56 protein-coding genes and 1 tRNA gene (2 of these 57 only partly in view) are annotated in these 54,488 nt (G+C 67.0%); 19 read left to right on the plus strand and 38 right to left on the minus strand.

The window, feature by feature from the left end; all coding sequences use genetic code 11:
- Window positions 1-736, plus strand: partial view of an alpha/beta fold hydrolase gene (locus tag AC1D2L_RS09545; RefSeq protein ID WP_476845623.1) — the 3' portion only. It extends 155 nt beyond the left edge of the window; the window shows 736 of its 891 coding nt (coding positions 156-891); the start codon falls outside the window, past its left edge; its stop codon occupies window positions 734-736.
- Here AC1D2L_RS09545 and AC1D2L_RS09550 read toward each other — a convergent pair.
- Entirely contained in the window at window positions 733-1,221 is a 489-nt protein-coding gene (locus AC1D2L_RS09550; protein ID WP_476845624.1) for a DUF2244 domain-containing protein, read from the minus strand. The genes AC1D2L_RS09545 and AC1D2L_RS09550 overlap by 4 nt on opposite strands.
- A 68-nt stretch (window positions 1,222-1,289) precedes the next feature.
- Here AC1D2L_RS09550 and nth point away from each other — a divergent pair, with 68 nt between their 5' ends.
- Window positions 1,290-1,991 carry an endonuclease III gene (gene nth, locus AC1D2L_RS09555; RefSeq protein WP_476845625.1) on the plus strand — a complete coding sequence of 234 codons (702 nt, stop codon included), beginning with the start codon at window positions 1,290-1,292 and terminating at the stop codon, window positions 1,989-1,991.
- Window positions 1,992-2,236: 245 nt separating this feature from the next.
- On the opposite strand, the gene AC1D2L_RS09560 is transcribed toward nth, so the two are convergent.
- From AC1D2L_RS09560 to AC1D2L_RS09610, 11 genes are all read right to left on the minus strand, one after another.
- On the minus strand, window positions 2,237-3,601 hold the full coding sequence (locus AC1D2L_RS09560; protein WP_476845626.1) for an esterase-like activity of phytase family protein: 1,365 nt from the start codon (window positions 3,599-3,601) through the stop codon (window positions 2,237-2,239).
- 101 nt (window positions 3,602-3,702) lie between these two features.
- On the minus strand, window positions 3,703-4,647 hold the full coding sequence (locus AC1D2L_RS09565) for a 2-hydroxyacid dehydrogenase (RefSeq protein ID WP_476845627.1): 945 nt from the start codon (window positions 4,645-4,647) through the stop codon (window positions 3,703-3,705).
- Window positions 4,644-5,972 carry a thymidine phosphorylase gene (gene deoA, locus AC1D2L_RS09570; protein WP_476845628.1) on the minus strand — a complete coding sequence of 443 codons (1,329 nt, stop codon included), beginning with the start codon at window positions 5,970-5,972 and terminating at the stop codon, window positions 4,644-4,646. Before deoA ends, AC1D2L_RS09565 begins: the two co-directional genes overlap by 4 nt.
- A gap of 1 nt (window position 5,973) precedes the next feature.
- Window positions 5,974-6,735, minus strand: a complete 762-nt coding sequence (gene deoC / locus AC1D2L_RS09575; protein WP_476845629.1) for a deoxyribose-phosphate aldolase — start codon at window positions 6,733-6,735, stop codon at window positions 5,974-5,976.
- Window positions 6,732-7,547: a purine-nucleoside phosphorylase gene (locus tag AC1D2L_RS09580; RefSeq protein WP_476845630.1), complete on the minus strand. Its 816-nt coding sequence runs from the start codon at window positions 7,545-7,547 to the stop codon at window positions 6,732-6,734. The genes deoC and AC1D2L_RS09580 overlap by 4 nt, the downstream gene beginning before the upstream one ends.
- Before the next feature lie 69 nt (window positions 7,548-7,616).
- The gene (locus AC1D2L_RS09585; RefSeq protein ID WP_476845631.1) at window positions 7,617-8,024 is read right to left on the minus strand and encodes a cytidine deaminase; all 408 of its coding nucleotides are present in this window, start codon (window positions 8,022-8,024) and stop codon (window positions 7,617-7,619) included.
- Between the two features lie 2 nt (window positions 8,025-8,026).
- Window positions 8,027-9,001, minus strand: coding sequence for an ABC transporter permease (locus AC1D2L_RS09590; protein ID WP_476845632.1), 975 nt, complete (start codon window positions 8,999-9,001; stop codon window positions 8,027-8,029).
- Entirely contained in the window at window positions 9,001-10,113 is a 1,113-nt protein-coding gene (locus AC1D2L_RS09595) for an ABC transporter permease (protein WP_476845633.1), read from the minus strand. The genes AC1D2L_RS09590 and AC1D2L_RS09595 overlap by 1 nt, the downstream gene beginning before the upstream one ends.
- Entirely contained in the window at window positions 10,110-11,645 is a 1,536-nt protein-coding gene (locus AC1D2L_RS09600; protein ID WP_476845634.1) for an ABC transporter ATP-binding protein, read from the minus strand. The genes AC1D2L_RS09595 and AC1D2L_RS09600 overlap by 4 nt, the downstream gene beginning before the upstream one ends.
- Window positions 11,642-12,379: an MBL fold metallo-hydrolase gene (locus tag AC1D2L_RS09605; protein ID WP_476845635.1), complete on the minus strand. Its 738-nt coding sequence runs from the start codon at window positions 12,377-12,379 to the stop codon at window positions 11,642-11,644. Before AC1D2L_RS09605 ends, AC1D2L_RS09600 begins: the two co-directional genes overlap by 4 nt.
- Window positions 12,380-12,404: 25 nt before the next feature.
- Window positions 12,405-13,406 carry a BMP family lipoprotein gene (locus tag AC1D2L_RS09610; protein WP_476845636.1) on the minus strand — a complete coding sequence of 334 codons (1,002 nt, stop codon included), beginning with the start codon at window positions 13,404-13,406 and terminating at the stop codon, window positions 12,405-12,407.
- A gap of 150 nt (window positions 13,407-13,556) precedes the next feature.
- Between AC1D2L_RS09610 and AC1D2L_RS09615 the strand changes: the two genes are divergently transcribed.
- Both AC1D2L_RS09615 and AC1D2L_RS09620 read left to right on the plus strand, forming a co-directional pair.
- On the plus strand, window positions 13,557-14,336 hold the full coding sequence (locus AC1D2L_RS09615) for a HesA/MoeB/ThiF family protein (protein ID WP_476845637.1): 780 nt from the start codon (window positions 13,557-13,559) through the stop codon (window positions 14,334-14,336).
- Window positions 14,337-14,512: 176 nt separating this feature from the next.
- Entirely contained in the window at window positions 14,513-15,004 is a 492-nt protein-coding gene (locus tag AC1D2L_RS09620) for a hypothetical protein (protein WP_476845638.1), read from the plus strand.
- 159 nt (window positions 15,005-15,163) lie between these two features.
- On the opposite strand, the gene gshB is transcribed toward AC1D2L_RS09620, so the two are convergent.
- From gshB to rsmI, 3 genes are all read right to left on the minus strand, one after another.
- The gene (gene gshB, locus AC1D2L_RS09625) at window positions 15,164-16,102 is read right to left on the minus strand and encodes a glutathione synthase (RefSeq protein WP_476845639.1); all 939 of its coding nucleotides are present in this window, start codon (window positions 16,100-16,102) and stop codon (window positions 15,164-15,166) included.
- Window positions 16,103-16,197: 95 nt separating this feature from the next.
- Window positions 16,198-16,578 carry a YraN family protein gene (locus AC1D2L_RS09630; RefSeq protein ID WP_476845640.1) on the minus strand — a complete coding sequence of 127 codons (381 nt, stop codon included), beginning with the start codon at window positions 16,576-16,578 and terminating at the stop codon, window positions 16,198-16,200.
- Window positions 16,575-17,483, minus strand: coding sequence for a 16S rRNA (cytidine(1402)-2'-O)-methyltransferase (rsmI, locus tag AC1D2L_RS09635; protein ID WP_476845641.1), 909 nt, complete (start codon window positions 17,481-17,483; stop codon window positions 16,575-16,577). The genes AC1D2L_RS09630 and rsmI overlap by 4 nt, the downstream gene beginning before the upstream one ends.
- Before the next feature lie 272 nt (window positions 17,484-17,755).
- On the opposite strand from rsmI, the gene AC1D2L_RS09640 reads away from it, so the two are divergent.
- Window positions 17,756-18,931, plus strand: coding sequence for a penicillin-binding protein activator (locus tag AC1D2L_RS09640; RefSeq protein WP_476845642.1), 1,176 nt, complete (start codon window positions 17,756-17,758; stop codon window positions 18,929-18,931).
- 94 nt (window positions 18,932-19,025) lie between these two features.
- Here the strand turns inward: AC1D2L_RS09640 and hemW are convergent, their stop codons facing one another.
- From hemW to rph, 3 genes are all read right to left on the minus strand, one after another.
- Window positions 19,026-20,228 carry a radical SAM family heme chaperone HemW gene (gene hemW, locus AC1D2L_RS09645; protein WP_476845643.1) on the minus strand — a complete coding sequence of 401 codons (1,203 nt, stop codon included), beginning with the start codon at window positions 20,226-20,228 and terminating at the stop codon, window positions 19,026-19,028.
- Window positions 20,225-20,875, minus strand: a complete 651-nt coding sequence (rdgB, locus tag AC1D2L_RS09650) for an RdgB/HAM1 family non-canonical purine NTP pyrophosphatase (protein WP_476845644.1) — start codon at window positions 20,873-20,875, stop codon at window positions 20,225-20,227. Before rdgB ends, hemW begins: the two co-directional genes overlap by 4 nt.
- Window positions 20,876-20,988: 113 nt before the next feature.
- Complete coding sequence (rph, locus tag AC1D2L_RS09655; RefSeq protein WP_476845645.1) at window positions 20,989-21,705, minus strand: ribonuclease PH; 717 nt, start codon at window positions 21,703-21,705, stop codon at window positions 20,989-20,991.
- 240 nt (window positions 21,706-21,945) lie between these two features.
- On the opposite strand from rph, the gene hrcA reads away from it, so the two are divergent.
- From hrcA to AC1D2L_RS09670, 3 genes are all read left to right on the plus strand, one after another.
- Window positions 21,946-23,028 carry a heat-inducible transcriptional repressor HrcA gene (hrcA, locus tag AC1D2L_RS09660; protein WP_476845646.1) on the plus strand — a complete coding sequence of 361 codons (1,083 nt, stop codon included), beginning with the start codon at window positions 21,946-21,948 and terminating at the stop codon, window positions 23,026-23,028.
- Entirely contained in the window at window positions 23,028-23,687 is a 660-nt protein-coding gene (locus tag AC1D2L_RS09665) for an ankyrin repeat domain-containing protein (RefSeq protein ID WP_476845647.1), read from the plus strand. The genes hrcA and AC1D2L_RS09665 overlap by 1 nt, the downstream gene beginning before the upstream one ends.
- 97 nt (window positions 23,688-23,784) lie before the next feature.
- Window positions 23,785-24,042: a DUF3297 family protein gene (locus AC1D2L_RS09670; protein WP_476845648.1), complete on the plus strand. Its 258-nt coding sequence runs from the start codon at window positions 23,785-23,787 to the stop codon at window positions 24,040-24,042.
- A gap of 159 nt (window positions 24,043-24,201) precedes the next feature.
- Here the strand turns inward: AC1D2L_RS09670 and AC1D2L_RS09675 are convergent, their stop codons facing one another.
- Together AC1D2L_RS09675 and AC1D2L_RS09680 are read right to left on the minus strand one after the other, a co-directional pair.
- A complete protein-coding gene (locus AC1D2L_RS09675) occupies window positions 24,202-24,753 on the minus strand; it encodes a GNAT family N-acetyltransferase (protein ID WP_476845649.1) in 552 nt (183 codons plus the stop codon).
- Window positions 24,750-25,349, minus strand: a complete 600-nt coding sequence (locus AC1D2L_RS09680; RefSeq protein ID WP_476845650.1) for a helix-turn-helix domain-containing protein — start codon at window positions 25,347-25,349, stop codon at window positions 24,750-24,752. The genes AC1D2L_RS09675 and AC1D2L_RS09680 overlap by 4 nt, the downstream gene beginning before the upstream one ends.
- Window positions 25,350-25,486: 137 nt before the next feature.
- Here AC1D2L_RS09680 and lepA point away from each other — a divergent pair, with 137 nt between their 5' ends.
- Window positions 25,487-27,292 carry a translation elongation factor 4 gene (gene lepA / locus AC1D2L_RS09685; RefSeq protein WP_476845651.1) on the plus strand — a complete coding sequence of 602 codons (1,806 nt, stop codon included), beginning with the start codon at window positions 25,487-25,489 and terminating at the stop codon, window positions 27,290-27,292.
- Window positions 27,293-27,408: 116 nt separating this feature from the next.
- On the opposite strand, the gene AC1D2L_RS09690 is transcribed toward lepA, so the two are convergent.
- A complete protein-coding gene (locus tag AC1D2L_RS09690) occupies window positions 27,409-28,023 on the minus strand; it encodes an HAD family hydrolase (protein ID WP_476845652.1) in 615 nt (204 codons plus the stop codon).
- A gap of 127 nt (window positions 28,024-28,150) precedes the next feature.
- Between AC1D2L_RS09690 and AC1D2L_RS09695 the strand changes: the two genes are divergently transcribed.
- Window positions 28,151-29,053, plus strand: coding sequence for a protein-methionine-sulfoxide reductase heme-binding subunit MsrQ (locus tag AC1D2L_RS09695; protein WP_476845653.1), 903 nt, complete (start codon window positions 28,151-28,153; stop codon window positions 29,051-29,053).
- Window positions 29,054-29,109: 56 nt separating this feature from the next.
- Window positions 29,110-30,837: an MFS transporter gene (locus tag AC1D2L_RS09700; protein ID WP_476845654.1), complete on the plus strand. Its 1,728-nt coding sequence runs from the start codon at window positions 29,110-29,112 to the stop codon at window positions 30,835-30,837.
- A 46-nt stretch (window positions 30,838-30,883) separates the two neighbouring features.
- On the opposite strand, the gene AC1D2L_RS09705 is transcribed toward AC1D2L_RS09700, so the two are convergent.
- A complete protein-coding gene (locus tag AC1D2L_RS09705; RefSeq protein ID WP_476845655.1) occupies window positions 30,884-31,681 on the minus strand; it encodes an undecaprenyl-diphosphate phosphatase in 798 nt (265 codons plus the stop codon).
- A 248-nt stretch (window positions 31,682-31,929) separates the two neighbouring features.
- Between AC1D2L_RS09705 and AC1D2L_RS09710 the strand changes: the two genes are divergently transcribed.
- From AC1D2L_RS09710 to AC1D2L_RS09720, 3 genes are all read left to right on the plus strand, one after another.
- Window positions 31,930-32,622 (plus strand): glutathione S-transferase family protein, encoded by a 693-nt coding sequence (locus tag AC1D2L_RS09710; RefSeq protein ID WP_476845656.1) that lies wholly within the window; start codon window positions 31,930-31,932, stop codon window positions 32,620-32,622.
- A 71-nt stretch (window positions 32,623-32,693) separates the two neighbouring features.
- Entirely contained in the window at window positions 32,694-33,806 is a 1,113-nt protein-coding gene (queG, locus tag AC1D2L_RS09715; protein ID WP_476845657.1) for a tRNA epoxyqueuosine(34) reductase QueG, read from the plus strand.
- Window positions 33,803-34,669 carry an SDR family oxidoreductase gene (locus tag AC1D2L_RS09720; RefSeq protein WP_476845658.1) on the plus strand — a complete coding sequence of 289 codons (867 nt, stop codon included), beginning with the start codon at window positions 33,803-33,805 and terminating at the stop codon, window positions 34,667-34,669. The genes queG and AC1D2L_RS09720 overlap by 4 nt, the downstream gene beginning before the upstream one ends.
- Before the next feature lie 18 nt (window positions 34,670-34,687).
- Here the strand turns inward: AC1D2L_RS09720 and olsB are convergent, their stop codons facing one another.
- The 5 genes from olsB to AC1D2L_RS09745 form a co-directional block, all read right to left on the minus strand.
- Complete coding sequence (gene olsB / locus AC1D2L_RS09725; RefSeq protein ID WP_476845659.1) at window positions 34,688-35,614, minus strand: l-ornithine N(alpha)-acyltransferase; 927 nt, start codon at window positions 35,612-35,614, stop codon at window positions 34,688-34,690.
- Window positions 35,615-35,716: 102 nt separating this feature from the next.
- The gene (locus tag AC1D2L_RS09730) at window positions 35,717-37,813 is read right to left on the minus strand and encodes an ATP-binding protein (protein WP_476845660.1); all 2,097 of its coding nucleotides are present in this window, start codon (window positions 37,811-37,813) and stop codon (window positions 35,717-35,719) included.
- Between the two features lie 145 nt (window positions 37,814-37,958).
- Window positions 37,959-39,497, minus strand: a complete 1,539-nt coding sequence (locus AC1D2L_RS09735; protein ID WP_476845661.1) for a YifB family Mg chelatase-like AAA ATPase — start codon at window positions 39,495-39,497, stop codon at window positions 37,959-37,961.
- 121 nt (window positions 39,498-39,618) lie between these two features.
- Entirely contained in the window at window positions 39,619-40,596 is a 978-nt protein-coding gene (locus tag AC1D2L_RS09740) for a TAXI family TRAP transporter solute-binding subunit (RefSeq protein ID WP_476845662.1), read from the minus strand.
- Between the two features lie 165 nt (window positions 40,597-40,761).
- Window positions 40,762-41,082 (minus strand): hypothetical protein, encoded by a 321-nt coding sequence (locus AC1D2L_RS09745; RefSeq protein WP_476845663.1) that lies wholly within the window; start codon window positions 41,080-41,082, stop codon window positions 40,762-40,764.
- 209 nt (window positions 41,083-41,291) lie between these two features.
- Here AC1D2L_RS09745 and AC1D2L_RS09750 point away from each other — a divergent pair.
- Window positions 41,292-41,381, plus strand: a tRNA-Ser gene (locus tag AC1D2L_RS09750).
- 308 nt (window positions 41,382-41,689) lie between these two features.
- Complete coding sequence (locus AC1D2L_RS09755) at window positions 41,690-41,917, plus strand: helix-turn-helix domain-containing protein (protein ID WP_476845664.1); 228 nt, start codon at window positions 41,690-41,692, stop codon at window positions 41,915-41,917.
- A 74-nt stretch (window positions 41,918-41,991) separates the two neighbouring features.
- Here AC1D2L_RS09755 and AC1D2L_RS09760 read toward each other — a convergent pair whose 3' ends face one another.
- Window positions 41,992-43,254, minus strand: coding sequence for an NAD(P)/FAD-dependent oxidoreductase (locus AC1D2L_RS09760; protein ID WP_476845665.1), 1,263 nt, complete (start codon window positions 43,252-43,254; stop codon window positions 41,992-41,994).
- 109 nt (window positions 43,255-43,363) lie between these two features.
- Window positions 43,364-43,564: a hypothetical protein gene (locus AC1D2L_RS09765; protein WP_476845666.1), complete on the minus strand. Its 201-nt coding sequence runs from the start codon at window positions 43,562-43,564 to the stop codon at window positions 43,364-43,366.
- A gap of 225 nt (window positions 43,565-43,789) precedes the next feature.
- On the opposite strand from AC1D2L_RS09765, the gene AC1D2L_RS09770 reads away from it, so the two are divergent.
- On the plus strand, window positions 43,790-44,527 hold the full coding sequence (locus tag AC1D2L_RS09770; RefSeq protein ID WP_476845667.1) for a Crp/Fnr family transcriptional regulator: 738 nt from the start codon (window positions 43,790-43,792) through the stop codon (window positions 44,525-44,527).
- Between the two features lie 26 nt (window positions 44,528-44,553).
- Here the strand turns inward: AC1D2L_RS09770 and AC1D2L_RS09775 are convergent, their stop codons facing one another.
- Window positions 44,554-44,811, minus strand: a complete 258-nt coding sequence (locus AC1D2L_RS09775) for a DUF6894 family protein (RefSeq protein ID WP_476845668.1) — start codon at window positions 44,809-44,811, stop codon at window positions 44,554-44,556.
- Between the two features lie 164 nt (window positions 44,812-44,975).
- Here AC1D2L_RS09775 and AC1D2L_RS09780 point away from each other — a divergent pair, with 164 nt between their 5' ends.
- Both AC1D2L_RS09780 and AC1D2L_RS09785 read left to right on the plus strand, forming a co-directional pair.
- A complete protein-coding gene (locus AC1D2L_RS09780) occupies window positions 44,976-45,314 on the plus strand; it encodes a hypothetical protein (protein WP_476845669.1) in 339 nt (112 codons plus the stop codon).
- A 32-nt stretch (window positions 45,315-45,346) separates the two neighbouring features.
- On the plus strand, window positions 45,347-45,568 hold the full coding sequence (locus AC1D2L_RS09785; RefSeq protein WP_476845670.1) for a hypothetical protein: 222 nt from the start codon (window positions 45,347-45,349) through the stop codon (window positions 45,566-45,568).
- A 26-nt stretch (window positions 45,569-45,594) separates the two neighbouring features.
- Here the strand turns inward: AC1D2L_RS09785 and AC1D2L_RS09790 are convergent, their stop codons facing one another.
- The 8 genes from AC1D2L_RS09790 to AC1D2L_RS09825 form a co-directional block, all read right to left on the minus strand.
- On the minus strand, window positions 45,595-47,448 hold the full coding sequence (locus AC1D2L_RS09790; RefSeq protein WP_476845671.1) for an FUSC family protein: 1,854 nt from the start codon (window positions 47,446-47,448) through the stop codon (window positions 45,595-45,597).
- Window positions 47,445-47,909, minus strand: coding sequence for a MarR family winged helix-turn-helix transcriptional regulator (locus AC1D2L_RS09795; protein ID WP_476845672.1), 465 nt, complete (start codon window positions 47,907-47,909; stop codon window positions 47,445-47,447). Before AC1D2L_RS09795 ends, AC1D2L_RS09790 begins: the two co-directional genes overlap by 4 nt.
- A gap of 51 nt (window positions 47,910-47,960) precedes the next feature.
- Window positions 47,961-49,217 (minus strand): flavin monoamine oxidase family protein, encoded by a 1,257-nt coding sequence (locus AC1D2L_RS09800; RefSeq protein WP_476845673.1) that lies wholly within the window; start codon window positions 49,215-49,217, stop codon window positions 47,961-47,963.
- Window positions 49,214-50,758 (minus strand): cation:proton antiporter, encoded by a 1,545-nt coding sequence (locus AC1D2L_RS09805; protein ID WP_476845674.1) that lies wholly within the window; start codon window positions 50,756-50,758, stop codon window positions 49,214-49,216. The genes AC1D2L_RS09800 and AC1D2L_RS09805 overlap by 4 nt, the downstream gene beginning before the upstream one ends.
- A 75-nt stretch (window positions 50,759-50,833) precedes the next feature.
- The gene (locus AC1D2L_RS09810; protein WP_476845675.1) at window positions 50,834-51,739 is read right to left on the minus strand and encodes a S1C family serine protease; all 906 of its coding nucleotides are present in this window, start codon (window positions 51,737-51,739) and stop codon (window positions 50,834-50,836) included.
- A 132-nt stretch (window positions 51,740-51,871) separates the two neighbouring features.
- Window positions 51,872-52,621 (minus strand): SDR family NAD(P)-dependent oxidoreductase, encoded by a 750-nt coding sequence (locus tag AC1D2L_RS09815; RefSeq protein ID WP_476845676.1) that lies wholly within the window; start codon window positions 52,619-52,621, stop codon window positions 51,872-51,874.
- Window positions 52,621-53,910: an ABC transporter substrate-binding protein gene (locus AC1D2L_RS09820; protein ID WP_476845677.1), complete on the minus strand. Its 1,290-nt coding sequence runs from the start codon at window positions 53,908-53,910 to the stop codon at window positions 52,621-52,623. Before AC1D2L_RS09820 ends, AC1D2L_RS09815 begins: the two co-directional genes overlap by 1 nt.
- Before the next feature lie 60 nt (window positions 53,911-53,970).
- On the minus strand, window positions 53,971-54,488 hold the 3' portion of the coding sequence (locus AC1D2L_RS09825) for an ABC transporter substrate-binding protein (protein ID WP_476845678.1). It continues 796 nt past the right edge of the window; the window shows 518 of its 1,314 coding nt (coding positions 797-1,314); its start codon lies beyond the right edge, outside the window — the gene reads right to left on this strand; the stop codon is at window positions 53,971-53,973.

A 54,488-nucleotide genomic window follows, 5' to 3' on the forward strand; every position in this document is an offset into this window, starting at 1 on the left:
CATGTGGGGAGCATTGGCGACCGATCTGGCGCTCGACCACACCGTCATCGTGCCCGACCTGCGCGGCATGGGGCTGTCCGCAAAGCCCGCGGGCGGCTTCGACAAGAAGACGCAAGGCCAGGACGTTGCAGGGGTGCTCGATGCGTTGGGCATCGGCAAGGTCGCGCTCGTCGCCCACGATATCGGCAACATGGTCGGCTATGCCTTCGCCGCGCAGTACCGCGACCGTGTCACCGCATTCGCCCTGATCGATGCGCCTCTGCCCGGTGTCGGCCCCTGGGATGAGATCCTCAAGAACCCGCTGCTCTGGCATTTCCGCTTTGGCGGGCCCGATATGGAGCGCCTCGTCGAAGGCCGCGAACGGATCTATCTCGACCGCTTCTGGAACGAGTTTTCGGCCACGCCAAGCCGCTTCAGCGAAGCTTCGCGCACCCATTATGCGGCGCTCTATGCGCGGCCCGGCGCGATGCATGCGGGCTTCGCACAATTTGCCGCCTTCGATCAGGACGCCATCGACAACCGCGCCTTCCTTGCCGACGGCAAGCTCGCCATGCCGGTGCTGGCGCTGGGCGGCGAAAAATCCTTCGGGCTGACGATGGCGGAGGTGATGAAATACGCCGCCAGCGACGTGCGCGGCGACGTGGTGCCCGATTCCGGCCACTGGATCATGGAGGAGAACCCGGAAGCGACAGTCCGCCTCGTCAGGTCATTCCTCGACGCGACGGCCCGGGCCTAGGCCGGGCCGAAATCGGTGCCGCGCCGCGCACTGGCCAACGCAGAGCCCAGCGCATCGGCGAATCCTTCGCGTTCATGGGGGGAGAGTGCGGAGGCGACTGCGACGCTCTGGCCCCGCGAAACCAGATTGAGCTGTAGCAGCCCGTAATCCTCGTCGTCCCGGCGTTCGAGCCTGGTCCAGGCCGGGTTGGAACGCCAGATCGCCTCTTGGCCTCGGTGCGATACCTTTCGCAGAAGCACCTCGATCGGCGTCACTACGATGCGCTCAAAGGCACGCGCATCCCTGAAGTTGACGTGGAAGGCGATAAAGATCGCCACCAGGTCGAGGCCGAAGAAGCCGGCCACCGGCCAGGCGCCAAGAATGACGAAGGGCAGCGACGACACCACGCTGGCAAGGCAGACCAGCGTCATCACGATACGAAAGCCGTTTTGATCCAGCGAGCGATGCGGCGTGATCGTGGCGTCGAAAACCGGGCGCTCGGCCATGCCGGCGCAGGTGGCGTCACGCTCGGAATCGGACTTGCCGGCGGTCATGGCCTCATTATAACGCCCCGATGACCCCAGAGAACAGGCCCAAACGCCGCGTCCCGTCCGCAGCCGGGATCACGAAGCCGCGCGCCCGCAGCGCCGCCGGCGTCCGCGAAATCTTCGAGCGTTTTCGCGTCGCCAACCCCGAGCCCAAGGGCGAGCTGGACTACATCAACGCCTTCACGCTGCTCGTGGCTGTGCTGCTTTCTGCGCAGGCGACCGATGTCGGCGTCAACAAGGCGACCAAACGCCTGTTCGAACTCGCCGATACGCCGGAAAAGATGCTGGCGCTGGGCGAGGATGCGGTGCGCGAGCACGTCAAGACGATCGGCCTGTTTCGCACCAAGGCGAAGAACGTCATCGCGATGTGCGAGAAGCTGATCGCCGAGTTCGGGAGCGAAGTCCCACAGGATCGCGCGGCGCTGGAGAGCCTGCCGGGCGTCGGCCGCAAGACGGCCAATGTCGTGCTCAACATCGCCTTCGGCGAGATCACCCACGCGGTCGACACGCATGTCTTCCGCGTCTCCAATCGCCTGCGCATCGCGCCCGGGCGCAACGTACTTCAGGTCGAACTCGGGCTGGAAAAGGCAGTGCCGGCCGAATATGGCCGGCACGCGCATCACTGGCTGATCCTGCATGGCCGTTACACCTGCAAGGCGCTGCGGCCCGAATGCGGCCGATGCCTGCAGAACGACCTCTGCGATTCCCCAGACAAGCGGGTGGTCTAGGGGGCGGCGGACGGTTCGGACCGTCATTGCGAGCGTCAGCGAAGCAATCCAGGGACGGCAGAGCGCGGTGGGCCTGGATTGCTTCGTCGCCATGCTCCTCGCAATGACGTTTTGATTTCGCCGTTTGGTCCCACCGTCATGGTCGGGCCTGTCCCGACCATCCACGTCTTGTCTTTGCCAGTGGGGTAAGCCGCGCAAGACGTGGATGCTCGCCGCAAGGGCGAACATCGCGGCAGGGCACGGACTCACTTGGCGTCGAGCAGATCCTTGACCGAGAGCAGGATCAGTTCGTTGTCGTCGGCCTTTCTAGGGTCGCGCGACGAGGAGAACGGCAGGTTGTTGTCGTTGCCCACCACGATCACGCCATTGGCGCGGTCGACGACATCGACGTTCTCGATGGTGAAGAAGGGGAAGGGCAGCACGCCGTCTATGGCGCCCTGCTTCGCCTTCTTGTCGGGGTCGGCGATCTTCAGGAGGTCGATGAAGCCGATCTTGCGAACGGGCTTGCCGACATTGGCGTCCGTCATCTCGATCTTCACGACGCGCTTGAACTTGGCGAGGTCGTGGAAGCAATCGGGGGCTTTCTGGCCGGTGGCGCAGGCCTTGTCGGCGGTGCCCTCGCCGTCGTCGCGCTCTATGATCAGCGCCGTCATGGCGTCGATCATGTTGAAGTCGCCGATGGCGTTGCCCTTGGCCTCGAGCGGATAGAACCACGAGCGGCCGGTCCATTTTTCGGCCTGGACGTCGAATTCGAGCACGCGCAGCACGGTCTTGCCGTCGCCCTCCTCAAAACCCTTGGTCTCGGCATTCCAGAGCGGGCCTTCCAGCAGCGGATAGAGGAAACGCCCGTCGGGCGACTGCGCCATGCCTTCGAAACCCTTCGAACGGCGTGCGTTGAACGCGACCGGGAGCGGGGCCTCGGGCGCGCCTGGCGTGGTGACTGCAAAATGATCGGGCGAGCGCACCGGCTTGCCGTCGACGAGCGTCTCGAACACCGCCTCGACCTTGCCGTTGGCATCGGTGCGGATCAGATAGGGGCCGAATTCCTCGCCGAACCAGAGTTTGTCGCCAATCGGCTGGATCGACTCGGGGTCGAAATCAGCGCCGGTGAGATAGCGCTTCTCGCTGCCCTCATGGACGATCCGGAATGGCACCTTCTTGTCGGGGTCATGCAGGAAAGTGGTTGCGGTGCGCTCGATCTTGCCCGAGGCGAAATCGGCCTTGAGCCTGTGGAAGAACAGCATCGCGTCGGGCGAGTTCGCCTTGGCGCCAAAGCCGTTGTCGGTCAGCACAATGAACTCGTTGTTCCCGAGCGAGCGGATGCCCGAAAATCCCTGCACGGGCTGGCCCGCGAAGGGCGTCGAGAGGCCCGTGGGGCGGCCGCCCGACAGACCCATGACGGTGCCGACCGCCTCGACCCGCTTGCCGGGCGTCGCGAACTTGCCGGAGACCCTGAGGTCGGCGGGGGCGTCGTTCGGGGCGGGGATGATGGTGTTGGCCGGCAGCATGGCCTGGCCGAGGAGCTTTGCCGAAAATTCCTTCTGCGCGTCCTGCGCGCCGGCGAGGATCGTGGAGGACAGCAGCAGGGCTGCAGCGATGGACAGGCGCATGGGACGCTCCGGGTTATGGGCAAGACCCGGAGCGTTTGGCGGTCTTCGGTTTCAGCGCGACGACGGAGCGGTGACGCTGACGTGACATCGACTGGGCAGGCTCAGTATCCCCGCGCGGGATCGACCACGTTCTCCAGCGCCTCCCCGGCCTCCAGACGCCGGATCTGCGCCGCGACTTGGCCGGCGATCGCCGCAGGCTCGGACATGGCGGCATTATGCGGCGTGATCGTCACGGCGGGGTGCTTCCACAGCGCGGATTCCGCCGGCAGCGGCTCGGTCTCGAACACGTCGAGCGTCGCACCCTTGAGCGTGCCGGCTTCGAGCGCGGCCAGGATGTCGGCCTCGACCTGCAAGCCGCCCCGGCCAGCATTGATGACGAAGGGTCCGCCAAGCCGGCCATCCTGCGCCAACCCTGCCAGCAGCGCGCTGTTGATGACTCCCCGCGTCTCGGCTGTCAGTGGCAGCAGGCAGACCAGGATGTCGGTGCGTGCCAGGAACGGCGCCATGCCCTCGTCACCGGCAAAGGTCGCAACACCCTCGACGGTCTTCGAAGAGCGGCTCCAGCCCGCGACTTCGAAGCCCATCACCTGCAGCTTGCGCGCGGCATCGAGTCCGAGTTCGCCAAGCCCCATGATGCCGACACGGACCGAGCGCGCGGCGGGCTGGTTGCGGTCATCCTCCCAGATTCCGGCGAGCTTCTGGCTGTCGTAGCGCGGCTGCTGGCGCAGATAGCGCAGGCAATGCAGCACGATATATTCGCTCATCCGGGTCGTCAGGTCGGCATCCACGATGCGCGCGATCGGCGCCTCCGGCAGGCGCGGGTCGGCGAACAGGAAGTCCACGCCGGCGCCGAGCGAGAAGATCGCGGCGAGGTTGGGCAGTCCAGCTAGACTGCCCTCCGGGTGCTTCCAACTGGCGACATAGTGCACCGAGCGGCGATCGAAGGGCTCGCCGAGGATCACGATCGGCATTTCGGGCAGCAGCGCCACGAAGCGCGCGCGCCAGTCCTCGACGTGCCAGCCGGTCATTGCCAGAAGCAGGCTCATGCGTGCGAACTCTCCGTAATTCTCTCGTTGACCAGCGGTCCGTGGCCTGCCGCAGCTTTGCCGGTGCGATAGGCGGCCCGCAAGCGCGTTTGCGCATGAGCGAAGCCCGTCTCGTCGCGGGCGTGGACGATGCCGAGCGGTCGATCGGCGCCGATCTTGTCGCCGATGCCCGCCAGCGCGACGATGCCGACGGCGGGATCGATCCTGTCCTGCGGACGAGAGCGGCCGCCCCCGAGCGCGACGACGGCAAAGCCGACTGCGCGCGCATCCACGCTTTGCACGACACCGGTCGCTTCCGCGAAAACCGGCTTGACCAGCGGTGCGCTCGCCAGATGCTGGCCTGGCTTTTCCAGCAGGTCGCGAGGGCCGCCCAGCGCTGCGATCATCTGCGCGAAGCGCTCGGCTGCGGCGCCGCTGGCGAAGGCGTCCTCGATTTTTGCGCGGGCCTCGGCGAGCGTCGCTGCGAGCTTGCCCAGCAGCAGCATCTCGGCTGCGAGCGCGACGGTGACCTCGTGGAAGCGCGGCTCGCGCCGGGCGCCGGTGAGATGCTCGATCGCATAGCTGACTTCCAGCGCGTTGCCCGCCGCACTCGCCAGCGGCTCGTCCATGTCGGTCATCAACGCGGTCGTCGGCAGGCCGGCGCCGTTGGCGACGCCGACCAGCGCATCGGCCAGAGCGCGCGCCTGGTCGTAATCGGTGAGAAAGGCGCCGGAGCCGAACTTCACATCCATCGCCAGCCCGTGCAATCCGGCCGCGAGCTTCTTCGACAGGATCGAGGAGGTCAGAAGCGGGATGGTCTCGACCGTCGCCGTGACGTCGCGGATCGCATAGAGCCGCTTGTCGGCGGGTGCGAGATCGGCTGTCTGGCCGATGATGGCGCAGCCCTGCTCGCGCACGACCTTCCGCAGCAGCGCGAGATCGGGCTGCGTGACATAGCCCGGCACGGCGTCGAGCTTGTCGAGCGTGCCACCGGTATGGCCGAGCCCGCGGCCCGAGATCATCGGCACATATCCGCCGCAGGCCGCCACCACCGCCGCGAGCGGCAGGCTGACCGTGTCGCCGACGCCGCCGGTCGAGTGCTTGTCGAGCGCCGGGCCGTGCAGATCGTCCCAGTTGAGAACCGTGCCGGAATCGCGCATCGCCAGTGTCAGCGCGACGCGCTCGCGCGCGCTCATGTCGCGGAAGAAGATCGCCATGGCGAAGGCGGCCGCCTGTCCCTCTGTGACGGTGCCGTCGCTGATCCCGGCCACCATCTGGCGGATGTCGATATCGGGCAACTCGCCGCCATCGCGCTTGGCGGTGATGATTTCCTGGATCAGCTTCATTTCAATAGGGTCCGCTGGCGGGCTCGGCGCTGCGCCCGCCGATCACATCGACAAGCGCCTGATGGAGTCCGCTGGCGCCGAACCGGAAGGTGGTCGGCGCAACCCATCCGGGTCCCATGATCTCGTCGGCCAGCCCGAGATAAATTTCGGCATCGGCAAGCGTCCTGATCCCGCCCGACGGCTTCATGCCGACAGGCCGTGGCGTCGCTCTGATGACCTCGAGCATCGCGCGCACCGCTGCTGGGCTCGCGGAATGGGCGGTCTTGCCGGTCGAGGTCTTGATGAAGTCCGCACCCGCCTCGATCGCGAGTTCCGAGGCCCTGCGCACCGCGTCGAGATCTGGATATTCGCCTGTCTCCAGAATGACCTTGAGCCGCTTGTCGCCGCAGCAGGCCTTGATCGTCTCGACCATCTCGCGCGCGCTTTGTGTCTGTCCCATGAGGACGTTGCGCCAGGGCAGGACGAGGTCGATCTCGTCGGCACCGTCGGCGAGCGCGCTTTCCGTCTGCCGCAGCACCGGCGCAACCGCAGCGTCGCCCTGAGGGAAATTCACCACGGTCGCGATCGCCACCGGACCCGTCCCGAGCATCTCGCGTGCCCGTGCCACGAAGCGCGGCCAGATGCAGATCGCCGCAACCGGCACCGGCCCGCCTGTCGCGCGCGCGCAGAGGTCGCGCAGGCCGGCTTCGCTGGTGTCGTCAGCGAGATCGGTCAGGTCGAGCAGGCTCATCGCCCGCAGCGCGCTCGCGATCGCGGATGTCATGGCAGTTCCGTCAAAAACGCGCGCAGCAAGCGGCGCAGGCTGTCGGCGGCCCGGCCGGCCACGGCCTTCGTTTCGTCATGGCTGGGATCGCCGCCATGCAGCCCGGCGCCCATATTGGTGATGGCGGAGAGCCCCGCGACGCGCAGGCCATAGCGGCGCGCCAGAATAACCTCCGGCACGGTCGACATGCCGACGAGATCGGCGCCGAGCGTGCGGGCCATGCGGATCTCGGCCGGCGTCTCGAAGCTCGGGCCTGAAAACCACATATAGACACCTTCGCTGAGCGCGATCTCGGACGTCTTCGCGGCGGCCTGCAGGCGCTGCCGAAGCCCCGCATCATAGGCGCCGACCATCGGTACGAAGCGGGCGTCGCCATTGTCGCCGATGAGCGGGTTTGGCGCGTTCAGGTTGATGTGGTCGCTGATCACAGCGAGGCTGCCGGGCGGCATGTCGGGCCGCAGCGAGCCGCAGGCATTGGTCAGGATCAGAGGCGGCGCGCCGAGCGCAGTCAGCATCCCGATCGGCACCCGCATCGAACTCGCATCGCCGGTCTCGTAATAATGGGCGCGGCCTTCCAGCACGAGCAGGCGCTTGCCGTGCAGCGTACCGAGGCTCACCTGGCGCGCATGCCCGGAGACGTGGCCATGGGGGAAACCCGGGATCGCCCTGAAGGGCACGCCGACCTTGTGGGCGATGTCCTCGACGATCCCGCCGAGTCCCGTGCCCAGCACCAGCGCGCAATCGATGGGACCCTCGATGCCATGCTGCCGCAGCGCCGCCGCCGCTTCATCGAACCTCGCCTCGACAATCATGCCTGCGTCCTAGCCAAATCGCCCATCACCGGTCGCGCGCCTCGGGGCGAGATCGACGACCGGTGCAAATCACCGGCGCAAATTGTCCGGTCCGAACGAGGCTGGCAACAGCTCGCCCAGCGAAAAGCGGGCCCGGATCCCGTCAGGGCCCGCAATCGTGACGGGTGTATCAGGTTCCGCGAACTCGCGGATGCGCTGCCGGCAGGCGCCGCAGGGCGTGACCAGCGCCTCGCCCTCGCCGAAGACGAGGATGGCCGCAATGCGCTTGCTACCACCCGCAATCATCGCGGAAATTGCGCCCTGCTCGGCGCAGCTGCCGGACGGATAGGCGGCGTTCTCGACATTGCAGCCGGTATGGACAGCGCCGTCTTCAGCGAGAATGGCCGCGCCGACCCTGAAGCGCGAATAGGGCGCATAGGCCAGCTTCTGCACCTGCGCCGCCGCGGCGAACAGTGCCTCGAAATCGGTCCCGGGCATCGCTAGCGTTCCTTGACATAGGGCAGGCCGGATGCCTTTGGCGGCGTCGATTTGCCGATGAAGCCAGCGAGCAGGATCACCGTCATGAGATAGGGCAGGGCCTGAATCGCCTGCACCGGTACCTGCCCGATTCCCGGCAGGGATACACCTTGGAGCCTGATCGCGATGGCGTCGAGGCCGCCGAACATCAGGCAGGCCGCGAGCGCCGGCCATGGCCGCCAATTGGCGAAGATCACGGCCGCGAGCGCGATAAAACCCTTTCCGGCTGTCATGTGCGGCAGGAACCCGGCCGATTGCGAGACGGCGAGATAGGTCCCGCCCAGCCCACAGAGCACGCCGCAGATGATCACGGCGCTGTAGCGCAAGCCCGCGACCGAGATCCCGGCGGTATCGACGGCTGCCGGGTTCTCGCCGACGGCGCGCAGCCGCAGCCCGAAGCGCGTCCGCGTCAGCAGGAGCGCCGTGAGCGGCACCGCCAGCACGGCGAGATAGACCGGCGCGGCGTGGCCGGAGACGACTTCGTCATAGAGCAGTCCGAGCACCGGTATGTGCTCGCGCGCCAGCCGGGCGAGCGGGAACGTCAGGTCATGAAAGCGCGCGCCGCCTTCGAGCGAGGGCGTGCGCCCGCCCTGGCCATACCAGGCATTGCCGAGGATCACGGTCAGCCCGGCCGCCAGCATGTTGATTGCCACGCCGGAGACGATCTGGTTTCCGCGCCAGTTGATGGCGGCGAAGCCGTGGACGAGCGACAGAGCCACGGAGGCGAGGATGCCGGCACCAAGCCCGGCCCAGGCCGAGCCACTCTGCCAGGCGACCACGGCCGAGGCGAAGGCTGCAACCAGCATCTTGCCCTCGAGACCGATATCGACGACGCCCGCGCGTTCCGACCAGAGCCCGGCAAGCGCGGCGCAGAGCAACGGAATCGACAGCCTGACGGCGGAATCGAGCACGACGGCGAAGATCTGGAGGAATTCCATCACGCTGCCGTCGTTCTGGCGCGCCCCAGCCGCAGGCCGCCCGACACCAGACGGCGAAACAACCCGTCGAGCGCGCCGGCAAACAGGATGATCACGCCGCCGATGACCACCACCATGTCTCGGGTGATGGTCGGCTTGTCGAAGGAGAGCTCGGCGCCACCTTGATATAGCACGCCGAACAAGAGCGCCGCGAGCAATACGCCCAGCGGATGGCCGCGCCCCATCAGGGCGACCGCGATCCCGACGAAGCCATAGCCGGCAGTGAAATCGAGCAGCAGCCGGTGCTGCACTCCCATGACCTCGTTGACCGCCAGCCCGCCGGCAAGCGCCCCCGAGATCGCCATGGCCACCATCGTGATGCGCGTTGGCGAGATGCCGGCATAGGCCGCAGCCCGCGGATTGGCGCCGACCGTGCGGATGGCGTAGCCGAGCCGCGACCGGAAGATCAGCGCCCAGACGGCGACCAGCGCGGCGAGCGCCAGGAAGAAAGCCGTGTTCAGCGGCGTCGCCGGCAGCTTCAGTCCGAGCGGCGCGAGGAGCTGGTGCATCGGCGTCAGGATCGCCTGGGGCGGGAAGGTCGACGTTTCCGGCTGCATCGAGCCCGGCTTGCCGATCATCTCGACCAGCAGATAGACGATCAGCGTTGCGGCCAGGAAGTTGAACATGATCGTGGTGATCACGACATGGCTGCCGCGCCGCGCCTGGAGCCATCCCGGGATGAAGCCGTAGACTGCGCCGCCGGCCGCCGCTGCGAGGATCGCCAGCGGCACGAGCAGGACGCCCGGCAGGGCCGCGAACCAGAGGCAGGCGAGCGCGGCGAAGATCCCGGCGATGGTCGCCTGGCCCTCGCCGCCGATGTTGAACAGCCCGGCATGGAAGGCGACCGCCACCGCGAGCCCGGTGAAGATGAAGTTGGTGGCGTAATAGAGCGTAAAACTCATGCCCTCGACGCTGCCGAGCGCGCCGCGCAGCAGGATAGCCGTCGCCTGCAACGGATTTTCGCCGATTCCGAGTACGACGAGGCCCGCAACCAGCAGCGCCGCAGTCACGCTGACCAGAGGCACGAGGCCGGCATCGGCCCAGCGCGGGAGATCGACAGGCGCGGCGCTCATGCCGCCCGCTCGCTCACACCAGCCATCAGCAGGCCGAGATCGCGCTCCTCGGCGGTCTCACCCGAGCGCTCGCCGGTGATGCGCCCCCCGCACATCGCCAGGATCCGGTCCGACAGCGCCATCACCTCCTCGAGTTCGACCGAGACCAGCAGGATCGCGACGCCGGCATCGCGCAAGGCGATCAGGCGGCGATGGATGAACTCGATGGCGCCGATATCGACGCCACGCGTCGGTTGGCCCACGAGCAGCACTTTTGGAGCGCGCTCGATTTCGCGCGCGAGCACGATCTTCTGCTGGTTGCCGCCAGAGAACTTTGCGGTCTTCAAGTCCGGATCGGGCGGGCGCACGTCATAGGCGGCAAAAGCCTGCCGCGCATGCGCCGCGATCCTTGCAGGCGACAGGAGCGGGCCCGAGCCATAGGCCGCGTCGTCCTGATAGCCCAGTATCGCGTTCTCGGCGGCCGGGAACGCGGTGACGAGGCCGGAGCGCTGTCGGTCTTCTGGGATATGCATCAGACCGAGCTGGCGCAGCCGCGCCGGATTGCGATCGAACGTGTTGAGGATCTGCCCGTCCAGCCGGATGATGCCGCGCGAGGGCTGCGTCAACCCGGCCAGAACCTCCAGCAATTCGCTCTGGCCATTGCCCGCGACGCCCGCAATGCCGACGATCTCGCCAGCATGAAGCGTCAGCGAGGTCTGCGAGAGCAGGGCCACGCTGCGCGCATCCGTGACGCTCAGACCCGCAACCTCGAGCACCGGCCGGCCGGGCGCACGCGGCTGCTTGTCGACCCGCAGCAGCACGCGGCGGCCGACCATCGCCTCGGCGAGTTCGGCGGGAGAGGTCCGAGCCGTCTCGACATGGGCGACCATTTCGCCGCGCCGCATCACTGAGACCCTGTCGGTGACATCCATGATCTCGCGCAGCTTGTGCGTGATCAGGATCACGGTCTTGCCCTGCGCCTTCAGGGCGCGCAGCAGGGCAAACAGCTGGTCGGCCTCCGGCGGCGTCAGCACGGCGGTGGGTTCGTCGAGGATCAGGATTTCGGCGCCGCGATAGAGCGCCTTCAGGATTTCGACGCGCTGCTGCAGCCCCACCGAGAGATCGCCGACGATGGCGTCGGGGTCGATGACGAGGCCATAGTCACGCGAAAGCCGCGCCAGTTCCGCCTTGGCCTTGGCAAGGCCGCGCTTAAGCCAGGTTCCGCCTTCCGCCCCGAGCACGATGTTCTCGACGACGCTGAGAGTCTCCACCAGCATGAAGTGCTGATGGACCATGCCGATCCCGGCCGCGATCGCATGGCCGGGCGAGCGGATGGTGCGAGTCGTGCCGCCGACGCGGATCTCGCCGGAATCCGCTTCGTAAAAACCGTAGAGGATAGACATCAGCGTCGATTTGCCGGCGCCGTTCTCGCCGACGATGCCGTGGATCGAGCCGCGCGCCACGCTCAGCGAGACCTCGCGATTGGCCGCGACCTCGCCGAAACGCTTCGAGACGCCCGCCAGTTCGATTGCGGGGGCCGCAGCGCCACTCACAGCGCGATCACCATGCCGTCCTGCGCGCGCTCCTCCGGCAGCGGTCCGGGATGCGCCAGCATGCTCGCTCCCATATGGGTCAGGATGATGCGTGGCGTGTCGAGTTCGCTGCGATGCGCCGCAAGCGAGCGGTAGTCGAGATGGTTCGCCAGCTTCGTCTCATAGGAATAGCACTCGACCAACAGCGCATCGGCGCCAGCCGACAGCGGGATCAGGGCATCCGTCCAGGCGGTGTCGCCGGAAAACGCGAAGACCTTTCCGCCAGCAGCCAGGCGGTATCCCTGGCAGGGGCCGGCGCGCTCGTCATGGACCATCGGAAAGGCCGTGACCTCGATGCCGGCAAGCGTCGCCGGGCTGTCCGGCGTGACCTCGACATAGGATATGGGGAAGCGCCAGGCATTCGTCGCTGAGCCCGGGAAATCAGCGTCGAGCGCATGCAGCGTGCGGTGCTCGATACCGGCCGGTCCGGCGATGACCAACGGCTCGCGGCGGCGCGAGACGAACTGGGCATCGAGCAGGAACGCAGGCAGCGCCCCGAAATGATCGCCATGGAAATGCGTGAACAGCAGCGTCGAAAGCCCGTTGCGGACGATGCCGGCCTTGTTCAGCGCGACCATGCTGGAGGAGCCGCAATCGAGCAGCATGCGCTCGGCCCCGGCCTCGACATGCAGGCAAGCGTTGAAACGCCCGCCGGTGCCGAAGGCATCGCCGGAGCCGAGTATGGTGATCTTCATGGCAGGCAGCGTCGGCTGGCCGGGATCACATCGTGCACTTCTGGTCGCTCATATAGTCGTGCACCTTGACCGCTCCCGAGATGATGTCGGCGCGGGCCTTGTCGGCGGCAGCCTTCATCTCCGGCGTGATCAGGTTCTTGTTGGCATCGTCGAGTGCCCAGCCGACGCCGTCCTCCTTGAGCCCCAGCACCGAGACGCCGGGCTTCCAGGTGCCGTCCTGAGCCGCCTTGAACGAGGCGTAGGTCGCGACATCGACGCGCTTGAGCATCGATGTCAGCACCTTGCCGGGCTGGAGCGCGTTCTGGTTGGAATCCACGCCGATGCCGAGCTTGCCGGCGTCGGCGGTAGCGCGCAGCACGCCGATGCCGGTGCCGCCGGCTGCGTGGTAGATCACGTCGGCGCCGCGATCGATCTGCGACTTCGCGAGTTCGCCGCCCTTGACGGGGTCGTTCCAGGCGGCGGGCGTCGAGCCCGTCATGTTCAGGAAGATCTCGGCGTCCTTCTTGGCGGCCTTGACGCCCTGGACATAGCCGCAGGCGAATTTGCGGATCAGCGGGATGTCCATGCCGCCGACGAAGCCGACCTTGCCGGTGGTCGAGGCCATGCCGGCAAGAAGCCCGACGAGGTAGGAGCCTTCATGCTCCTTGAACACGATCGACTGCACATTGGGCAGTTCGACCACCATGTCGATGATGGTGAACTTCAGGTCCGGGAACTCCGCCGCGACCTTCTGCAGCGCGGTTGCCTGCGAAAAGCCCACCGCGACGATCGGCGAATTGCCGTCCCGGGCGAAGCGGCGCAGCGCCTGCTCGATCTGGGCATCGTTGGTCGGCTCGAAATCGCGGAACTCGAGCGCGGTCTCGGTCTTGAACTTTTCGGCACCGATGAAGGCCGCCTCGTTGAAGGACTTGTCGAACTTTCCACCCTTGTCATAGACGACGGCGGGCTTGATCGGGGTCTGGGCCAGGGCTGCGATGGCCGAGAAGGCGACGCCGGCCAGAGCCAGCGCGAGAGATGTCGGGCGCATGGTGCTCGTTCCCTGTACTTGCTGCGGAGCGGTCGGTCCGTCCCCGTATCGTGGCACGATGACATGGCTTTGCGGCGCGGCCAAGCGCAGGCGGCCCGAGCCCGCCGGCCGCGATTGCGTGGCGGATGCGATAGGCTTACCCCTAGCGTCATGAGCCTGAACGACGACGAGATCGACCGGTATGCCCGCCATCTGGTCCTGCCGGAGATCGGCGGCCCCGGCCAGAACCGCCTGAAGAACGCGCGCGTGCTCGTGGTCGGCGCGGGTGGGCTGGGCGCGCCGCTGATCCAGTACCTCGCCGCTGCCGGCGTCGGGCACATCGGCATCGTCGATGACGATGTGGTGTCTCGTTCCAACCTGCAGCGCCAAACGATCTTCGGTACGCCCGATATCGGAGCCCGCAAGGCGGTGGCGGCAGCCGCTTTCGTCAAGCGCCTCAACCCCCACGTGGTCATCGACGAGCACGTCACGCGCATCGACCCGCATAATGCCCGCGCGCTCATCGCGTTCTATGATGTCGTTGCCGACGGTACCGACAATTTCGCGACGCGCTATGCGGTTTCCGACGCCTGTTTCCGCGAGCGCAAACCACTGGTGACAGCAGCGCTGGGGCGCTTCGACGGCTCGCTGACGACGATCCGCGCCCATGAGAGCGCAGCCAACGGCTGCCCCAACCCGACCTATCGCTGTCTGTTTCCCGACGAACCGCCAGCGGGCACGGTCGCGCCCTGCGCCGAGGCGGGTGTGCTCGGCGCGCTCGCAGGCGTGATGGGTTCGCTGATGGCGCTGGAGGTCGTTCGGGCGATCACCGGTTTCGGCGAGCCTCTGGTCGGGAAGCTCCTGCTGGTCGATGCCATGACGATGCGCTTCGAGACGATGCGCTACGCCTGGGACCCCGCAAACCCACTCAGCGGGAGCGCGGCACAGTAAAGCATTTGCTGGCCGCCGCAGACCCGCTGCCATTGCGTCGGATTGTCGTACTTTCGTCGGGAGATGGGCCTGTTTCTGTGGCCAGTTGACCATGGGATATTGCGTTGCGTGAGGCGGCGGCGCAGAAAAAACCCGCTGCAGATCGCCGACGTGATCTGGCATTTGAGAACCACCCCATGGCCCTGATCCGTCCCCTCACCGCGGCGCTCGCCGCGCTGCTCTTCGTCGCGCCTGCTTTCGCCAAGAATTTCGCTGTTCCCGACAAGAACCCGGCGATCACGATCACGGTCCCTGACAACTGGAAGACCCAGGAGATCGAGTTCGGCTATTCGGCCCGCCCGGCCGACGAGGCAATCTTCTTTTCCGTGGAATTCGCCAGCGCGCGCAACATCGACAAGATGATGGCGACCAACGATGCCTGGATGAAGGAGAACAACATCAAGCCGGTCGAACCGATCAAGGCCGATGTGCCTTTGAATGGCATCCCCGCGACGGTATTCCAGTTCCGCACGACAGACGATAACGGCCCGACCAAGGTCGACTTCATCCTGCTTCCGGCCGGCAATGAGCGGATGATCATGATCACCGTCTGGGGCAACGACGAAGAGCGCGAGACCCATGCCAAGGCGCTCGACGCGATCTTTGCGAGCATCAAGTCGATCAACTGAGAGCGGATGCCTGCGTCTAAGAGCGCCAGGTCATCCTGGGCGACAGAAGGTCGTCCCGGGATCCATCATAAGGCACTACATTGCCCGATGATGGATCCCGTACCGCGCGTCTTCGCCGCTTGCCCAGGATGACGCGTGGGGTGAGTTGCCTACCAAGAACTACCGCTTGCTTTCGATCACATCCCAGAGCTGAGCGGCGAGATCGGGCCCGCCGAGCTTCTTGATCGCGCGCACGCCGGTCGGCGCGGTGACGTTGATCTCGGTGAGATTGCCGCCGATCACGTCGATGCCGACGAGCAGCAGTCCGCGCTCGCGCAGGGCCGGGCCGATCGCCTCGCAGATTTCGAGTTCGCGCTTCGAGAGATCCGTCGGCCGCGCCGCACCGCCGCGCACCATGTTGGCGCGCAGATCGCCCTCCGCCGGCACGCGGTTGACCGCGCCGGCAGCCTTCCCGTCGATCAGGATGATGCGCTTGTCGCCGGCCGAGACCTCTTTCATGTAACGCTGGACGACCCAGGGTTCGCGGAAGATGCCGGCGAAGAGGTCGTAGAGCGAGCCGAAGTTCGGGTCGTCCTTGCCGGTCTTGAACACCGTGGCGCCGCCATGGCCGTAGAGCGGCTTCATCACGATCTCGCCGAACTCGTCGCGAAAAGCCTCGATCTCGGCGCGGTCACGGGTGATCAGCGTCTGCGGCATCAATTCGGGGAAATGCGTCACCAGGATCTTCTCGGGCGCATTGCGCACCTCGGTCGGATTGTTGACGACCAGCGTCTTGGGATGGATGCGCTCGAGCAGGTGGGTCGTCGTGACATAGGCCATGTCGAAGGGCGGATCCTGCCGCAGCAGCACGACATCGAGCGTCGAGAGATCGACGCGCTCCTCGGCGCCGGCCGTGAAATGGTCGCCCTCGACATCGCGCACCGTGACGGGACGGATGCGCGCTGTGACCTTGCCGTCGCGCAGGCTGAGCCGGTCGGGGGTGTAGGTGTAGAGCGTGTGCCCGCGCGCCTGAGCCTCCAGCATCAGCGAGAAGCCGGTATCGCCCGCTATCCGGACTTTCTCGATCGGGTCCATCTGGATGGCGACGGTGAGGGTCATGAGGGCGCTCCGGCGGCGTTCGTCAGTGAAATGCAGACCTGTTGCGCGCCGTTATGGTCCCGCGCGCACCGCATCGGCAAGTGGGCTGCGATGCGTCAGAGCACAAGGTCGAACACGCCGGGAACATGACGCGGCCAGCGCCAGCGCGCGATGAACAGCGCATCGGCCCGAAGATGGCAGTGCATCGCCCAGGCATTCCTGGATAGCCATTGCCTGATGCGGGCCTCGACCAGCCTGCGCTTGTCGGGCGTGATCGCGGTCATGGCGTCCTCGAGCGCATGGCGCGCCTTGACCTCGACGAAGGCGATGGTGCGGCCGCGCTTGACGATCAGGTCGATCTCGCCGCCCTTGCCGCCGAAGCGCCGCGCCAGCGGCCGATAGCCCTTCGCGGCCAGCCACAACAACGCCAGATGCTCGGAGCGTCGGCCCGTCGAGCCCGCCCGTCTCGCCCGTGCGCTGCGGCCGGCCTCGCTCAAGGCTCCCGCGTCAGCTCGAGGGCACGCGCATAAATTTTCCGCCGTGGCTGGCCGGTTTCGGCCGAGACCTGGGCGACGGCCTCCTTCAGCGAGACCAGCGCCAAGGCGGCGCGCAGGCGCTCGTCGATGACGTCCCCTGCAGGCGTCAGCTCGTCGGCGCCGGGCGGCCCGATGATGACGACGATCTCGCCCCGCGCCTCCTCGTCGGCCTCGTAGTGAGCCGCGAGTTCGGCCAGCGAACCGCGCCGGACGTTCTCGTAGAATTTGGTCAGTTCGCGCGCCACGGCGGCGGGACGTGCGCCGAGCACGGCGGCGGCATCGCTAAGCATCTCGGCGAGCCGGCGCGGCGATTCGAAGAACACCAGAGTGCCGGGAATCGCCGCAAGCTCGGTGAGCCGCCCTTTCCGTGCCGCGGATTTCGGCGGCAAGAAGCCCTCGAAGAAGAAGCGGTCGGTCGGCAGCCCAGCAAGGACCAGCGCTGCAAGCACGGCGGACGGGCCTGGGATGCCGGTGACGGCGAAGCCTTCCGCCACCACAGCGGCGACCAGCTTGTAGCCGGGGTCGGAGACGAGAGGCGTGCCGGCGTCCGAGATCAGCGCGAGCTTGCTGCCCTCGCGCAGCTTGGCCAGGATTTTCGGCCGCATCTGCTCGGCATTGTGCTCGTGATAGGGGTAGAGAGGCGTCGTGATGCCGTAATGCGCCAGGAGCGTCTTGGAGGTGCGGGTGTCCTCGGCCAGCACGCCGTCGGCGGCGGCCAGCGTCGCCAAGGCACGAAACGAGATGTCGCCGAGATTGCCGATAGGCGTCGCGACGATATGGAGGCCGGGTGCGATCGGCTCGGCTTCGGCCTTGAGCCCGAAGGCGGTGTAGCTGGGTGCGCGCGGGGCGGGAGGCTGGTTCGACATGGCGCGCACGCTGCCACAAGCGCCGGGGTTTCGCCACGGCCGAAGCCGTCGATGCGTCGAGACAGGCGGCTCAACGCAGAGTTAACAACTTGAAAATACCATGCCGGGCTGGCAGGAAAGCCCCACGGTTGGGGGACTGCACAGCCGGACGGCCATCGCCGCCCGGCCTCTGAGTTTTGGGCCTGACTATTGTGGCCACTGATCCGAGAGTTTGGTCCATGACTGGAGATCGCGCCGTGTCTCGTTCCTGGCTCCCGGCCTTTCGATTTCGCATGCCTCTCCTGGCCGGCTTCGCCGCGCTCGGGCTCGCCTCCTGCGGCGGTGGCACCTCTGGCCTGCCTGGTTTCGACACTGCGGGCGGCCCCTCGGCAGCCGGGCAGGCGCAGCCCGCCAGCGGCCAGACCATCGGTAACGGCAAGGTCAGGGTCGGTCTCATCCTGCCGCTGACGGCCGAAGGTCAGGGTGCCACCGTCGGCAACGCCTTGAAGAATGCAGCCGAGATGGCCCTGGCCGAGTTCCCCGGCGCCGACCTGACGCTTCTGGTCAAGGACGACCGCGGCACGCCCGAGGGCGCGCAGGCGGCGACGCAGGAGGCCTTGCGCGAAGGCGCCGAGCTCATCATCGGGCCGCTGTTTGCGCCCTCCGTGCAGGCGGCGGGGCAGGTGGCGCGCAGCGCCGGCAAGCCGGTCATGGCCTTCTCGAGCGACTCCAACGTCGCGACGCGCGGCGTCTACCTGCTGTCCTTCCCGCCCGAGAACGACGTCAACCGCGTCATCGCCTATGCCACCGCGCAGGGCCGCAAATCCTTCGCGGCCCTGATCCCCGACACCGCCTACGGAAAGGTGGTCGAGGCCGCCTTCCAGCAGGCTGTCGCCAGCCGCGGCGCCCGTGTGGCCGTGATCGAGCGCTTCGGTGCCGACCAGACCGCGATGCGCGCCGCCGTGACCCGGCTTGCGCCGTCGCTCTCGCAGGCCGATGCGCTGTTCGTGCCGGCCGCCGCTGACACGATGCCGGCGCTGGGCATGGCTCTGCAGCAGGCCGGCTTCGATCCCGCCAAGATCAAGCCGCTGGGCACCGGGGTCTGGAACGACGCCAGCGTCGCGCGCGTCCCGGCGATCCAGGGTGGCTGGTTCGCCTCGCCCGACACGGCCGGATTCAACGCCTTTGCCGGGCGCTATCAGGCTCGCTTCAACAGCGCGCCGACCCGCACCGCGACGCTCGCCTATGACGCGGTCTCGCTGGCTGCGGCGCTTGCTCGGACGCAGGGCTCGCAGCGCTTCTCGGAGGCCGTGCTGACCAACGCGTCGGGCTTCGCGGGTGCCGATGGCGTCTTCCGCTTCCGCCCTGATGGCCAAAACGAGCGCGGCCTTGCCGTGCTCGAACTGCGCAACGGCCAGATCGTGACGGTCAACGCCGCGCCGCGCGACCTCGGACCCCGGACGCAGTAAGCCAGGCTTCGTGCCCGGGCTCGCCTGCGCATCGCCTGACAACAGTTGTTAGGATCGGCGTTTCGCTGCGCAGGCGCGCGGCGACGGGGCTGTCTTACGCCGCCAGGTCCGCGACCACGGCGTCGAGCACCAGCGCGCCTTCGGGCGTGCAGGCGAGCTTGCCGCCGGCCTTGCGCACCAACATGCCCTCGGTCACGAGGCTTTCCACGCGCTTTGCGTTCAGCGTACGCCCCGACAGGGCCGCAAACGTCGCGGGACTAATTCCCTCGACCAGGCGCAGGCCCATCAGCAGATACTCGTCGCCTTGCGCTTCCGTATTCAGGCGCTCGTTCTCGACCAGCGCATGGCCCTGCCGCTCGACGCTGTCGAGCCAGGCCTCCGGGCGCTTCTCGGTCGAATGGGCCATGCGGCCCTCGGCGGTGACCATCCGGCCATGCGCACCCGGGCCGATGCCCGCATACTCGCCATAGCGCCAGTAGACCAGGTTATGCCGGCACTCGGCGCCGGGCCTGGCATGGTTCGAGATCTCGTAGACGGGCAGGCCGTGCTTGGCGGTGACCTCCTGCGTGATCTCGTAGAGCACCGCGCCGGCCTCGTAGTCCGGGATGGCAAGCTTGCCGGCCTTGAACAGTCGCTCGAAAGCGGTGTCGGGCTCGATCGTCAGTTGGTAGAGCGAGAGATGCTCGGCAGCATGGCTGATCGCGAGTTCGAGTTCGGCGCGCCACAGGGCCGGCGTCTGGCCGACGGCGCGGGCATAGATCAGGTCGAAGGAGTAGCGCTCGAAATATTTGCGCGCGATCGCGACGGCGTCGAGCGCCTCCTGCGTCGAATGCATCCGGCCCAGCGCCTTGAGATCGGCATCGTTGAGCGCCTGCACGCCAAGCGAGACGCGGTTGACGCCCGCCGCGCGAAAATCGCGGAACCGTCCCGCCTCGACGCTGGTCGGGTTCGCCTCGAGCGAGACTTCGCAATTGGGATCGACCGCCCAATGCTCGGCGATCGCGTCGAGGATCGCGCCAACGGTGCGACCCTCCATCAGCGAGGGCGTGCCCCCACCGAAGAAGATCGAGGTCACGGTGCGGCCGGGCGCCAGCGCCGCGCGATGGGCGATTTCGCGGCGGAAAGCCGCGATATAGCGCGCCTGGTCGGGCGGCTGCAGCCGGACATGGGAATTGAAATCGCAATAGGGGCATTTGGCCAGGCAGAAGGGCCAATGCACATAAACCGCGAAGCCGGCATCCGCAGTGGGATGGTCCGGCGCGGCTTGCCGCTCGGAAAGGGCGGCGAGCGCGCTCATGCCGGCTTCCGCAGGCAGGCGAGGGCGAGGTCGTGGAAGGCGCGGGCGCGATGCGACAGGCCCGGCGAGCCATCGGCCGGAATGCCGTGCTTCTCCTCGGATGTCATCTCGCCAAAGGTCTTTTCATGGCCATCGGGCCGGAAGATCGGGTCGTAGCCGAAGCCGCCTGCGCCTCGCGGGGCACCGACGATCTCGCCGAAGACGCGACCTTCGAAGAGTTCCTGATGCCCGTCGGGCCATGCGATCACCAGCGCCGAGACGAAATGCCCGCGCCGCTTCTCCGGGGTGGACGCCCCGCGTCGGGCAAGTTCGGCCTGTACGCGAGCCAGGGCCGGCGCGAAATCCTTGCCCGGTCCCGCCCAGTTGGCGGAAAACAGCCCCGGCGCGCCATCCAGCGCATCGATGCAGATCCCGGAATCGTCGGAGAGTGCCGGCAGGTTGCTGGCCGTCGCCGCCGCGACCGCCTTGATCGCGGCGTTCTCGGAAAACATCATACCGTCCTCGATGGGCTCGGGCAGGCCGAGTTCGCCAGCCGAGACCAGTTCGACACCATAGGGCGCCAGCAATTCGCGCATCTCGCGCAATTTGCCCTGGTTATGGGTCGCGATCACGACTTTTCCGGTGAGGAGGCGATGTTGCGTCGTCATGTCCTGTTCCATGCCTCTCGTCATTGCGAGGCGCGAAGCGACGAAGCAATCCAGTGGGCGCAGAGCCCTATGTGTCTGGATTGCTTCGCTGCGTTCGCAATGACGGCGTCTAATTACGCGACAGCAGCCTTCTGCAACTCGACGAGCTTGCCGACGCCGCCCTTGGCGAGCCGCAGCAGGGCCATCAGTTCCTCCTCGGAGAAGGGCGCGCCCTCGGCCGTGCCCTGGACCTCGACGAGGCCGCCCGTGCCGGTAATGACGAAGTTGGCGTCGGTCTGCGCGCCGGAATCCTCGATATAATCCAGGTCGAGCACAGGATTGCCGGCGACGATGCCGCAGGAAATCGCGGCGACATGGTCCTTGAGCGGGTTGGAGCCTTTCAGCATCCCGCGGCCTTCCATCCATTTCAGTGCATCGTGCAGCGCGACCCATGCGCCGGTGATCGAGGCCGTACGGGTACCGCCATCGGCCTGGAGCACGTCGCAATCGACCACGATCTGGCGCTCGCCTATCGCGGTCAGGTCGACCACGGCGCGCAAGGATCGGCCGACCAGGCGCTGGATTTCCTGCGTGCGGCCCGACGGTTTGCCGGAGGTGACCTCGCGGCGGTTGCGCTCATGGGTGGCGCGAGGCAGCATCGCGTATTCGGCGGTGACCCAGCCCTTGCCGGTGCCGCGCAGCCAGGACGGCCCCTTTTCCTCGACGGTCGCGGCGCAGAGCACGCGCGTTTCGCCGAACGTCACCATGCACGAGCCCTCGGCATAGCGAACCACGCCGCGCTCGAGTGTGACCTTGCGCATCTCGTCGGCTGCGCGTTTGGAGGGTCGCATGGGCTTATCCTGATTGTCCTGAGTTTCGCGGCTTGTAGGCGGTTGGACAGGCGGCGGCAAGGTTTGGCGTGGGGACCGCAACGCCTCCATTCCGTCTCCCGCAGGGGAGAGGGAGGTCCCCAGGGCGCGATCAGGGACGCTCTGGACAGGGGAACTCCCGCGCTCGCTGCCGTTTTCACTTGATCCCGGATCGGGGCGAGACGACAATAACCCGATGTCAAATCGGATTTTTGCCGCGCGATGAGCGCTCATACGCCTCTGGAATCGCCCGGCGGCCTGATCGAGACCGATCAGCGCTCCCGCGAGATCTTTCGCCAGATCATCGATGGTTATCTCACCACCGGCGAGCCTGTCGGATCGCGCAACATTGCCCGCCTGCTGCCGATGACCTTGTCGCCGGCGACGGTGCGCAATGTCATGACCGATCTCGAACTGGCCGGGCTGATCTACGCGCCGCACACCTCGGCCGGGCGCCTGCCGACCGAGCGGGGCCTGCGCTTTTTCGTCGATGCGATGATGGAGGTCGGCAACCTGACCTCCGAGGAGCGTTCGCGCATTGAGGCCCAGATGAAGGCCGCCGCCAGCAACCGCACGCTGGACGGCACGCTGACCGAGGCTTCCGCGCTGCTGTCGGGACTGTCTCGCGGCGCCGGTGTCGTCGTCACCACCAAGGCCAATGCGCGGCTGAAGCATATAGAGTTCGTCAGGCTCGATCCGGCCCGTGCGCTGGTTGTACTGGTGGCAGATGACGGCACCGTCGAGAACCGCCTGCTGGCGCTGCCGCCGGGTCTGCCCGCCTCGGCGCTGACAGAGGCGGCGAACTTCCTCAACGCCCGGATCATGGGCAAGACCCTGAGCGAGGTCCGCCGCGAGATTGCCGAGCATCGCAGCGAGATGGAGCAGGAGCTGGATTCTCTGACGGCCAAGCTCGTCGAGACCGGCATCGCGACTCCGTCGGGCCCTAGCACCGACCGGCATCTGATCGTGCGCGGCCAGGCCAATCTGCTGGAGGATCTGCGCGCGCAGGAGGATCTGGAACGCATCCGCCTGCTCTTCGGCGATCTGGAGACGCAGACGGATGTGATCGACCTGCTCACCCGCGCCGAGGCCGGCGATGGCGTGCGCATCTTCATCGGCTCCGAGAACAAGCTGTTTTCGATGTCGGGCTCCTCGATGGTCGCCGCACCGTTCCGCGACGCCGAGCAGCGCATCGTCGGCGTGGTCGGGATCATCGGTCCGACCCGGCTGAACTATGCCCGCATCGTGCCGATGGTTGACTACACGGCAAAGGTGGTCGGCCGCATGCTCGACGGCGCGCGCTGATGCGCCGGCCGCTTCTGGCCGCCATCCTGATCTGCGGAGGCATGGCGATGGCTGCAATGGCGCAAGGCGGCGCGACGGGATTGCTCGAGGCCGCGTCGGCTGGCCGCACGGCCGAGGTCGCGCGGCTGGTCGCGGCGGGGAGCGATCTGGAGGCGCGCGATTCGCAAGGGCGGACGGCCTTGCTCCTGGCCGTTGCCGGAAACCACGTCGCGATTGCGAGGGCGCTGCTGGAGGCGGGCGCCAGCCCCGATGCGCAGGCCGCCAACCGCGATACGCCATGGCTTCTGGCGGGCGCATCGGGGCGCACCGAGATCGTAGCGGCGATGCTGCCCCGCAAACCCGACCTCTCGATCCGCAACCGCTACGGCGGCAATGCGCTGATCCCGGCCTGCGAGCGCGCGCATGTCGAGACCATCAAGCTCCTGCTGACCAGTGGAATCGACGTCGATCACGTCAATGATCTCGGCTGGACCTGCCTGCTCGAGATCGTGATTCTCGGCGATGGCGGCCCGCGCCACCAGGAGGCCGCGAGGCTTGTGCTTGCCGCCGGCGCCAACCCCAATCTTGCCGACAAGGACGGCGTTTCGCCGCTTCGCCATGCAAGGCAGCGTGGCCAGAACGCCGTTGCGGCGCTGGTCGAGCAGGCTGGCGGGCGCTGACATGGGCGAGGGATTTGGCTTTGTCGGCAGATGGCGCTACCTCTGCGCCCAACGCGACCCGTTCGCAGTGAAGCTTCCTACGCACAGGCCCTGACCGATGACCGACACGCTCCCCGATCGCCTCTCGTCCAACCCCAATAGCCCCTTCTACAACGAGGAACTGCTCTCCCGGGATATCGGCGTGCGCTTCAAGGGCGTCGATAAGACCAATGTCGAGGAATACTGCATCAGCGAGGGTTGGGTGCGCCTGACCGCCGGCAACGCAAAGGACCGCCACGGCAACCCGATGACGGTCAAGCTCAAGGGCGAGGTCGAGCCCTATTTCCGCCAGCCGGCGCCTGAGGCCGAGGCCTGAGCTCTCGGCATTCATCCTGAGGAGCGGCCGAAGGCCGCGTCTCGAGGGATGATCCAGCCGCACGCCGGAGCTTCCTGAAGCATCCTTCGAGACGCGGTTCCGAACGAAACGGCTCCTCAGGATGACGGCTCGACGCAACGGAGCGATCCCTGGATCGCCTCAGCGCAGTTCCTTGTAGAAGAACGTCGTGGCGCAATCGCTGCCGTCGGGCATCAGCGCGAAGCGTGGGATGGTGCCGACCTCGATCCAGCCCAGTTTCCGATAGAAGCTGCGCGCGCCGCTCGCCTGATCGGTATCGAGCACCAGCAGGTCGCGCCCGGACACCCGCGCCGCGTTCTCGGCGGCCTTCATCAGGCGCTCGCCGAGGCCCCGCCGCCGCGCCCGCGAATGCACCAGCACCTTGGCGATCTCCGCCCGGTGCGGCTGGTTGGGCTTGCCGATCAGATGCAATTGAGCCGTGCCCAGGATCGCGTCGCCTTCACGGGCGACGAACAGCAGGACCTGGTCATTGGCGACCGCGTCGGCAACACCGGCCCAGAAGCGCTCGTAATCGGGGGGCGTGTTCCAGTCCATGAAGCCGACGGAGGCCCCGTTGACGACGGCGTCCTCCAGGATCTCGCTGAGAGCGGACATTGCGGCGCGGGCACCCGCCGCATCGAGCCTTTCGATCGCGATCGCATCGGCAGGGCTGGGCGAAACGGTGCTGGTCATGCGGCATGTCCCGGGAAAGTGCCGCTGTGCGCGGCGAGGATGACGGCGTAGCGCACAGGCACGGAGCCGGTGTTGCGATAGGAAATCGTGTCGCGCAGATGCATCTGCAGGCAGTCGCCGGTCGCAAGCTGGCAGCGGTTTTCGCCGAGCGTCAGCTCCAGCACGCCCTCGAGCACCCACACCTGCTGGTCGAGCGGCGGCGCGCCGCGGGCGCTGTCGAGCACGACATGCGCGCCCGCCGGCAGCACCACCTCGACGATCTCGAAGCCAGACCCGGTCCCGCGCGGGGATACGTTGCGGCGCAGATAGCCGCTGGCGGGATCGCGCCAGACCGGCTGTGCGTCCCATCTCGCGAGAGGGCCGTCGGTGGGGCCGTCCTCCAGCAGCGCCGAGAGCGTCAGCCCCAGCCCGGATCCGAGCCTGACCAGCAGGGCCGCGGTGGGGCTTGATTCGGCGCGCTCGATTCGCGAGATCATCGCGCGGCTGACGCCCGTGCGCGCCGCGAGCGCATCGAGCGTCATGTCCTGGCGCAGCCGCGCCGCCCTGAGGCGGGCGCCGAGACGCTGGTCGAGGTCGAGATCGCTGATCGATTCCATGAAGAGAGAAAAAATCTTATATCATGGAATGTCAAGGCGATCACGCACCCCCCTTTTTCCCCGAGCAGACCCCTTGAGCGGCAAAGCTCTAGCGCAAACCCTTGGCGGCATGCGGCATCACTGCTATTCCCGCGCCCATGAGCACCCGCAGTTTCGACAATATCCGCAATTTCTCGATCGTGGCCCATATCGACCACGGCAAGTCGACCCTTGCCGACCGGTTGATCCAGACCACGGGCACCGTCGCAGCTCGCGACATGAGCGAGCAGATGCTCGATTCCATGGATATCGAGAAAGAGCGCGGCATTACCATCAAGGCCCAGACCGTTCGCCTCGACTACAGGGCGCAGGACGGCAAGGATTACATCCTGAACCTGATGGACACCCCCGGCCACGTCGACTTCGCCTATGAGGTCTCGCGCTCGCTGGCGGCTTGCGAGGGCTCGCTGCTCGTCGTCGACGCATCGCAGGGTGTCGAGGCGCAAACGCTCGCCAACGTCTACCAGGCGCTCGATGCCGGCCACGAGATCGTCACGGTGCTCAACAAGATCGATCTGCCGGCTGCCGAGCCCGAGCGCATCAAGCAGCAGATCGAGGACGTGATCGGGCTCGATGCCTCCGAGGCCGTGCCGATCTCGGCCAAGACGGGCATCAATATCGAGGGTGTGCTGGAGGCCATCGTCAAGCGCCTGCCGGCGCCCAAGGGAGATCTCGAGGCGCCGCTGAAGTGCCTGCTCGTGGACAGCTGGTACGACGCCTATCTCGGCGTCGTCGTGCTGGTGCGCGTCCTCGACGGCGTGCTTAAGAAGAACATGACGATCCGCATGATGCGCGCCAACGCTTCCTATGGCGTCGATCGTGTCGGCGTGTTCAAGCCCAAGATGCAGGAGGTCAAGGAACTCGGCCCCGGCGAAGTCGGCTTCTTCACCGCCTCGATCAAGGAAGTCGCGGATACCGCCGTCGGCGATACCATCACCGACGAGAAGCGCCAGACGCCGCAGGCCCTGCCGGGCTTCAAGCCGGTGCAGCCGGTGGTGTTCTGCGGCATCTTCCCCGTCGACGCCGCCGATTTCGAGGTGCTGCGCGCCGCTATGAGCCGCCTGCGCTTGAACGACGCCAGCTTCTCCTACGAGATGGAAACCTCGGCCGCGCTCGGCTTCGGCTTCCGCTGCGGCTTCCTGGGCCTGCTGCATCTGGAGATCATTCAGGAGCGGCTGGAGCGCGAGTTCAACCTCAACCTGATCTCGACCGCGCCCTCGGTGGTCTATCACCTCAAGCTGCGCGACGGCTCGCTGTTGGAGTTGCACAACCCGGCCGACATGCCCGATGTGATGAAGATCGAGACGATCGAGGAGCCCTGGATCAAGGCGACGATCTTCACGCCCGACGAGTATCTCGGCTCGGTGCTCAAGCTGTGCCAGGACCGCCGTGGCGTCCAGACCGACCTGTCCTATGTCGGCTCGCGCGCAAAGGTGGTCTACGACCTGCCGCTGAACGAGGTCGTGTTCGATTTCTATGACCGGCTGAAGTCGATCTCGAAGGGCTATGCCTCCTTCGACTACGCCATCACCGACTATCGCGAGGGCGACCTCGTGCGCATGTCGATCCTGGTCAATGCCGAGCCGGTCGACGCGCTCTCCATGCTGGTCCACCGCTCGCGGGCCGATGCCCGTGGCCGGGCCATGTGCGAAAAGCTGAAGGACCTGATCCCGCCGCACATGTTCCAGATTCCCGTCCAGGCGGCGATCGGCGGCAAGATCATCGCCCGCGAGACCATCCGCGCGCTGCGCAAGGACGTGACCGCCAAGTGCTATGGCGGCGACGCGACGCGCAAGCGCAAGCTTCTGGAGAAGCAGAAGGAAGGCAAGAAGAAGATGCGGCAGTTCGGCAAGGTCGAAATCCCGCAGGAAGCCTTCATCGCCGCCCTCAAGATGGATTCGTGAGGCGCTCGATCTGCCGCTGAAACGCAGTCATTGCGAGCGCAGCAAAGCAATCCAGGGGGGCCATGGGCTTCCAGAGACTGGATTGCTTCGCTCCGCTCGCAATGACGTTTAGCCCCTCAGATCACCGCACCCAGCGTCCGTAGTTCCGCGCGCAGGTCGATCGGCTCGATGAAGTGGATGGCCTTCATGCCCACCGCACGAGACGCCTCAACGTTGTGCGCGCTGTCGTCGATGAAGATGCAGTCGCCGGCCTCGAGGTCGTAGCGCGAGAGCAGCGTGTGGAAGATCGCCGCGTCGGGCTTGATCAGGCCTTCATGCGCCGAGACCACTGCGCCGTCGAAACTTTGCAGGAACGGGAAGCGGATCAGGCATTCCGCCCATTTTTCGCGTGAAAAGTTCGTGATCGCGAAAACCTTCTCGCCTCGTGCCTTGAGCTCGGCCAGCACGGCGACGCTATCCTCGATGACGCCGGGGATGGTCTCGTGCCAGCGCTCGTCCGATGCCCTGATCTCGGCTTCCCATTCGGGGTGGCTGGCGACGAGGATCGCCACGGCGTCCTCCCAGGAGCGGCCGCGATCCTGCTCGATATTCCAGGCGGCGGTGCAGACATTCTGCATGAACCAGTGCAGCCGCTCCTCGTCGGGGATCAGCTGGCGATAGAGCAGGCGCGGGTCCCAGCGCAGCAGGACATTGCCGACATCGAATACGATCGTGGGAAGTCTTTCAGGCATCGAATGACCCGTTTCTTGCGATGGGGACGTCGTTCGGCTCACGCCCTTGTGTGCAGACGTGCGAGACAGTGGCAAGTCTCGTCACGTATCTGGAACGTCAGCGAAAGCCTGAAGAGGACATCCGGGGATGATGGAGACGGGATGGCGCGGATATCTGCCATGGCTCGACCGGCAGGGCCGGTTCTCGGGCCTGCGCGCTGCCGCCTTCGGGCTGATCCTCCTGCCTGCGCTGATCCTCGCCTATGAGGCCTGGACGAACCAGCTCGGCTCGAAGCCCTGGACCCAGGCCGTGCACGATACCGGCACCTGGGCGGTCCGGCTGCTCCTCGTGACGCTGGCGGTCACGCCGCTGCGGCGCATCCTCGACTGGGGCAAGCTCATCGGAATCCGCCGCATGCTCGGCCTCTCGGTGCTCGCCTATGCCGCGAGCCATCTGACGTTGTACTGCATCGACCTCGCCTTCGACTGGGGGCTGATCGTCTCGGAGATCGTCAAGCGCTTCTACCTGACGGTCGGCTTCGTCGCGCTGCTCGGGCTCGTTGCGCTCGGCGTCACCTCGACCGACGGCATGATCAAGCGCATGGGCGCGAAGAACTGGCAGCGCCTGCACAACCTCGTCTATCTCATCACAGGGCTGGGCCTGCTTCATTTTGCCCTGCAATCCAAGATCGACGTCACCCAGCCGGCCCTGATGATGGGATTTTTCGCGCTGTTGCTGGCCTATCGCGGCCTCAAGCGCCTCGAATTCCCGATGACGACGCCCGCGCTCGCGGCCGTGGCGCTGCTCACCGGCCTCGCCACGGCGCTGGCCGAGACGGCCTGGTATGCACTGACCACCGGGGCATCCGCCTGGATGGTTTTCCAGGCCAATGGCGACTTCGTCGTCTATCAGGATATCGCCTTCCTGCGGCCAGGCCACTGGGTCGCGCTGGTCGGCCTTGCCGTCGCCGCCGCCCATGCCTGGCGCGCGCCGAAGGAGAGGCCGAGCCGCGCCGGGCGGGCCCGCCTGCAACCCCAGACGGAAGCCTGAGCGCCAGGCCGCGATCCGAGGTTGGCAGGCCGCGCCGGAGGCTCTAACCGTATGGCATGCCTGTTGATCCACACGCTCCGTCCATTGCCGATATCGAAGCTGCCCAACAGGCTGCTGAGGAGCCGACGCCGCCCCAGGAGCGGAATTCGCCGTTTCTGCCGCTGCGCCAGCCGATTTTCAGGGCTGTCTGGTTCGCCAGCCTCTCGTCCAACTTCGGCGGCCTGATCCAGGCTGTCGGCGCGTCCTGGCTGATGACCTCGATTGCCGCTTCGCCGGACATGGTCGCGCTCGTGCAGGCCTCGACTACCTTGCCCGTGATGATCTTCTCTCTGGCTGCCGGAGCCGTCTCCGACAATTACGACCGGCGCAGGATCATGCTGGTCGCACAGGGCTTCATGCTCGCCGTTTCGGTCGCGCTGGCTGCCTTTGCCTGGTTCCAGCTGCTCTCGCCATGGCTGCTCCTGACGTTCACGTTCCTGATCGGCTGCGGCTCGGCGCTCAACAACCCCGCCTGGCAATCCTCGGTCGGCGACATGGTGCCGCGTCGCGACGTTCCCGCCGCGGTGACGCTGAACAGCGTGGCGTTCAACATCGCGCGAAGCGTCGGCCCGGCCATAGGCGGCGCGATCGTGGCCGCGTCCGGTGCTTTCGCCGCTTTTGCGATCAACGCGTTCAGCTATCTCCCGCTGATAGTCGTGCTCGCACGCTGGCGCTCGCCCAAGGTCGAAAGGCTCCTGCCACGCGAAACGCTCTGGATCGCGATGGGCGCAGGCGTGCGCTATGTCGCGATGTCGCCCAATATCCGGGCGGTCATCCTGCGCAGCTTCGCCTTCGGCTTCGGCGGCATCGTCGTGCTGGCGCTGCTGCCGCTGATTGCGCGGGACCTGGTGCGCGGGGGACCGCTGACCTATGGCGTGCTGCTGGGCGCCTTCGGAGCAGGAGCGGTGGGTGGCGCCTTCCTGAGTGCCCGCATGCGCCGCAAGTTCCCGACCGAAGCCCTGGTCAGGCTGACCTTTGCCGCCTTCGCGGGCGCAGTCGCGGTGATGGCTGTCAGCACGACATTGTGGCTGACCATGCCGGCGCTGTGCGTGACGGGCGCCTCCTGGGTGATGACGCTCTCGACCTTCAACTCGACCGTGCAGCTGTCGGCGCCGCGCTGGGTCGTGGGACGGGCGCTCTCGCTCTACCAGATGGGCGCGTTCGGCGGCATGGCCATCGGCAGCTGGGTCTGGGGCAGGGCGACATTGCATTTCGGGCCCGAGCAGGCGCTCCTGCTGGCGGCGCTGGCCCTGCTGGTGGGCGCCGCGATCGGGCTGCGCTACGCACTGCCGCCGCTGGAGGCGCTCAATCTCGATCCGCTCAGCCGCTGGCGCGAGCCGAAGGTCGCGATCGGCATCGAGCCGCGCAGCGGCCCGGTGATCGTCACCGTCGAATTCCTGATCCGCGAGGAGGACGTCGTCGCCTTCCTCAGCGTGATGGCCGAGCGTCGCCGGATCCGCCGCCGCGACGGCGCGCGCCATTGGACCCTGTTGCGGGATCTCACCAACAGCGAACTCTGGCTCGAGCGTTACGATACCCCGACCTGGGTGGAGTATGTCCGGCAGAACCAGCGCGTGACCCAGGCCGACGCCGAGATCGGCGACCGCGTGCGCGCGCTCCACAAGGGCCCCAATCCGCCTGTCGTGCACCGCATGATCGAACGCCAGACCGGCTCGTTGCCGAGCACCGCCGTTTCTCGCACCGCAACGATCAGCGATCCGATGGTCGATCCGCGCGCGACCTGAGGAGGCTGCCCGTAGAGGCCGGTCGGGCAGGCCGTGGGCGAGAGGATCAGCCGAAGATCCAGAGCCCGGCGAGCCCGACCATGCCGACCACGATGCGCCACCAGGCGAAGAGCGAGAAGCCGCGCCGGGAGACGTAGTCGAGGAAGCCGCGTACCACGATCAGTGCCGAGCAAAACGCCGCGATGAAGCCGACCACGATCAGCATCGTGTCGTCGAAGGTCAGGATCTTGTAGTTCTTCAGGAGGTCGTAGGCGAAGGCGCCGGCCATGGTCGGCATGGCGAGGTAGAACGAGAATTCGGCCGCAGAGCGCTTGCTGGCCCCGAGCAGCATGGCGCCGACGATGGTCGAGCCGGAGCGCGAGACGCCGGGAATCATCGCCAGGCACTGGATGAAGCCGATCTTGAGATACATCGAGAGCGGGAATTTCGTCGCGTCGGTGTGCTTCACCTCGAGTTCGAGTTCGTCGACGACAAGCAGCACCAGGCCGCCGGCTATCAGCGCGCAGCAGACCAGGACCGGGTTGAACAGCACGGTCTTGATGAAGGTGTGTAGCATCGCGCCGATCAGCGCTGCCGGCAGGAAGGCGACCAGCACGCCGATGACGAAGCGACGCGCGGATGGATCCGTGCGCAGCCGCAGGGCGATGTCGAGCAGGCGGCGGAAATAGACCAGCATGATCGCCAGGATCGCGCCGAGCTGGACGAGCACCTCGAAGGTCTTGCCGTTCGACTCGAAGCCGAGGAAATGGCCCAGCAGCAGGAGATGTCCGGTCGAGGAAACCGGCAGGAACTCGGTCAATCCCTCGACAATGCCGAGGACGATGGCTTCGAACAGATTTTCCATGAGCGATGTCCTGACGGCGACTTGAAGCGCGCGCGCTGCGGCAGCTGTAGATAGCTCACCCTTCATGGCCCAAGCTCTTTGCGAATTGGTTACCACTTCGCCAAGATGAAAGGCTGGATACGCCGCTTCTCCTTTTGCGCGGGTTGAAGGGGGATTGGCTGGGGACTATAGCAGCGCCTTGCGCATATCGGCGTGCGCAGCGTCTCTCCGGCCCTGCTTTGGCCGCACATCACTGTTTCAAGAGCGCCATGGCGACCCTGCATCATTATCCGCTGTGCCCGCATTCCCGTTTCATTCGCCTAGTCTTGGGCGAGTTCGGCCTCGAGGCCGCACTCGTGGAGGAACGCGTCTGGGAACGCCGCCGCGAGTTCCTCGAACTCAACACGGCCGGCACCACGCCGGTCTTCGTCGAGGCCAATGGGCTCGCCGTGCCGGGCGCCGGCGTCATTGCCGAATATCTCGATGAGACGCGCGGCTTGGCCCTCGGCCAGAACAGGCTGCTGCCGGAAGGTCCGGGCGAACGCGTCGAGGTGCGGCGCCTGCTCGACTGGTTCAACCTGAAGTTCGATCAGGAGATCACCGGCCCGCTGGTGCTGGAAAAGGTCATGAAGCGCTTCATGAGCCGCGACGAAGGCGGCGGATCGCCCGATATGAGCACGATCCGCGCCGCGCGCAGCAATGTGCGCTATCATCTGCGCTATATCGCCTGGCTTACAGCCTCGCGGAACTGGCTCGCGGGCGCCGAGCTGAGCTATGCCGATCTCGCCGCGGCGGCGCACATCTCCTGCGTCGACTATCTCGGCGACGTGCCCTGGGAAGAGGACGAGGCGGCGCGCGCATGGTATGCGAGGATCAAGTCCCGCCCGAGCTTCAGGCCGCTGCTGAGCGACCGGATACCCGGTATGGCGCCCAGCGCCCATTACGACAACCTGGACTTTTGACGGGCGAGCCCCCGATTTCTCGAGGTGCCGATCACAAGGCCGCGGCGAAAGCCGAGAGGCTGAAACATGCTGTGGTCGAGCGGGCCCTGGCCGAGGGCTTTTCGGTGGCGCGCGTGGCGGCCGCCGATGCCATTCCCGACGCCCCGGAACGTCTGGCCCAGTGGCTCGCCGCCGGCCATCACGGCGACATGGGCTGGATGGAGGAGCGCACCGCCGAGCGCGCCGACCCTCGCACCCTCTGGTCGCAGACGCGCTCCGTGGTGATGCTCGGCATGAACTATGCCGGTGAGGGCGATCCGCTGGCGGCCCTCGCCCATTCCGACAAGGCCGCGATCTCGCTCTATGCCCGCAGACGCGACTATCACGACGTCATCAAGGGCAAGCTCAAAAGCGTGGCGGGCCTGCTCGCTGCCAGGGGCGGCGTCGACGTCAAGGTGTTCGTCGACACCGCGCCGGTGATGGAAAAGCCGCTTGCAGAGGCCGCGGGCCTCGGCTGGCAGGGTAAGCACACCGTGCTGGTCTCGCGCGAGCATGGTTCATGGCTCTTCCTGGGGGCGATCTACACCACCGCCGAACTCCCCGCCGACGCGCCCGAGACCGATCATTGCGGGTCCTGCCGGCGCTGCCTGACGATTTGCCCGACTAACGCGTTTCCCGAGCCCTACAAGCTCGATGCGAGGCGCTGCATCGCCTATCTCACCATCGAGCATACCGGCCATATCGATGCCGAATTGCGGGCCGGCATCGGCAATCGCGTCTTCGGCTGCGACGATTGCCTCGCCGTCTGCCCGTGGAACAAATTCGCCGAGACCGCGCGCGAAACCCGGCTAGCCCTCAATGACGGGCTGGACGCGCTGCCGCTGTCGGATCTGGCGGCGCTCGACGATGCCGCCTTCCGCACACTGTTCGCCGGCACGCCGGTCAAGCGCACGGGGCGGGATCGCTTCGTCCGCAACGTGCTGATCGCGATCGGCAACAGCGGCCGGCCCGGCCTCGCCGCCCGCGCCGAGGCTCTGGTCGCGGACCCTTCGCCATTGGTGCGCGCGATGGCCGCCTGGGCGCTGGGGAAGCTCGTGCCCGGGCGGGCGGCAGAGCTTGCGGGTATCCGGCTGGGCGCGGAACCCGATCCGGCTGTGCGCGCTGAATGGCTGGCCTTGCCTCACTTTGCGGATAGCGTTGCATGAAACTCGTCATCATCGGCCTGGGCTACTCCGCCGGCTTCTTCGCTCGCGTCGCGATGGAGCGCGGCTGGCAGGTCAGCGGCACCGTGCGCACGGCTGAGAAGGCGGCGCGCCTGAGCACTGAGGGCATCCCGACGCTGGTGTTCGACGGCTTTGCGGTGTCGCGCCGCCTTGAGGTTGTGATCGCCGAGGCCGACGCCGTGCTGGTCTCGACCCAGCCCGACGAGAACGGCGACCCTGCCTTGTCCTGCCTGTCTGGCCAACTCGCCGCCGCACCCAATCTGCGCTGGATCGGCTATCTCTCGACCATCGGGGTCTATGGCGACCATGGCGGTGACTGGATCGACGAGACGGCGACCTGCCGGCCGGGCAGCGCGCGCTCCCGGCAGCGACTCGATATCGACAAGGCCTGGCTCGCCTTCGGCGAGGCCAGCGGCAAGCCGGTCCAGATCTTCCGGCTCTCGGGCATCTACGGCCCCGGTCGCAATGCGATCGTCAATCTGCGGGCGGGCACGGCACGCCGGCTGGTGAAGCCGGGCCAGGTCTTCAACCGGATCCACGCGCACGACATTGCCGGAGTGTTGATGGCCTCGCTCGAACACCCGCGCAGCGGCGCGATCTACAATGTCAGCGATGACGAGCCCGCGCCGGGGCAGGACGTGGTCAGCTTCGCAGCCGGGTTGATCGGCGTCGAGCCGCCGCCGGAAATACCGTTCGACGCCGACAAGCTTTCTCCGATGGCGGCAAGCTTCTATGGCCAGAACAAGCGCGTCTCGAATGCGCTCGTGAAGCGCGAGCTCGGCTATGCCTTCCGCTATCCCAGCTATCGCGAGGCGTTGCGCGCACTAGCCGCCTCGGGGGAGTAGGGGCGTCCCCCAGAGCGCTCAGGCGGCGTAGCGCTGGCCTTCCTCGCCGTAATAGGAGACGTAGCGCTGGTCGATCGCCGCCACGGGCAGGATCACCAGCACGTCAATGGTGCCGAACTGATCGTCAATGACGGCCCCGGAGCCGAAGCGGGCGCCGAGCCGCAGATAGCCCTTGATCAGCGGCGGCATCTGCTTGAGCGCCAGCTTCATGTCGAGGGTTTCCGCCGGCAGGCGGTCCATCGCGACGAAGCGCCCGGGTTGGGCCGCGGCGCTCCAGCCGTCTTGCGAGCGCGCATGGTGATGCAGGAAGCTCAGCGGCAGTGCCAGCGTGGCGGGGTCGGTCCCGTCGAAGCTTGCGCAGCCGAACATCGCGTCGATCCGGTGATGCCGGATATAGGCCCAGATGCCGTGCCAGAGCAGCTCGACGGTCTTCTTGGTGCGATAGGGCTGCAGGACGCAGGAGCGCCCGAGCTCGAGGAAACGCAGTCCCGGGTGCTGGGCGAGCATGGGTTCGAGATCGAACTCGCTCTGGCTGTAGAAGCCGCCCAGCCGCGTCGCTGCGCTCTGCCGCATCAGGCGGTAGGTGCCCACCACCTTCGGCTTGGTGCCGCCAAACCGTCCGCGTGCCGCATGGTCGATCACCAGCAGATGGTCGCAGGCCCCGTCGAACCTGTCAGCGTCGCGGCGGAACACGCGCGAGATCACGTCAGGCTTGGCCGCCATCTCCTGGTAGAACACGCGATAGCGCAGGCGTTGCGCACGCCAGATCTCGCGCGGCCCGCGCGCCAGCCTGACTTCGAGCGAGCCGGAGCGGCCCAGCGTACCCGACAGCGGCTCCGCCTCGTGCTGGCGTCCACCGAATCTGCGGAACCTTGCGAGGAGCGGGTGTCCGGCCGGCAGCTGCTTTGCCGGCTGGTTCCAGCCGCGAAAAACATGAAGTGCCATGGCTCATCTTGTCCCTGCGCCTTGATTGGCGGCCATCGGGAACGCTTGCGCTGAGCTTCTTACAGCATCGCGACTGAAATGCGACAGCGCAGTGACGCGGTCTCAGGCCGTCAGCGGCTCGACGGCGCCGGCCTCCACGCGCTGCAACCAACGTTCCACCGTCGCGCGCTCGAAAGGCTTAGCCAGGCAATCATCCATGCCGGCCGCCAGTGCCGCGGCCCGGTCGCTTGGTGAGACATTGGCCGTGACCGCGATCAGGGGCAGGCGCGGCGCTCTCAATCTGGCTTCCATGGCGCGGATCGCCCGCGCGGCCGCGAGCCCGTCCAGCTCAGGCATCCGGATGTCGAGCAGGACTAGGTCGAAGCGCGGTTGCGCGCCGTCCAGGCTGTCCTCGACCTGTTCGAGGGCCTGCCGCCCGTCACGCGCCCAGATGGCCGTGCAGCCCAGCCGTTCGAGTGTGCGCGTGGCCAGCAACGCATTGATCTCGTTGTCTTCCGCCACGAGGACGCGCAAGCGCGTATAGGGGGCAGGGGTCGGCTCCGCTGTCGGCTGGCGTGTTGGCTCCGGCGCGGGCGCGGCGTCGGAAGTGGGTCGCGAGGACAGGCGCTCATAGAGCGAGCGCGCCCGGATCGGCTTGATCAGAAAGCCCGAGAAGCCCGCTTCGCGCGGCGGGCCGCTGCTGCGGCGTTCGCCCGGCGACAGCAGCACGACCCGCTCCTCGATGCCGGCTTCTGTCGCCGCCGCCGCAAGCGCCCGCGCCGAGTCGGCGCCGAGCGTCTGGTCGATCAGCACGGCATCGAAGACGGTTTGCTCTGCAAGTGCGGCCAGTGCCGCATCGACCGTTGCGGCCAGCACAGTCGCGGCACCCGTGGCTGCGAGCGCCTCCATGACGAATTGCGAGCCGAAGGCGGCATCCGATGCAACGAGGACCTGCCGTCCGCTCCAGTCGGGCGGCGCCAGAACGCTTGCCGTGCTGCTGGCCGCCAAAGGCAGCTTCACCCGGAACAGCGATCCGCGACCGGGCTCGCTTTCGACAGAGACGTCGCCACCCATGAGCTTTGCCAGCTGGCGCACGATCGCCAGGCCGAGGCCTGTGCCCTCATGCCGGCGCGTCGCGGTGCTGTCGGCCTGCTCGAACTCCTCGAAAATCGCCTGCAGGCGGTCGGCGGGGACGCCGGGCCCGGTATCGGCGACGGCGATCACGACGCCCTCGGGCGAGTAATCGAGACGGATGCCGACGCCGCCGATATCGGTGAACTTGATCGCATTGCCGGTGAGGTTGAGCAGGATCTGCCGGACGCGGTCGCGATCGCCGATGACCAGGCTCGGCAGGCCCGGCGCGATCGAAGTCGCGATCTCGAGTCCCTTGGCCTGGGCGCGCGGCGCCATCAATTCTGTCACGCCCTCGGTGACCAAGGCGATGTCGAAGGGCTGTTGGGTAAGCTCGAGCTTGCCGGCCTCGACTTTCGCGACGTCGAGGATGTCGTCGACGAGCGACAGCAGCGCCTCGCCCGAAGTCCGCAGTGCATCGACATAGGTTGTCTGCTCGGGGTCGAGCCGCGTGTCGCGCAGGAGGTCGGCCATCCCCAGGATGCCGTTGAGCGGTGTCCTGAATTCATGGCTGACGGTGGCGAGGAAGCGCGATTTCGCGTCGCTGGCGCTCTCGGCGCGGGCGCGTGCCTCGACCAGATCGCGTTCGCCGGCGATCCGGGCGGTGATGTCGCGGCCGACGCGCTGCAGAACGGTCTTGCCCAATGCGACCGGCACCACCGTCTCGACCCAGGAGATCCAGCGCTCGGCGCCATCGCCCCCGATCAGGCATTCGTCGAAGACCCGGGTTCCGTCTGCGAGCGCCTCGGTCGGGCGGCTGGCGATGCGCCTGGGTTCGCCCCGGCTGCCCACGAGTTCGGCCTCGTCGATCCCGAGCAAGGCTGCATAGGCGGCATTGGCGTAGACGATGCGTCCGGCATCGCGACGCACAATCAGATCGCCCTGCGCCTCGATCAGGCTGCGGTAACGTTCTTCGCTGTCGGCCAGCGTCCAGAGCCGGTCGTTCAGGGTGTCGACGTCGCGCGCCAGTTCGCCAGCCTGCCGCACGATCCTGCTGCGACTGGCCGCCAGCAACGCGGCGCACAGGCACGCCACGGCAGCCAGCGCGGCGGCGATCCAGAACGGAAGGGAGGCGAGCGCGGGGTCCATGCCATCATGTTTAGCAGGTGGCCATTGAAAAAGAGTTGGGGGACGCCTCGAACTCGACGGGATGAACGATCCGATCTGTTAACCGTCTCGACGGCGTTGCGCATGATGGCCGCGGCGCGCCTGCGCACCAATTCATGCGAAAGCCTCACGCCGCCTGCGCCACCTGATCGATGCGCGAGCGATAGGACAGAGCCTCGGCCAGATGAATGCGCCCGACCTTGGCCTCGCCGTCGAGATCGGCGAGCGTCCGCGCCACCTTGAGCACGCGGTGATAGGCGCGCGCCGTGAGACGCATAGCGTCGGCTGCATCCCGCAGCAGGCTCAACCCGGCGTTGTCGGGCCGGGCGATATCGTCGAGCACCTTGGCAGGGCAGCTGGCATTCGTGGTGACGTGCGCCAGCCCGAGGGCCGCGAAGCGCTGCGTCTGCAAGGCGCGGGCCGCTGCGACCCGTGCCGCGACCTCGGCCGAGCCCTCGCTCGAAGCCGGCAGGATCAGATCCGACGCGGTCACGGCCGGCACGTCGATCGTGATGTCGATGCGGTCGAGCATCGGTCCGGAAATGCGGCTCTGGTACTGCGCCATGCAGCGTTCGTTCTGCTGGCGGCGGCAGGAGAAGCCGGGCTCCGTCGCCTTGCCGCAGCGGCACGGGTTCATCGCGGCGACGAGTTGGAAACGTGCGGGATACACCGCGCGATGGTTGGCCCGCGAGATCAGCACGTCGCCGGTTTCCATCGGCTGGCGCAGGGCGTCGAGCGCCTGAGCCTGGAACTCCGGCAGTTCGTCGAGGAAAAGCACGCCATGATGGGCCAGAGAGACCTCGCCGGGCTTGGCCTGGAGGCCGCCACCGACCAGAGCCGCCATTGAGGCCGAATGATGCGGCGCGCGAAAGGGGCGCCGGTCCGTCAGGGCACCATCGGCGAGATGCCCCGCGATCGACAGCACCATGGAGACTTCGAGGAGTTCGCGCGGCGTCAGCGGCGGCAGGATCGAGGGCAGGCGGCTCGCCAGCATCGACTTGCCGGCTCCCGGAGGACCGTTCATCAGAAGATTGTGCCCGCCGGCGGCCGCGATTTCGAGCACGCGCTTGGCACTCTCCTGGCCCTTGATGTCGGCGAGGTCCGGCAGCGGGCCGTGCTGGCGCGCCACGGCCGGTTCCGGGCGCGCCATTACCTGCGTGCCCTTGAAGTGATTGGCGAGCTGGATCAGCGAGCGCGGGCTGAGAATGTCGATATCGGCCGCAGCCCAGGCGGCTTCCGGCCCCGATGCCGCCGGGCAGATCAGGCCCTGGCCGCGGCCATAGGCTGCGATCGCTGCCGGGAGCACGCCGGCCACCGCTGTGATCGAGCCATCGAGCGCAAGCTCGCCCAGCACCGTGTAGCCCGCGAGCGCGTCCGCCGGGATCGCCCCTATCGCGGCCATCACGGCGAGTGCGATCGGCAGGTCGTAGTGGCTGCCTTCCTTGGGCAGGTCGGCCGGGGCGAGGTTGACGGTGATGCGCTTGGCCGGAAGCGCCAGCCCCGAGGCGATCAGCGCCGCCCTGACCCGCTCACGGCTTTCCGCGACAGCCTTGTCCGGCAGTCCGACCAGGATGAAGGCGACGCCGCCGGGCGTGACCTGGACCTGGACATCGACGGCGCGCGCCTCGATGCCCTCGAACGCCACAGTCGCGACCCGCGTGACCATCTCGCACCACCCCATTCCCCAGGGGAAGCTAGCGGAGTTTTCACGCTACAGCAAGAACATATAGGGAACTTATCCACTGTCAGTCAAAGGGCGAAGTCGGTCTTCTGCCTCGAATTCGGAGCTATTTCAGCAGCCCGACCTCCCGATAGAAGCGCTCTGCGCCTGGATGCAGTGGCACGCCAAGTAGGCCGTCGAGCGCCGTCTTCAGCTGGATTGCGTTGCCCTTGGCATGGCCGGCATCGAGCGCGGCGCGTGTCCTCTCGCTCCACAACGCCTTGGTGACGTCATAGACGGTGTCGGCGGCTTGCTGTGACGACGTCACCCAATGCGCGCCCACCGCGAGAGTTTTGACTGCGCCGATACCCTTGTAGGTGCCGGCGGGAATCTCGTTCTGGCTGAAGAACGGATAGTGCTTCGCCAGCGCCTCGACCGGAGCGCCGGATATCGGGAGGAGATCGATGTCCGTGCCGGCGGCCGCAAGCGACGCGATCGTATCGGTCGGAAAACCGCCGGTGAAGAAGAAGGCGTCGATCGTCCCTGCCTTCAGCATCGCAGCAGCATGGGCCGGCTTGGCGAACTCCGCGTGGAAATCCTGCCCTTCGACGCCGAAGGCGGTCAGGATCGCCGCCGCATTGAGCAGCGTGCCGGAGCCCGGCTCGTCGATGGAGACCCGCTTGCCCTTGAGATCGGCGATCGCCTTCACATTCGCGGCCCGGCGCACGACGAGGTGGACGCTCTCGGGATAGAGGTTGGCGATGGAGCGGAGTTCCGCGACCTTCGACCGCCCCTCGTAGACGCCGGTTCCTGAATACGCCCAATAGGCGACATCGGCCTGCACGAAGCCCGATTGGGCCGTGCCGCTGCTGATCGCGTTGATGTTCGCAACCGAGCCGTTGCTGGCGATGGCGGTCGATACCAGGCTCGGCGGGGTCGAGACCGCCTTGGCGATCAGCGTGCCGATCGCGTGATAGGTCCCGCCCACGCCACCGGTGGTGATCGAGAAGTAGGCGGGCGCCTGGGCAAACGCCAGTCCGGCTGCCAGCATGACGCCGATGGCGGCGCCGACCAGGATCGTTCTCGGGCGGAAGCGCTGTGACATTTGGGGGGATCCTGGAACCGGTCGTTGCGGACGGTCGCAGCGCGCCGGAGCTATCGCAAGCCTGCGCGCCGTCGGCGATGACGGAAGTATGGACTATTCCACTGCCGCCGCACCCGACATAGGCACGCCGGGCTGGTGCTCAAGGCATCGCGCGGCGATTTTCCCTCACCGTCTCGTGACGATGCCGATCCCGGGCTCGGCCCTGGCCCCCAGGCGCAACAGCAGGAACCCGAGCAGCAGCGCGATCAAGGCCGCAGGGGCAAGCATCAGGTTGAGCAGGACGGGATCCCAGAGCAGCGGATGAATCTGGCGTTCGACCGTCGACTGGATCATCGGGTAGCGCTCGCGCAGCACGCTCGCCAGGATTTCGCCCAGCGCAGTGAATTGCAAGGTGGAATTGGCAATCGAGCGCGCTCCGTCGATGACGAGCGCGACGAAGCCCGCCGCGATCAGGACATAACCCAGCAGGCGCAGCAGAAAGCGCATGTTTTCCAGCCCCTTGCGCTGGCGCGGCGGGGGGCCGTGCCAGTGCCCACAGGCCGCCGCGCCGTGAGCGGGCTGCCGAGTTTCGTCGTTTGGATGTGTCTATTCCGCCCCGGCATTGCAACAGCGACCACCTTTGCTGCGAGCAAATGTGCATAGCATGCCGATCGGCCCTTGAAAGAAGCCGGCTGGCCGGTCATAAGCACCCCGCCGGACAGGTGGCCGAGTGGTTGAAGGCGCACGCCTGGAAAGTGTGTATACGGGAAACCGTATCGAGGGTTCGAATCCCTCCCTGTCCGCCATCATTTTCAACCGATGACTGAACTGAAGCGATCAGCGACGCTGCCCCCTCCGGGTGCGGCCTGCGCCGATTCCGCGTTGCGGCGCCTCCTGCATCCTCCACGGCTCCTCACCGTTCGCATCGTCCGCGTCGCGGTCGCCGTCGTCTGGACATTCGCCCACGCCGTGCGGTGCTGTCGCCGGCAAGACGAGCGCCCCGCGGCCAGCAACCATGGTCGTGCGAGCCGGTGATTTACTAATTCTTAACCATGAGGGTGCCCCCTAGCGGGGATATTCGGGGGCTCTGGGGGGCTCAGAAGGGACCGTGGCCATGCACGACCTCAACCCGGATCAGGCTGTCGTGGAGCAGCTCGTTGGCCTGACTGTCGCCGATGTCGAACGTGATCTGATCCTCGCGACGTTGCGTGAGACCGGCGGCAATCGCACCCAGGCAGCGAATATGCTCTGTATTGCAATTCGCACTCTGCGCAACAAGATCAACCTCTACGCCGCAGAAGGCCACGAGGTGCCGGAGCCGTCGCAAATCGCCGCGCAGTGAGCCTGCTACCGCTCATGTGGCGGATCTGAGAAGCATTTGCGCGCGCGTCCGGCCCCTCATAGGGGCGCGCGGATTCACGCGCCGAATCGGTCCGCCGCGAATGGGGTAGGGTCGCAGAAGCCCGGCGTGCCGGTCATCATCTCGGCCAGCAGCCTGCCCGTCGCCGGACCCAGCGTGAAGCCGTGATGGGCGTGGCCGAATGCGAACCAGAGCCCGTCATGCCGGGGCGCGCGGCCGATGATCGGCAGCATGTCCGGGAGACAGGGGCGCGCTCCCCGCCAGGGTTCGGCGTCGAGACGCCGGCCCAGAGGCATGATGCGACGCGCCACCTGTTCGGCATGGTCGAGCTGCCAGGAATTCGAGGGCTCATCACGGCCGGCCAGTTCGATGCCCGTCGTCAGGCGGATGCCCCGCCGCATTCGTGTCAGGACGAAGCCGGCCTGCGCATCGCATAAAGGATAGGGCAGGTCCGTCTCGCCCGCGGCCTCGTAGTGCATGTGGTAACCGCGCTTGAACCCGAGCGGAAAACGATAGCCGAGGCGATCATAGAGGTCGTTGGACCAGGGTCCCAGTGCACTGACGACCTCGGCTGCGCACCACTCGCCGGTCTCGGACGAGAGCCGCCACGCGCCATCCTCTTGACGCAGCGACAGGGCATCGGCCTTTTCCAGAACGCCACCCCGCGCGCTGAAAAGCGCTGCATAGGCAAGCGTCACGCCACCGGGATCGCTGACCGTCACCGGATCGTGCCAGTGCACCGCGCCGGCCGCCGCACCCGGCAACAGCCCGGTCTGGCGGCGGCGCAAGGCCTGCTCGTCCAGGATCTCGTAGGAGAGCCCATAACGGATCAGCGCCGCAGCCGAGGCGACGGCCTGTTTCAGGGCGCGATCTGTCCGGTAGAGCTCGATCCAGCCGCCGCTGCGCATCAGCGCCTGCGTCCCGGCTGCATCGGTCCAGCGTTGATGCTCGGCGATGCTGCGCTCGATCATGGGCAGGATCGCCCGTCCCAGCCGGTCGAGGCGCTCGGGCGCCGAGTTCCACCAGTAGCGAGCCAGCCAGGGCGCCATCCGCATCAGGGTCGCTGGCCGGTAACGCACGGCGATCGAGCGGTTCGATGCCAGGGCGGCCATCGAGGCGAGATCGCGCGGGAAGGCGTAGGGGATGACGGACGAGCGCTCGATCAGGCCGGCATTGCCATGGCTGGTCTGCGAGCCGGGCTCGTCGCGATCGACCAGGAGCACGCTGCGGCCGCGTTCCTGCAGGTGGAGCGCGACGCTCACGCCGATGATGCCGGCCCCGAGCACGATCACGTCGGCCTGTCGTCTCGCAGTCGTCATCGCCTGAGGCATCCGGTCCAACCCATCCCGGCGGACCTAGAGGTGGATGTGACCCAAGGCAAGCGCTTCACGCGCCGGGAGCAGCCCGAGCCTGACCAGTGCCATCAGGCTAGGTGTCCAGCTCGGGGCCCGGTGCTATGCGCGCGTCCTCCTGTTCCATTTCCCACTGTGTGAGCGCGGCGAAGAGGCCGCGCCTGATCGCCTCGTCGACGGGGTCACGCGTTTCGGCGTCGAGCCTGGCGAAATAGCGCCGCGCCCGCTGATAATCATCATCGGTGGAAATTTTGAATATGGGCGCAGGAACGTCCATTGCCGTCCCAACAGTTTCTGCCGGGATAGTGTAGCTCAAATTCTTTGGCGAATTAAGATGACAGTGCGACCCGCCAGGCGCATGATGATCGTAGGTTCTTCGCAAAACAAATCATATGTTTTATTCTGTCGGTAACCTGCTTTAGCGACCGCGCCAGTGATTTGCCCATAATAGCCGTCGACGACCGCGGGGGTTGAGCCCTCTCCCGCTCGGGAGAAGCGGCACATGCCCGAACATGAAAATGATAGGCTCGCGCCTCTTGCGCGAAAGCTGTCGCGCTTGGGTGCCCTGTCCGGAGCCGAGGCGGTGGCGATCGCGGCTCTGCCGGCGACCATCCGCGAGATGAAGGCCGGCCAGGACCTGGTGCGCCAGGGCGATCGCCCCTCCCAAGCGTGTGTGATCGTGGAGGGGATGAGCTATCGCTTCAAGATCGTCAGCGATGGCGCAAGGCAGATCTTCTCCTACCACATCGCCGGCGACATTCCCGATCTCCAGAGTCTGCATCTCGGCGTCATGGACCATACGCTGTGCACGCTCACGGCGAGCAAGGTCGCCTTCATCCCGCATCGGGCGCTCAATGGCCTGATAGAGGCCCATCCCCGGCTCGGTGGGCTGTTATGGCGCGATACGCTCGTCGATGGCTCGATCTTCCGCGAATGGATGTGCAGCATCGGCAGGCGTTCGGCCCGTGCTCGCATCTGCCACCTGATCTGCGAACTGTTCGTGCGCTACGGCCAGATCGGGCTGGTCGAGGGGGCGACGATTCCGTTCAGCGTCACGCAGATCAATATTGGCGACTCGCTTGGGCTATCCGTGGTGCATGTGAACCGCGTCATCCGCGAACTCAAGCGCGAGCGACTGGTAACGATCAATAGCCGCAAGCTCACTGTTCTCCAATGGGACGCGCTGCGGGCTTCCGGCGATTTCTCGAGCGATTATCTGCATATCGCCCGCGACGTCTAGGCGCCGTAGCGGGTGATATCGCCTGCCTATGGTGCTGCCGTCCCGGTGCACTCGAAGGTGAGGCAGGCCGAATAGAGCGGTGCTTCGCCCCTTCGCCTGACCCAGACCCTGAAGACGCGCCTTGTGTCTGCGGCCCGATTGCCTGTCGCGAGGGCATCCGCAGCCATCTCGTTCAAGGCCCGGACCGCGTCCGTGCAGGCGGCGTCCTCGTCACCGAATTCATAGCCGGTCTTGTCGATGATGGTGGAGCCCCCATCATCCGTGTCGACAAAAAAGCGGGGCATCGCCAGGGCGCTCCGAGTTCGACAGGCAGGCGGACGCTTTCATCGCGACACTTAACCGGTCAACCGGGCCGCGCCATCAAAAATGATGGCGGTTAATCTAGGTAAATGCAGCGACCGCGTGCCGGTGGAAGGTTCGTGCCTCTTGGGAAGGCGGAGGCAGCCTCATGCAAGGTCCTGATTCGTCGGATTTCGTCGTCCTGCCCTGGTATGAGCGCGATGACTTCGAAAAGTTGCGGCTTATGACCGGGGGCGAGCACCTGCCTGTGAGCTACGACGCATGGTTGCGCGAGGCGACAGCGGAAGCACGCAGGCAGCGCCAGTCGGGTAGGTCCCTGCGGATCGTCCCGCTCCATGTCGACGACTACTTCGCGTGGCTCGGCGAGCAAGCCGAGGCCGACACGCGCGAGGCCCGCCTTCGATACCTTTCCGAGATCGCCGACGACGCCGTGCATCACGGCGTCCAGGCAAGGAGCGGCGGAGCGCATTCTGCGACCACGCACTAGGTTGACCTGGGGTATTTGCAGCGGAGGCCGCCATGCGGTTGGTACTTGTATCGGGTGCGATCGGACGCAGCACCTATCGATCGCCTCACTTCGTCCTGGAGACGAAGGAGGACTATGCCCTGGCAAAGCAGCGCATCCGCGCCTTGCGACAGGGCCCCAAGGACGGCAGCGCGGAATCCGAGCTGGCTGGGCTGATGCAGGCCGTTCGTGACTGGGAAACGGGAGCCGGGCGCAAGCCGGGCTATCCCGTCTAGCACCCGGCGACGTCTCGGGCGCGCAGTTATCGCGCGGCGGTCGCCTCGACGAGATCGGCCGCGGCGCGCGCCGCATCCTCGAACAGCTCGGCGTTCTGCGCGGGCACCTGCACCGCCAGCCGGGCAAGCGCGTTCACGCTGCGTCCCGGGTTGCTGCCGATGCGGGCGATCCGGGCCCGGGCCTGTTCGATGAATTTGCGCTCGCGCGGCGTGGCGTCCGCGGATGCGAGCACAGCGTGGCAATGCATCGCGCAATGCGCCAGCGCCAGCGTCGCGCGGCTGATCGTGCGCGCTTGGGCCTGCGTACCCGGCAGGCGATCGGAGAGACGCACCAGCCGCAACGCGCGATGAAAGAACCGCGCCTGCCAGGCGGCGCGATGCGCTAGAGAGTCCGGCTTGCGGGCCAGCGCCTCCAGGTCGTGCAGCATCATCTGGACGAGGTGCTGCTGGCGGCGATGCAGCGTGATCGGGAACACGATGAGGTAGCAGGCCCAGGCGACCAGCGGCGCACTGATCACGGCCAGGCCCATCACGAGCTGTTGCGAGAGGTCGCGGAGCATGGGCACTGCCGGCTGCGACAGCAGCAGGAAGACCATGCTGTAGTCCATGGCGGCCAGGAAGGTTCTCCGATGGCCGGCCAGGCCGACGCTCGCCAGGACGAAGGGCATCAGCATCAGGATCTGCGACAGTTCGGAGCCAGCATGAGGCCAGAGCAGCTGCTGGCAGATGATTGCGGCGACCGCGCCGATCAACTGCCCGAGAGCGACATGCCGCATCATCAGGATGGGGTTCTCGAAGGTCGAGAACAGCGAGATCATCACGGAGAGGCCCAGCAGCATATAGGCCCCGACGCTCCAGCCGGTGATCAGCCAGACTGCGCCGAACAGGAGAAGGGCTCCGCCTGCGCGCAGCGCGGCTTCGCGTGCGCCGATCCAGTCCCGGTGCAGCGCAGTTGCCGGGCTCGCTTCCCGGACCTCGGCCTGGGGCGCGAATGAGGCTGCTTCCCAATCCAGCAGGGCGCTGTTGACCGGGGCGGAGATGCCGATGTCCGCCAGGGCCGCACGGGCCGCCGCCACATCGGCGCGATCCAGCGCGCCAGCTGCCGCGTTCAGGGCGTCGCGGTGCCGCGGGACAGTGTCCGGCCGCCGCAGCAGGAGCGGCACGATCGCCAGCAGTACGGCCCGGGTGGCGCGCACGACGCGCCGCGAGCGCAGGGAGCCTGCCGCATGTGGTTCCAGGCCTTCCTCGACCGCGGCCATGCTTGCCAGCAGCGCGTCGGCATCCTTGCCCTCTTTCGACGCGCCGGCCTGATGGCGCAGCGCATCGGCTAGCAGGCGCAGCACGCTGCTGCGCAGCGTCGCTGAGGGGGCGGGCCTGGAGAAATAATAGCCAGCCGCCGTTGCTACCACGACGCCAGTCAAGACCGTCGCGAGGCGGTCACCGGCCAGCAGCCAGACATGCTCGGGATGCGCGGTGTCGAGCAGCGCCACCATGGATGCGGAATAGCCGGCGAGCACGGTGCCATAAGCCAGCAACCCGCGCTGTAGATTGGCCAGCCAGGTGCAGGCGGCGATCCAGAGGGCGAGGCCGACGATCATCAAGGCGGCATCGGTCCGCATGGCGAGCACCAGCAGGATACCGACCCCGGTGCCGCAAACCGTGCCGCTGAAGCGATAAAAGCTTTTCTCGAGCAATTGCCCGCGCAGGGGCTGGGACGCCGCCCAGACCGACATGCCGGCCCACTGCGGATGCTCGAGGCCCATGGCCCAGGCCGCGACCAGTGCGAGGCCACAGGCGATGGCGGTGCGCAGTGCGAAGATCATGCGCGCGGGATCGAAGCCGCGTCGCACGAGCCATGCGCTTATTGACGCCGGCTTCATGAGCCTTGCTCCTGAGCCGCGATCGATCCGATCCGTCGCTCGATCTGGTCGAAGACGCCAAGGGCCCGCGCGATGTCCTCATCTTTCATGTCAGCGAGCAGCCAGGCCTCGGCCTCCTCGATGCGGCCCCGGATACGCACGACTTCCCCCTGGCCCGCGCTGGTCAGGAGGATGCGCCGGGCGCGGCGGTCGGCAGGGTCCACCTGCCGCCGGATGAAGCCGTGCCTTTCGAGCAGGTCGACGAGCCGCACCAGCGTCGAGGCATCGAGCCCGACGCGGGCCGCGAGTTCGGCCTGGGTGATGTTGTCGCCACCCTCATCGAGCTGGACGAGCGGTCCCCAGGTCGCGTCGGTGAGGCCGGCCTTCGCCAGTTCTAAGCCGACGGCATGCCGCCAGCGCCGTGCCAGGGCGACGAACTGGATGCCAAATCGGCTGCGGGGACTGCGCTGAGGTGCGGACATGAAGTGCATGTATATCAAAATGATTTGCTATACCAATTATATCGCGTCGCTTTACCGGGCGCGCGTCGCCTCGGCCTGTCGAGACCCTCGTGCCAGCACGGCTTCCGCCGCAGCAAGTCCGGTCTCAAAGGCGCCATGTGCCGTCGAGAAATCCGCTGTCGAGCAGGCTTCGCCGGCAAAGAACAACCGGTCGTTCCATGGCATCGCGAGCAGTCCGCGCGCCGAGACATGACCGGGCAGGGCATGGCTGTAGGAGCCGAGCGCAAAAGGGTTGCGACCCCATGACGACTGCGCCACTTGGGTCAGCCTCCGGCTGATCTGGGGACCGAACAGGGAGGCGAGCTCGTCCCGCGCGAAGGCCGCCGCTGCCGCCTCGCCCATCGCTTCGAGCTCGCGGGCCGTGGCGCCGCCGTAGAAGCCCTCGATCAGCGGCCGCCCGAAGGGCCGCAGGTGATAGCTCCCCGTCATCGCGTCCCCGGGACGGCCGATCACCTGCGTGTCCGGCTCGAACCCATCGCGGCGATCCAGCGCGAACACGATCTTGTCGGCGAGCCCAAGCGGCAGCATCCGTGCCGCATCGACCCGATCGTCGACTTCGACGGGGAGGCGAATCGACCCGGAGGCGAGCACATCGGTCGGCAGCGTCAGGATGACGGCGCGTGCCTCGATCGCGCCCGAGGCCGCGATCACCCTCAGATGCCGCGAGCCTGCCTCGATCGCGCTGACCTGCGTGTTGAGCCGCACGGGCAAGTCCGCCGCAGCGGCCGCGACCAGCGCTCCGTACCCCTGTTCGACACGCCAGTTCACGCCCGTCTCGGCATCGGCATAGGCGAGATAGTCGCGGATCGAGAGCTGGTCGAGGGAGGCGCCATTGATGTAGCCGCTCATCGCCTCGAGATAGCCGTTCCAGCGGCCGCCGGGCTCGAGCAGGTCGGCCGCCCGGTCGGTTTCGGGTGGCGCCGCGCGAAGACGCTCTTCGAATGCGGCATAGGCCGACCAGGCGGCTTCCTGTTGGTCCGGCGGAAAATTCAGCCCCTGGAACTGTTTGCCCCAGGGTGGCGTGGTGCGGTCGAGACGGAAGCCCAGTTCGGGTGCGAGCGCCGACCACGGGTTGCGGTCTCCCGAATGCAGCCAGCCGCATCCGAGATCGATCGGCAGCCCTTCATGATGGCGCGTCCAGGCGCGGCCACCGACGCGTTCGCTCGCCTCGATCAGCAGAATGGAGCGTCCCGCTGCGGCGAGCCGGCGGCCTGCCGCCACGCCGGCGGCTCCCGCGCCGATGATCGCGACGTCCAGCACCGTGCTCATCGCGCCTCTCGCGGCGCTGCGCCAAGTTCGAGAAAGTCGAGTTCCTCCTCCAGCCGGTGGAAGGCGTCGTCGCCGATGGTCCCGCTGCGTCGGAGTTCGAGTGCGACGGCGCGGGCGGCCATGATCGCGTTGCGCCGGAGTTGGTTATGGGGCGTATCCAGCGTCGAGGCGTCCGGCGCCTGCTCCAGCATGTGGCGATATTCGCGGCGCACGGCATCGGCGACGGGCGACTCCTCGGTATCGATCGTCGCCTTCGCGGCCTCGAGCGCCGCCTTCCGCGCAAGGGCGAATTCGCGTTCTACGGGCCTGTCGTCGCTCAGCGCGAGCAGCTTCAGCAGGGCCGGCAAGGTCAGACCCTGGACGAGCAGCGTCCCGACCACGACGGTGAAGGCGCAGACCAGGATGAGGTCACGATAGGGGAAATCGCCGGGGAGGGCGTAGGCGGCCGCCAGGGTGACGATGCCGCGCATGCCGCACCACGATATGATCAGCCCGCCGCGCAGCGTCGGTCCCGCGGGTTCTGGCCCAGTCGCCGGCCCGCCGCGCGGGCGGTACAGGCTGCGCCAGGCCGCCGTATACGTCATGACCCAGGCGAGGCGCACGACAATTACGGTCGCCAGCACGGCTGCGGCCACCCAGCCATAGTCGATCCGCTGCGCCGCGCTCAGGCCCGATATGATCGGCCGCAATTGCAGCCCCACCAGGACGAAGGCCATCACCTGGAGCACGAAGACGGTGGTCTCCCAGACGGCGTAGGACGGGATGCGCAGTCTCGCGCTGGTCCGCGCCGGAGCCCAGCGGGCGATGACGATGCCGTAGACGACGATGGTGATGATGCCGGAGAGATGCAGCCTTTCGGCCATGATCCAGACGCCGAAGGTGGTGATGAACTGCAGGATGATCGCGCTGGACTGGTCCTGGAACATGCCGAGCAGGCGCACGCCGAGCCAGGCCAGAACGGCGCCCAGGACCACGCTGCCGAGCACCACGAGCCCGAAGACGGGGAGAACGTCCATGGCGGCGAAGCTGCCGGCGGCCACGGCCCCGACGGCGATGCGATAGATCAGCAGCGCGCTCGCATCGTTGAGCAGGCTTTCGCCTTCGAGGATCACGACCAGCCGGTGCGGCGGCCTGATCCGCCGCAGGATCGCGGTGGCGGCCACGGCATCGGGCGGGGCGACGATCGCACCTAGAGCGATAGCGGCGGCCCAGGGCAGCGCGGGCTCGAACCAGCGGGCCACCAGTGCAACCCCGATCGTCGTGACGGCGACGGCAACGAGGACAAGCCCGCCGATCGGAAGCCAGCTCCTGCGCAGGTCGCGGGGCGAGGTGTCGAACGCGGCATCGAGCAGGATCGGCGCCACGAACAGCGCCAGCACGAGCTCGGGATCGAGAGTGATCTGCGGGGCATCCGGCATGAAGGCCAGGGCCGTTCCGCCGACTGCCAGCACCACGGGGTAGGGAATACCCGCACGCCTGGACGCGGCGGCAAGGATCACCGCCCCCAGCATGATGATGAGGATCGACTCGAAGAAGATCATGAGGTCGGACTTTGCGCCCGACAGCGGACGCTGTCGACAGCGCCGCGTGGAGGCTGCGCTGCTCGCTCCGGCCCGCTACTGCAGCGAAGGCTTCCTGAGAAAGCTGCCGCGATCGGCCGATTTCACGCGCAGCCAGGCCTCGCGTCCATCACGCACGACCCTGACCGGGACCTCGGAGCCCACCGGCCCGCTCGCCCACAGCTTGCGGTAGAAATCCGCGAGGCCGTCGATTTCGCTGTCACGCACATCCGAGATGATGTCGCCGGGGCGCAGGCCGGCCTGGGCCGCAGGCGCGCCCTCGACGACGCTCATCACGACCACCTTGCCGTTGCGCTCGGCCGAGAACGCCCCGAGCCAGGGGCGCGGTGGCTTGTCGACACGGCCCCTTGCGAGAAGCTGGTCCAGGATCGGCTGCAGGAGGTCGATCGGGACGATCATGTTGACCTCCGATAGCTCGTCGCCCCGGCCCATCTGCAGGTGAAGCGAGCCGATGCCGAGCAGCTTGCCATCCGCCCCGACGAGTGCCGCGCCGCCCCATGAGGGATGCGCGGGGCTGATGAAGATCGCTTCATCGAGCAGGTATTCCCAGTAGCCGGCGAACTCCTGCTTGGCGACGATATTGGCCCGCACCACCTGGCCAAGCCCGTCGGCTAGCATGACGGCTTCGCCGACCTCGGCCTGGGCGGCGGCGCCGAGCGCAATCGCCGGCAGGTCGAGCCGTTCGAGCGCCTGCACCAACCCGAAGCCGGTCTCCTGGTCATAGGCGAGCGCATGCGCGGGGACGACGCGGCCGGCCTGGGTCGTCAGCCAGACATCCTGCGCCTCGGTGATCAGGTAGCCGATGGTCAGCACCAGCCCGTCGTCGCGGATGACGACGCCACTGCCCTCGCGCCGTGTGCCGAGCGTCCCGGCGGTAAAGGCGTCCTCCGGAATGGAGGAACGCACGCCCACGATCGATTTTAGGGTCGGCTCGATGCTCATCGTTCCATCCTGAAGGGACCGCGACAGATTCCGGATCTGTTCGATAGAACCTATGAACCGCCTTGAGGATGGCAAGGCCGTGGAGACGATTGGGCGCACCCATGACGCACCGGCAAATGCGAGGGTTCGAGCCTAGAGACGCATCCCGCCATCCACCGCCAGCGTGGCGCCGTTCAGATACGAGCCTTCCGGCCCGCACAGCAGCAGTGCGACGCCGGCGCAGTCGCCGGGCGAGCCGATCCGCCCGAGCGGAATGCGCTCGAGTGCCAGCGCCTCGCGGCCCGGCTGGGCCAGCACGGCGCGGTTGCGCTCGGTCCGGATGGCGCCGGGCTGGATCACGTTCAGCGTCACATCCGGCGCCCGCAATGTCCGCGCCAGCGTCAGGATCATGCTGGTCTGGGCAGCCTTGGTCGCCGCGTAATAGAGGCAGTCGGCATTGGCGCGCACCTCCTGCGCCGAGCCGATCGCGATGACGCGCCCGAAGCCCCGCGCGACCATCCCCGGCACGAACGTCCTGAGCAGCCTTGCCGTGGCGTGGAGATTGACCTCGCTTTGCATGGCCAGGGCGGCGTCGCTGACGGCGTCCCAGGTCTCGCGGATTTCCGCGGACGCGCACAGGACGAGGATATCGGGCTCGTGGCCGGCGCTCTGCAACGCCCGCAGCATCGCATCGGGTGCGCCTGGCAGCGCGAGGTCGTGGATCAGCGACTGTGCCTTGCATCCGGCGTCGCGCAGATCGCCTGCGACTCTCTCGGCTTCGCGGTCGCGATCATGGACCACGACGCGCGCGCCGGCCTCGGCGAAGCGCGTTGCGATGGCGAGCCCGATTCCGCGCGCCGCGCCGGTGACCAGCGCGACGCGGCCCGAAAGTGCAGCTGTCATCAGCCGAGCAGCGGTTTCACACGCTTGACCGCATCGTCCATCGCTGCCTGAGGCGGCTTGAGGCCGAGGACGGCGGCCTGTGTTTCCTCGATGAAGATGTCGTGGGCGCGGGCCTGCTCGTCGAAGGCCGGGAGATGGATGCGCGAGGCCTTCAGCGCGGCGGCCTCGTCGGCAGCGTAGGGCATCGCCGCCTTGAGCGCCGGCTCGGCATAGGTCGAGATGCGGGTCGGTCCGTTGCCGTTCAGCGCCATCGCCATGGTGCCGGCCTTGGAGGTCAGCGAGCGGATCATCTCCCAGCTCAGCGGCTTCTGCTTGGCGTTCTTCGGGATCATCATCGACCAGTATTCGACCGTCGGCGCAAAGCTGACCTTCCCTACGAGATCTGCGGCCATGGGCGGCAGCAGCGATTTGAAGCGCCCGCCATACTTGCCCTTGCTCGGATCATTATAGGTCACGAGCCGCGCGAAGGGGTTGATCGTCATCGCGGCGCGGCCCTGCTGCATCCAGGTGGTGATTTCCTCATTGTTCACCGTCGCGAAGTTGCGCGGCAGCACGCCGGCCTTGTTGAGGTCGGCCAGGACGGTCAGGGCCTTCACCATCGGCGGTTCGGCGGCCACCAGCTTGCCGTCGGTCGTCATGTAGTCGCCGCCGAAGCAGCGTGCGAGCGTCAGGAAATTCGAGGCGAAGACTGCGGTGAAGGCGAGGCCATGGACCTGCGTTCCGTCATCGCGCTTGAAGGTGAGCTTTCGCGCGAGCTCGACCATCTCCTCGAATGTCGTCGGGAGCTTGCTGACGCCGCGCTCCTCCAGCAGCGCCTCGTTGTAGATCAGGGCATTTGTGGCGTGGCGCACCGGAATCCCGTGGAGCGCGCCGTCGAGCTTCAGCGGCGCAACCAGGCCGGGTGCGAAATCCTCGGGGGCCTCGATCCCGACATCCCTTATGAAGCCGTCGAGCGGCTCGAACAGTTTCAGATTGCGCGGCACGGCGCGACCGTTGACGAGATAGCCGACATCGATCGAGGTTTCGCCCAGAGTGACCTCGCGCAGCAGGCGCTCGTGGATCGCGTTGTTGTCGCCGAATGTGACCCAGTTGATGCCTGCATTGGCCTGTTTTCGGAACGCCTCGGTCGCGTCGCCGCCGGGCCCGGTGGTGGCGCAGGTCTGGTGGACACGGTGGCCGAGCGCGGTCAGCGTCCTCGCCTGCGCCCTCGCGATCCCCGGGAGGGCGATCGCGGCGGCGCTTCCTGCCGCCAGCAGTCCAAGGCTGCGGCGTGAGATGGTGGTGGGCATGGCAATCCTCCCGATGTGAAGCCCCGCGCTGTGTTCGCGCGTTCTGGCGGTTCGTCGAATTCAGGCCGGAAGCAGCGGCTGGACGCGCTTGACCAGCGAGGCCATGGCCTCCTCCGGCGTCTTCATCCCAAGCACGGCGGCTTCGGCCTCCTCCTTGAAGAGATCGCCGGCGCGCGCCGCCTCGTCGAAGGCCGGCAGCGGCACGCGGGCGACCTTCAGCACCTTCAACTCCTCGGACGCATAGGGCACGGTCTTGGCAAACCCCGCATCGGCATAGGTCGAGGCGCGCACGGGGCCGTTGCCGTTGAGCGCCGCGCCAAGCGTCGCCGCCTTGGTCGCCATCGCCTTGATGAAGCTCCAGGACAGGTCCTTGCGCTTGGCGTTCTTCGGGATGCAAAGCCCCCAGAACTCGACCTTGGCCGGCGCGGCCTCGTACCTGCCGGCGAGCGTCTTCGAGCCGGGGAGGGCGATCGTCTTGATCTTGCCGGGAAATTTCGACTTCTGCGGATCGTTGTAGATGCGGTTGCGGCCCATGCTCTGCAGGCTGAACGCGGCGCGGCCCTGCTGCATCCAGACAT

The organism is Allobosea sp. P1_B10, assembly GCF_056406735.1.

Coding starts and splice junctions, on each gene's coding strand:
- AC1D2L_RS09665 (WP_476845647.1), top strand. CDS start 23,028: ATGCGCCGGCCGCTTCTGGCCGCCATCCTGATCTGCGGAGGCATGGCG.
- AC1D2L_RS09615 (WP_476845637.1), top strand. CDS start 13,557: ATGAGCCTGAACGACGACGAGATCGACCGGTATGCCCGCCATCTGGTC.
- AC1D2L_RS09700 (WP_476845654.1), top strand. CDS start 29,110: ATGCCTGTTGATCCACACGCTCCGTCCATTGCCGATATCGAAGCTGCC.
- deoC (WP_476845629.1), bottom strand. CDS start 6,735: ATGACATCCGCGATCGCGAGCGCGCTGCGGGCGATGAGCCTGCTCGAC.
- AC1D2L_RS09795 (WP_476845672.1), bottom strand. CDS start 47,909: ATGTCCGCACCTCAGCGCAGTCCCCGCAGCCGATTTGGCATCCAGTTC.
- AC1D2L_RS09550 (WP_476845624.1), bottom strand. CDS start 1,221: ATGGCCGAGCGCCCGGTTTTCGACGCCACGATCACGCCGCATCGCTCG.
- rph (WP_476845645.1), bottom strand. CDS start 21,705: ATGCGACCCTCCAAACGCGCAGCCGACGAGATGCGCAAGGTCACACTC.
- AC1D2L_RS09620 (WP_476845638.1), top strand. CDS start 14,513: ATGGCCCTGATCCGTCCCCTCACCGCGGCGCTCGCCGCGCTGCTCTTC.
- AC1D2L_RS09695 (WP_476845653.1), top strand. CDS start 28,151: ATGATGGAGACGGGATGGCGCGGATATCTGCCATGGCTCGACCGGCAG.
- AC1D2L_RS09775 (WP_476845668.1), bottom strand. CDS start 44,811: ATGCCCCGCTTTTTTGTCGACACGGATGATGGGGGCTCCACCATCATC.
- AC1D2L_RS09565 (WP_476845627.1), bottom strand. CDS start 4,647: ATGAGCCTGCTTCTGGCAATGACCGGCTGGCACGTCGAGGACTGGCGC.
- AC1D2L_RS09765 (WP_476845666.1), bottom strand. CDS start 43,564: ATGGACGTTCCTGCGCCCATATTCAAAATTTCCACCGATGATGATTAT.
- AC1D2L_RS09805 (WP_476845674.1), bottom strand. CDS start 50,758: ATGATCTTCTTCGAGTCGATCCTCATCATCATGCTGGGGGCGGTGATC.
- AC1D2L_RS09670 (WP_476845648.1), top strand. CDS start 23,785: ATGACCGACACGCTCCCCGATCGCCTCTCGTCCAACCCCAATAGCCCC.
- AC1D2L_RS09605 (WP_476845635.1), bottom strand. CDS start 12,379: ATGAAGATCACCATACTCGGCTCCGGCGATGCCTTCGGCACCGGCGGG.
- AC1D2L_RS09785 (WP_476845670.1), top strand. CDS start 45,347: ATGCGGTTGGTACTTGTATCGGGTGCGATCGGACGCAGCACCTATCGA.
- AC1D2L_RS09560 (WP_476845626.1), bottom strand. CDS start 3,601: ATGCGCCTGTCCATCGCTGCAGCCCTGCTGCTGTCCTCCACGATCCTC.
- lepA (WP_476845651.1), top strand. CDS start 25,487: ATGAGCACCCGCAGTTTCGACAATATCCGCAATTTCTCGATCGTGGCC.
- AC1D2L_RS09595 (WP_476845633.1), bottom strand. CDS start 10,113: ATGAGCGCCGCGCCTGTCGATCTCCCGCGCTGGGCCGATGCCGGCCTC.
- AC1D2L_RS09730 (WP_476845660.1), bottom strand. CDS start 37,813: ATGGACCCCGCGCTCGCCTCCCTTCCGTTCTGGATCGCCGCCGCGCTG.
- deoA (WP_476845628.1), bottom strand. CDS start 5,972: ATGAAGCTGATCCAGGAAATCATCACCGCCAAGCGCGATGGCGGCGAG.
- AC1D2L_RS09755 (WP_476845664.1), top strand. CDS start 41,690: ATGCACGACCTCAACCCGGATCAGGCTGTCGTGGAGCAGCTCGTTGGC.
- AC1D2L_RS09770 (WP_476845667.1), top strand. CDS start 43,790: ATGCCCGAACATGAAAATGATAGGCTCGCGCCTCTTGCGCGAAAGCTG.
- AC1D2L_RS09640 (WP_476845642.1), top strand. CDS start 17,756: ATGCCTCTCCTGGCCGGCTTCGCCGCGCTCGGGCTCGCCTCCTGCGGC.
- gshB (WP_476845639.1), bottom strand. CDS start 16,102: ATGACCCTCACCGTCGCCATCCAGATGGACCCGATCGAGAAAGTCCGG.
- AC1D2L_RS09705 (WP_476845655.1), bottom strand. CDS start 31,681: ATGGAAAATCTGTTCGAAGCCATCGTCCTCGGCATTGTCGAGGGATTG.
- nth (WP_476845625.1), top strand. CDS start 1,290: ATGACCCCAGAGAACAGGCCCAAACGCCGCGTCCCGTCCGCAGCCGGG.
- rsmI (WP_476845641.1), bottom strand. CDS start 17,483: ATGTCGAACCAGCCTCCCGCCCCGCGCGCACCCAGCTACACCGCCTTC.
- rdgB (WP_476845644.1), bottom strand. CDS start 20,875: ATGACGACGCAACATCGCCTCCTCACCGGAAAAGTCGTGATCGCGACC.
- AC1D2L_RS09760 (WP_476845665.1), bottom strand. CDS start 43,254: ATGACGACTGCGAGACGACAGGCCGACGTGATCGTGCTCGGGGCCGGC.
- AC1D2L_RS09735 (WP_476845661.1), bottom strand. CDS start 39,497: ATGGTCACGCGGGTCGCGACTGTGGCGTTCGAGGGCATCGAGGCGCGC.
- AC1D2L_RS09590 (WP_476845632.1), bottom strand. CDS start 9,001: ATGGAATTCCTCCAGATCTTCGCCGTCGTGCTCGATTCCGCCGTCAGG.
- hemW (WP_476845643.1), bottom strand. CDS start 20,228: ATGAGCGCGCTCGCCGCCCTTTCCGAGCGGCAAGCCGCGCCGGACCAT.
- AC1D2L_RS09790 (WP_476845671.1), bottom strand. CDS start 47,448: ATGAAGCCGGCGTCAATAAGCGCATGGCTCGTGCGACGCGGCTTCGAT.
- AC1D2L_RS09820 (WP_476845677.1), bottom strand. CDS start 53,910: ATGCCCACCACCATCTCACGCCGCAGCCTTGGACTGCTGGCGGCAGGA.
- AC1D2L_RS09580 (WP_476845630.1), bottom strand. CDS start 7,547: ATGATTGTCGAGGCGAGGTTCGATGAAGCGGCGGCGGCGCTGCGGCAG.
- AC1D2L_RS09690 (WP_476845652.1), bottom strand. CDS start 28,023: ATGCCTGAAAGACTTCCCACGATCGTATTCGATGTCGGCAATGTCCTG.
- AC1D2L_RS09745 (WP_476845663.1), bottom strand. CDS start 41,082: ATGCGCTTTCTGCTGCGCCTGCTGGGTTATGTCCTGATCGCGGCGGGC.
- AC1D2L_RS09720 (WP_476845658.1), top strand. CDS start 33,803: ATGAAACTCGTCATCATCGGCCTGGGCTACTCCGCCGGCTTCTTCGCT.
- AC1D2L_RS09800 (WP_476845673.1), bottom strand. CDS start 49,217: ATGAGCACGGTGCTGGACGTCGCGATCATCGGCGCGGGAGCCGCCGGC.
- AC1D2L_RS09610 (WP_476845636.1), bottom strand. CDS start 13,406: ATGCGCCCGACATCTCTCGCGCTGGCTCTGGCCGGCGTCGCCTTCTCG.
- AC1D2L_RS09810 (WP_476845675.1), bottom strand. CDS start 51,739: ATGAGCATCGAGCCGACCCTAAAATCGATCGTGGGCGTGCGTTCCTCC.
- AC1D2L_RS09815 (WP_476845676.1), bottom strand. CDS start 52,621: ATGACAGCTGCACTTTCGGGCCGCGTCGCGCTGGTCACCGGCGCGGCG.
- hrcA (WP_476845646.1), top strand. CDS start 21,946: ATGAGCGCTCATACGCCTCTGGAATCGCCCGGCGGCCTGATCGAGACC.
- AC1D2L_RS09780 (WP_476845669.1), top strand. CDS start 44,976: ATGCAAGGTCCTGATTCGTCGGATTTCGTCGTCCTGCCCTGGTATGAG.
- AC1D2L_RS09585 (WP_476845631.1), bottom strand. CDS start 8,024: ATGCCCGGGACCGATTTCGAGGCACTGTTCGCCGCGGCGGCGCAGGTG.
- AC1D2L_RS09710 (WP_476845656.1), top strand. CDS start 31,930: ATGGCGACCCTGCATCATTATCCGCTGTGCCCGCATTCCCGTTTCATT.
- olsB (WP_476845659.1), bottom strand. CDS start 35,614: ATGGCACTTCATGTTTTTCGCGGCTGGAACCAGCCGGCAAAGCAGCTG.
- AC1D2L_RS09675 (WP_476845649.1), bottom strand. CDS start 24,753: ATGACCAGCACCGTTTCGCCCAGCCCTGCCGATGCGATCGCGATCGAA.
- AC1D2L_RS09740 (WP_476845662.1), bottom strand. CDS start 40,596: ATGTCACAGCGCTTCCGCCCGAGAACGATCCTGGTCGGCGCCGCCATC.
- AC1D2L_RS09680 (WP_476845650.1), bottom strand. CDS start 25,349: ATGGAATCGATCAGCGATCTCGACCTCGACCAGCGTCTCGGCGCCCGC.